Origin of the sequence: Streptomyces sp. NPDC050988 (assembly GCF_044456225.1) — a bacterium.
Taxonomy (GTDB): domain Bacteria; phylum Actinomycetota; class Actinomycetes; order Streptomycetales; family Streptomycetaceae; genus Streptomyces.
This window is the reverse complement of sequence record NZ_JBITFQ010000019.1, coordinates 60,134-117,804: the sequence shown is the minus strand read 5'-3', so window position 1 is coordinate 117,804 and position 57,671 is coordinate 60,134. Positions and strand designations below refer to the sequence as shown.

Annotated in this window: 45 protein-coding genes and 3 pseudogenes (2 of these 48 running past the window's edge); 27 read left to right on the top strand and 21 right to left on the bottom strand. The window is 70.0% G+C overall.

Annotated features, from left to right (window positions below):
* On the bottom strand, positions 1-1,021 hold the 5' portion of the coding sequence (locus ACIBEI_RS32340; protein ID WP_398893749.1) for an FAD-dependent monooxygenase. It extends 500 nt beyond the left edge of the window; only the first 1,021 of its 1,521 coding nucleotides appear in the window; its start codon is at positions 1,019-1,021; the stop codon falls past the left edge of the window.
* A gap of 331 nt (positions 1,022-1,352) precedes the next feature.
* Here ACIBEI_RS32340 and ACIBEI_RS32335 point away from each other — a divergent pair, with 331 nt between their 5' ends.
* Entirely contained in the window at positions 1,353-4,610 is a 3,258-nt protein-coding gene (locus tag ACIBEI_RS32335; RefSeq protein ID WP_398893748.1) for a BTAD domain-containing putative transcriptional regulator, read from the top strand.
* A gap of 72 nt (positions 4,611-4,682) precedes the next feature.
* On the opposite strand, the pseudogene ACIBEI_RS32330 reads toward ACIBEI_RS32335, so the two are convergent.
* Positions 4,683-4,906, bottom strand: a pseudogene (locus tag ACIBEI_RS32330) (NADP-dependent oxidoreductase); the annotation flags it as partial.
* 207 nt (positions 4,907-5,113) lie between these two features.
* Here ACIBEI_RS32330 and ACIBEI_RS32325 point away from each other — a divergent pair.
* Positions 5,114-5,692: a dihydrofolate reductase family protein gene (locus ACIBEI_RS32325; RefSeq protein WP_398893747.1), complete on the top strand. Its 579-nt coding sequence runs from the start codon at positions 5,114-5,116 to the stop codon at positions 5,690-5,692.
* A 130-nt stretch (positions 5,693-5,822) separates the two neighbouring features.
* The gene (locus ACIBEI_RS32320; protein ID WP_398893746.1) at positions 5,823-7,058 is read left to right on the top strand and encodes an alpha/beta hydrolase family protein; all 1,236 of its coding nucleotides are present in this window, start codon (positions 5,823-5,825) and stop codon (positions 7,056-7,058) included.
* Between the two features lie 35 nt (positions 7,059-7,093).
* On the opposite strand, the gene ACIBEI_RS32315 is transcribed toward ACIBEI_RS32320, so the two are convergent.
* From ACIBEI_RS32315 to ACIBEI_RS32305, 3 genes are all read right to left on the bottom strand, one after another.
* Positions 7,094-8,320: an MFS transporter gene (locus tag ACIBEI_RS32315; RefSeq protein WP_398893745.1), complete on the bottom strand. Its 1,227-nt coding sequence runs from the start codon at positions 8,318-8,320 to the stop codon at positions 7,094-7,096.
* A 308-nt stretch (positions 8,321-8,628) separates the two neighbouring features.
* Complete coding sequence (locus ACIBEI_RS32310; RefSeq protein ID WP_398893744.1) at positions 8,629-9,063, bottom strand: VOC family protein; 435 nt, start codon at positions 9,061-9,063, stop codon at positions 8,629-8,631.
* A gap of 110 nt (positions 9,064-9,173) precedes the next feature.
* Positions 9,174-9,470, bottom strand: coding sequence for a hypothetical protein (locus ACIBEI_RS32305; protein WP_398893743.1), 297 nt, complete (start codon positions 9,468-9,470; stop codon positions 9,174-9,176).
* 237 nt (positions 9,471-9,707) lie between these two features.
* On the opposite strand from ACIBEI_RS32305, the gene ACIBEI_RS32300 reads away from it, so the two are divergent.
* The 5 genes from ACIBEI_RS32300 (at position 9,708) to map (ending at position 15,420) form a co-directional block, all read left to right on the top strand.
* Positions 9,708-10,283 (top strand): TetR/AcrR family transcriptional regulator, encoded by a 576-nt coding sequence (locus tag ACIBEI_RS32300; RefSeq protein WP_398893742.1) that lies wholly within the window; start codon positions 9,708-9,710, stop codon positions 10,281-10,283.
* 172 nt (positions 10,284-10,455) lie between these two features.
* Complete coding sequence (locus tag ACIBEI_RS32295) at positions 10,456-11,049, top strand: (2Fe-2S)-binding protein (protein ID WP_398893741.1); 594 nt, start codon at positions 10,456-10,458, stop codon at positions 11,047-11,049.
* Positions 11,050-11,053: 4 nt separating this feature from the next.
* The gene (locus tag ACIBEI_RS32290) at positions 11,054-12,028 is read left to right on the top strand and encodes an FAD binding domain-containing protein (RefSeq protein ID WP_398893740.1); all 975 of its coding nucleotides are present in this window, start codon (positions 11,054-11,056) and stop codon (positions 12,026-12,028) included.
* Positions 12,028-14,175, top strand: a complete 2,148-nt coding sequence (locus ACIBEI_RS32285; protein ID WP_398893739.1) for a xanthine dehydrogenase family protein molybdopterin-binding subunit — start codon at positions 12,028-12,030, stop codon at positions 14,173-14,175. Before ACIBEI_RS32290 ends, ACIBEI_RS32285 begins: the two co-directional genes overlap by 1 nt.
* Positions 14,176-14,652: 477 nt before the next feature.
* Positions 14,653-15,420: a type I methionyl aminopeptidase gene (gene map, locus ACIBEI_RS32280; RefSeq protein ID WP_398893738.1), complete on the top strand. Its 768-nt coding sequence runs from the start codon at positions 14,653-14,655 to the stop codon at positions 15,418-15,420.
* A 198-nt stretch (positions 15,421-15,618) separates the two neighbouring features.
* On the opposite strand, the gene ACIBEI_RS32275 is transcribed toward map, so the two are convergent.
* On the bottom strand, positions 15,619-16,080 hold the full coding sequence (locus tag ACIBEI_RS32275; protein ID WP_398893737.1) for a pyridoxamine 5'-phosphate oxidase family protein: 462 nt from the start codon (positions 16,078-16,080) through the stop codon (positions 15,619-15,621).
* Between the two features lie 11 nt (positions 16,081-16,091).
* Entirely contained in the window at positions 16,092-18,197 is a 2,106-nt protein-coding gene (locus tag ACIBEI_RS32270; protein WP_398893736.1) for an NACHT domain-containing protein, read from the bottom strand.
* 281 nt (positions 18,198-18,478) lie between these two features.
* On the opposite strand from ACIBEI_RS32270, the gene ACIBEI_RS32265 reads away from it, so the two are divergent.
* The gene (locus tag ACIBEI_RS32265) at positions 18,479-19,225 is read left to right on the top strand and encodes a phosphotransferase family protein (protein WP_398893735.1); all 747 of its coding nucleotides are present in this window, start codon (positions 18,479-18,481) and stop codon (positions 19,223-19,225) included.
* A gap of 135 nt (positions 19,226-19,360) precedes the next feature.
* A complete protein-coding gene (locus ACIBEI_RS32260; protein WP_398893734.1) occupies positions 19,361-19,999 on the top strand; it encodes a M15 family metallopeptidase in 639 nt (212 codons plus the stop codon).
* Positions 20,000-20,104: 105 nt separating this feature from the next.
* Here the strand turns inward: ACIBEI_RS32260 and ACIBEI_RS32255 are convergent, their stop codons facing one another.
* Entirely contained in the window at positions 20,105-20,794 is a 690-nt protein-coding gene (locus ACIBEI_RS32255; RefSeq protein ID WP_398893733.1) for a TetR/AcrR family transcriptional regulator, read from the bottom strand.
* A gap of 288 nt (positions 20,795-21,082) precedes the next feature.
* Between ACIBEI_RS32255 and ACIBEI_RS32250 the strand changes: the two genes are divergently transcribed.
* Positions 21,083-22,705 (top strand): GMC oxidoreductase, encoded by a 1,623-nt coding sequence (locus tag ACIBEI_RS32250; protein ID WP_398893732.1) that lies wholly within the window; start codon positions 21,083-21,085, stop codon positions 22,703-22,705.
* Positions 22,706-22,718: 13 nt separating this feature from the next.
* A complete protein-coding gene (locus ACIBEI_RS32245; RefSeq protein ID WP_398893731.1) occupies positions 22,719-24,203 on the top strand; it encodes an alpha/beta hydrolase domain-containing protein in 1,485 nt (494 codons plus the stop codon).
* Positions 24,204-24,431: 228 nt separating this feature from the next.
* Here ACIBEI_RS32245 and ACIBEI_RS32240 read toward each other — a convergent pair whose 3' ends face one another.
* On the bottom strand, positions 24,432-24,842 hold the full coding sequence (locus ACIBEI_RS32240; protein WP_398893730.1) for a winged helix-turn-helix transcriptional regulator: 411 nt from the start codon (positions 24,840-24,842) through the stop codon (positions 24,432-24,434).
* Between the two features lie 72 nt (positions 24,843-24,914).
* Between ACIBEI_RS32240 and ACIBEI_RS32235 the strand changes: the two are divergent.
* A pseudogene (locus tag ACIBEI_RS32235) lies at positions 24,915-25,178 on the top strand (NAD(P)H-binding protein); the annotation flags it as partial.
* 106 nt (positions 25,179-25,284) lie between these two features.
* The gene (locus tag ACIBEI_RS32230) at positions 25,285-25,551 is read left to right on the top strand and encodes a hypothetical protein (RefSeq protein WP_398893805.1); all 267 of its coding nucleotides are present in this window, start codon (positions 25,285-25,287) and stop codon (positions 25,549-25,551) included.
* Between the two features lie 102 nt (positions 25,552-25,653).
* Here ACIBEI_RS32230 and ACIBEI_RS32225 read toward each other — a convergent pair whose 3' ends face one another.
* Positions 25,654-26,319 (bottom strand): class I SAM-dependent DNA methyltransferase, encoded by a 666-nt coding sequence (locus ACIBEI_RS32225; RefSeq protein ID WP_398893729.1) that lies wholly within the window; start codon positions 26,317-26,319, stop codon positions 25,654-25,656.
* A 212-nt stretch (positions 26,320-26,531) separates the two neighbouring features.
* A pseudogene (locus tag ACIBEI_RS32220) lies at positions 26,532-27,495 on the bottom strand (LysR family transcriptional regulator).
* Positions 27,496-27,672: 177 nt separating this feature from the next.
* Between ACIBEI_RS32220 and ACIBEI_RS32215 the strand changes: the two are divergent.
* On the top strand, positions 27,673-28,221 hold the full coding sequence (locus ACIBEI_RS32215; protein ID WP_398893728.1) for a DapH/DapD/GlmU-related protein: 549 nt from the start codon (positions 27,673-27,675) through the stop codon (positions 28,219-28,221).
* A gap of 265 nt (positions 28,222-28,486) precedes the next feature.
* Here ACIBEI_RS32215 and ACIBEI_RS32210 read toward each other — a convergent pair whose 3' ends face one another.
* From ACIBEI_RS32210 to ACIBEI_RS32185, 6 genes are all read right to left on the bottom strand, one after another.
* Positions 28,487-29,167, bottom strand: coding sequence for a hypothetical protein (locus ACIBEI_RS32210; protein ID WP_398893727.1), 681 nt, complete (start codon positions 29,165-29,167; stop codon positions 28,487-28,489).
* 99 nt (positions 29,168-29,266) lie between these two features.
* On the bottom strand, positions 29,267-29,725 hold the full coding sequence (locus tag ACIBEI_RS32205) for a DUF4333 domain-containing protein (RefSeq protein ID WP_398893726.1): 459 nt from the start codon (positions 29,723-29,725) through the stop codon (positions 29,267-29,269).
* 280 nt (positions 29,726-30,005) lie between these two features.
* Positions 30,006-30,452 carry a peptidoglycan-binding protein gene (locus ACIBEI_RS32200; RefSeq protein ID WP_398893725.1) on the bottom strand — a complete coding sequence of 149 codons (447 nt, stop codon included), beginning with the start codon at positions 30,450-30,452 and terminating at the stop codon, positions 30,006-30,008.
* A 549-nt stretch (positions 30,453-31,001) separates the two neighbouring features.
* Complete coding sequence (locus tag ACIBEI_RS32195; RefSeq protein WP_398893724.1) at positions 31,002-31,766, bottom strand: hypothetical protein; 765 nt, start codon at positions 31,764-31,766, stop codon at positions 31,002-31,004.
* 166 nt (positions 31,767-31,932) lie between these two features.
* Positions 31,933-32,475 carry a hypothetical protein gene (locus ACIBEI_RS32190; protein WP_398893723.1) on the bottom strand — a complete coding sequence of 181 codons (543 nt, stop codon included), beginning with the start codon at positions 32,473-32,475 and terminating at the stop codon, positions 31,933-31,935.
* Positions 32,476-32,682: 207 nt separating this feature from the next.
* Positions 32,683-33,150, bottom strand: coding sequence for a peptidoglycan-binding domain-containing protein (locus ACIBEI_RS32185; protein ID WP_398893722.1), 468 nt, complete (start codon positions 33,148-33,150; stop codon positions 32,683-32,685).
* Between the two features lie 261 nt (positions 33,151-33,411).
* Between ACIBEI_RS32185 and ACIBEI_RS32180 the strand changes: the two genes are divergently transcribed.
* The 4 genes from ACIBEI_RS32180 to ACIBEI_RS32165 all read left to right on the top strand — a co-directional run bounded on the left by ACIBEI_RS32180 (position 33,412) and on the right by ACIBEI_RS32165 (position 39,860).
* Entirely contained in the window at positions 33,412-35,820 is a 2,409-nt protein-coding gene (locus ACIBEI_RS32180) for a sensor histidine kinase (protein ID WP_398893721.1), read from the top strand.
* Positions 35,817-36,473, top strand: a complete 657-nt coding sequence (locus ACIBEI_RS32175; RefSeq protein ID WP_189839715.1) for a response regulator transcription factor — start codon at positions 35,817-35,819, stop codon at positions 36,471-36,473. The genes ACIBEI_RS32180 and ACIBEI_RS32175 overlap by 4 nt, the downstream gene beginning before the upstream one ends.
* A 774-nt stretch (positions 36,474-37,247) precedes the next feature.
* Positions 37,248-39,407 carry a hypothetical protein gene (locus ACIBEI_RS32170; RefSeq protein ID WP_398893720.1) on the top strand — a complete coding sequence of 720 codons (2,160 nt, stop codon included), beginning with the start codon at positions 37,248-37,250 and terminating at the stop codon, positions 39,405-39,407.
* A gap of 30 nt (positions 39,408-39,437) precedes the next feature.
* Positions 39,438-39,860, top strand: a complete 423-nt coding sequence (locus ACIBEI_RS32165; protein WP_398893719.1) for a hypothetical protein — start codon at positions 39,438-39,440, stop codon at positions 39,858-39,860.
* Between the two features lie 274 nt (positions 39,861-40,134).
* On the opposite strand, the gene ACIBEI_RS32160 is transcribed toward ACIBEI_RS32165, so the two are convergent.
* Entirely contained in the window at positions 40,135-41,355 is a 1,221-nt protein-coding gene (locus ACIBEI_RS32160; RefSeq protein ID WP_398893718.1) for a metallophosphoesterase, read from the bottom strand.
* A gap of 395 nt (positions 41,356-41,750) precedes the next feature.
* Here ACIBEI_RS32160 and ACIBEI_RS32155 point away from each other — a divergent pair, with 395 nt between their 5' ends.
* Positions 41,751-42,293, top strand: a complete 543-nt coding sequence (locus ACIBEI_RS32155) for a pyridoxamine 5'-phosphate oxidase family protein (protein ID WP_398893801.1) — start codon at positions 41,751-41,753, stop codon at positions 42,291-42,293.
* 423 nt (positions 42,294-42,716) lie between these two features.
* On the opposite strand, the gene ACIBEI_RS32150 is transcribed toward ACIBEI_RS32155, so the two are convergent.
* On the bottom strand, positions 42,717-44,306 hold the full coding sequence (locus tag ACIBEI_RS32150) for a glycoside hydrolase family 32 protein (RefSeq protein ID WP_398893717.1): 1,590 nt from the start codon (positions 44,304-44,306) through the stop codon (positions 42,717-42,719).
* Between the two features lie 179 nt (positions 44,307-44,485).
* Here ACIBEI_RS32150 and ACIBEI_RS32145 point away from each other — a divergent pair, with 179 nt between their 5' ends.
* From ACIBEI_RS32145 to ACIBEI_RS32130, 4 genes are read left to right on the top strand one after another with little or no spacing between them, the layout of a single operon-like run.
* Positions 44,486-45,895: an extracellular solute-binding protein gene (locus ACIBEI_RS32145; RefSeq protein WP_398893716.1), complete on the top strand. Its 1,410-nt coding sequence runs from the start codon at positions 44,486-44,488 to the stop codon at positions 45,893-45,895.
* On the top strand, positions 45,892-46,857 hold the full coding sequence (locus ACIBEI_RS32140) for a carbohydrate ABC transporter permease (RefSeq protein ID WP_398893715.1): 966 nt from the start codon (positions 45,892-45,894) through the stop codon (positions 46,855-46,857). Before ACIBEI_RS32145 ends, ACIBEI_RS32140 begins: the two co-directional genes overlap by 4 nt.
* A 58-nt stretch (positions 46,858-46,915) precedes the next feature.
* Positions 46,916-47,776: a carbohydrate ABC transporter permease gene (locus ACIBEI_RS32135; RefSeq protein ID WP_398893714.1), complete on the top strand. Its 861-nt coding sequence runs from the start codon at positions 46,916-46,918 to the stop codon at positions 47,774-47,776.
* A complete protein-coding gene (locus tag ACIBEI_RS32130) occupies positions 47,773-49,164 on the top strand; it encodes a glycoside hydrolase family 32 protein (protein ID WP_398893713.1) in 1,392 nt (463 codons plus the stop codon). The genes ACIBEI_RS32135 and ACIBEI_RS32130 overlap by 4 nt, the downstream gene beginning before the upstream one ends.
* A gap of 115 nt (positions 49,165-49,279) precedes the next feature.
* Here ACIBEI_RS32130 and ACIBEI_RS32125 read toward each other — a convergent pair whose 3' ends face one another.
* Both ACIBEI_RS32125 and ACIBEI_RS32120 read right to left on the bottom strand, forming a co-directional pair.
* Positions 49,280-50,344: a LacI family DNA-binding transcriptional regulator gene (locus tag ACIBEI_RS32125; RefSeq protein ID WP_398893712.1), complete on the bottom strand. Its 1,065-nt coding sequence runs from the start codon at positions 50,342-50,344 to the stop codon at positions 49,280-49,282.
* Positions 50,345-50,775: 431 nt separating this feature from the next.
* Positions 50,776-51,084, bottom strand: a complete 309-nt coding sequence (locus tag ACIBEI_RS32120; protein ID WP_398893804.1) for a hypothetical protein — start codon at positions 51,082-51,084, stop codon at positions 50,776-50,778.
* Between the two features lie 252 nt (positions 51,085-51,336).
* Between ACIBEI_RS32120 and ACIBEI_RS32115 the strand changes: the two genes are divergently transcribed.
* The 3 genes in view from ACIBEI_RS32115 to ACIBEI_RS32105 are tightly spaced (each overlapping or abutting the next) and all read left to right on the top strand, a layout consistent with a single transcriptional unit that may run on beyond the window.
* Positions 51,337-54,546: an FtsX-like permease family protein gene (locus ACIBEI_RS32115; protein WP_398893711.1), complete on the top strand. Its 3,210-nt coding sequence runs from the start codon at positions 51,337-51,339 to the stop codon at positions 54,544-54,546.
* Complete coding sequence (locus tag ACIBEI_RS32110) at positions 54,543-57,437, top strand: FtsX-like permease family protein (protein WP_398893710.1); 2,895 nt, start codon at positions 54,543-54,545, stop codon at positions 57,435-57,437. The genes ACIBEI_RS32115 and ACIBEI_RS32110 overlap by 4 nt, the downstream gene beginning before the upstream one ends.
* A protein-coding gene (locus ACIBEI_RS32105; RefSeq protein WP_398893709.1) for an ABC transporter ATP-binding protein crosses the window boundary here: on the top strand, positions 57,430-57,671 show its beginning. Its footprint extends 712 nt past the window's final position; only the first 242 of its 954 coding nucleotides appear in the window; it begins with the start codon at positions 57,430-57,432; the stop codon falls past the right edge of the window. The genes ACIBEI_RS32110 and ACIBEI_RS32105 overlap by 8 nt, the downstream gene beginning before the upstream one ends.

Below are 57,671 nucleotides of genomic sequence, written 5' to 3'. Positions count from 1 at the left end.
TGTCGAGAAGCTCGTCCGGCCCATGCCCGTGCACGGTCGCCGCGAGCTTCCATCCCAGGTTCATGGCGTCGCCGAGGCCTAGGTTGAGTCCCTGCGCTCCAAGGGGGGAGTGGATGTGAGCGGAGTCGCCCGCGAGCAGGACGCGCCCCTGCCGGTACGTCGTCGTCTGCATCGCGCGATCGGTGAAGCTGGAGACGAGGTGGACCTCGGTCAGGGTCACGTCGGTGCCCGAAACACGGCGGAGAACCGCCTGGAGATGTTCGCGAGTCGGCCGCTGCGAGCGATCGAACGCGCCGCCGTCGAACTCGAGCATGCCGATGTACTCCTCCGAGGGCGTCCGGAGGTACATGCCTGTCGGCGTCAGGTTGAACCCGGGGCGCAGCTTCTCGGGATCGGCGATGGCGGCGAGCACGACGTAGCCGGTGAACTGCGGCTCGGTGCCGACGAATTCGAAGCCCGCGAGCCCGCGCACGGTGCTGCGTCCACCGTCACAGCCGACGACCCAGCGCGCCGCGTACTCGTGCTCGCCTGCTTGCACGACCACGCTCTCGGCGTCCTGCGCGACGGCTGAGACCGTGACGCCTCGCCCGACCTCCACGCCGAGCTTGGACGCCCGCTCGGACAGGATCGTCTCGACCGCTTCGAGGTTCGTCATCACGCCGTCCATGGCCGGGCCGGCAAGCCGGAACGGCAGGGCGGTGACGTCGACCTGGGCCGGATCGAGCATCACGCCGGCGAAGTGGCTCACGCCACGCGGGGGTGACGGCTCGTCCGTGTCGGTGTTCGCGCCGGGATCGTCGTGGACGCCCGACGCCGTCAGCAGCGGGTGCAGCATCCCGCGGCGGTAGAACGCCTCGACCGACGCGGCGGACAGGCCCCGCATCCCGAGCGGGTCCGCCTTCCACGGTGAGCGGAGTTCCGGTGCCCGTTCGAGCACCAGGACAGAGCAGCCCGCGAGGCCAAGCTCGCAGGCAAGGAAAAGACCAACAGGGCCGGCGCCCACAATCACTACGTCATGCACGAAACTCCCCTTCCGAAGCCTCTTCCGTCCGAGGCACGCACAGACTGACGCGGGCCGCTCACACCGGGCACACACGGCGCTGACATGGGGGCCCATGGCCCTGACACTCCCGACCTGCAACGTGTCAGCGCCGCGTTCGCGCACACGGCGGGCCTCTCGCGGCGGCGCGACGGGGAGGGGCGACAGGGAGGGGCGGCCGGGCGTACGCCGCCGTGACGACCGTCGCGGTCGCCGCCCGGCTCGTGGCGTCTTCCGGCACGGGAGCACACGGGGAAGTCAGGCACCGCCGTCCTGATTTGGGGATCGAGGGTGCCCGCGCGAAGATCGGGGGATGGACGGGGACGCGCGGCTTCGCATCACGCTGCTCGGCGCCTTCCAGGCGTCTCGCGGTGACACCGCCCTGCCCGTTCCCGGCGCGCGGTTGCAGGCTCTGGCCGTACGGCTGGCGCTCGCCGGCGGTCGTACGGTCCCGCAGGGCGTCCTCGTGGACGCGATCTGGGCCGAGGATCCGCCGACCGGACCTGCCCACGCCCTGCAAGCCCTGGTCTCGCGGCTGCGCCGGGCCTTGGGCTCGGCCGACCGCGTCGCGCAGGCCGCGGGCGGCTACCGGCTCGATGTGGACGCGGCCGACGTCGACGCGCTGCGATTCGAGCAACTCGCCGCCACCGGCCGTGACCGCCTGCGCGCCGGTGACCCGAGCGCCGCGGCGGCCGTGTTCGGCGAGGCCGTGGCGCTGTGGGGCGACCGTCCCGGCGCCGAACCCACGGTCGTCGCCGCGGTGGCGCCCGCCACCGCGACCCGGCTGGCCCACGCCTCGGTCGAGACCGTCGCCGACCTCGCCGACGCCGAACTGTCCCTGGGCCGTGCCGAGGCGGCCACCGCTCGCCTGACCGCACTCCTCGCCGAGCACCCCGTCCACGAGCGGGCGGCCGCGCTGCTCATGGACGCACTCGCCGCCCAAGGTCGTCAGGCCGATGCCCTGGCCCTGTACGAGAGGATCCGCGAAACTCTCGCCGACGACCTCGGCACCGACCCGGGCGCCGCCCTGCGCGAGCGCCACCTGAGCCTGCTGCGCGCGGAGAGGCCCGCCCCGGACACCGCGGGGACCAGGCCGAGCAACCTGCCCGCCCCGTTGACCAGCTTCATCGGGCGCGACGACGACCTCGCCCGGATCGACACGCTGCTCGCCGCCGGGCGCCTGGTCACCGTGTTCGGTCCGGGCGGCGCGGGCAAGACCCGGCTCGCCGTCGAGGCTGCCCGCCGCCACCGCCACGATTACCGCGACGGCGCTTGGATGATCGACCTGGCCTCGGTGACCGAACCGGCCAAGGTCGGCGCGGCCCTGCTCGCCGGGATCGGGCTACGAGGCGGCGCGATGTTCGAGGCCCGGCTGCGGGTGGAGGGCGACGAGTTGGACGTACTCGTCGACCAACTCGGCGGCCGGGAGAGCCTGTTGCTCGTCGACAACTGTGAGCACCTGATCGACGCCGTGGCCCACCTGGTCGCGGCACTGCTGTCACGCTGCGCGGGGCTGCGCGTGCTCGCCACCAGCCGCGAACCCCTCGCGGTCGACGGCGAGGCGCTCGTACCGCTCGGCCCGCTGGACCTGCCAGGCCCGGACGACGGCATCGAACAGGCCCGACAGGCGGCATCGGTACGCCTGTTCAGCGAGCGGGCCGCGGCCGTACGCCCCGGCTTCGAGGTCGATGAGACGACACTGCCCGAGGTCCGGCGGGTGGTCCGCAGCCTGGACGGGATGCCGCTGGCACTCGAACTGGCCGCGGCCCGGCTGCGGACGCTGTCCCTGCCCGAACTCACCGACGGGCTCTCCGACCGGTTCCGGCTGCTCACCACCGGCAACCGCACCGCACAGCCCCGGCACCGCACACTGCGCGCGGTCATCGCCTGGAGTTGGGACCTGCTGAGCGAGCGCGAACGTACGCTCGCCGAACGCGTGTCGATCCTGCCCGGCGGCGTCACGACCGCCTCGGCCACCGCGGTCTGCGCCGACACCGCGGTGCCGGCCACCGAAATCCCCGAGCTGCTCGCCAGTCTGGTCGACCGCTCGCTGCTGCAGCTCGCGCCCGCCCCGGGCCGCTACCGCATGCTGGAGACGCTGCGCGAGTACGGCACCGACCGCCTGGCCGAGGCAGGCGACCTCGGCACCGTACGCGACCTGGCCGCCGGCCACTTCGCCGAGCTGATGGCCCGCCACGACCCGCAGCTGCGCGGGCCCGGCCAGCTCGCGGCCATACGAGTCATCGGCGCCGACTACGACAACACGCTAGCCGCCCTGCGCCGACGATGTGACACCGGCGACGCCCCCGGTGCGGTCGCCCTCGCCCTGAACCTGACCTGGTACTGGCAGATGTTCGGCCGGCAGTCCGACGCGGCCTACTGGCTGGGCGAGGCTCTGTCGGTGCCCGGCGGCGAGCAGACGCCCGACCGCGACTGTGCCCGCGCGATCCACCTGCTCAACCGGGTCGACACCCGGCCGCGGACGACCGCCGAGGAGGCCGCGGGTGACCGGGCCGAGCTGCGCGTCCTGGCCGACCGGCTGCTCTCGTACCCGGAACTGCCCGGCCCGTACGGCGCGCTCACCGCGCTCCCGCCGACGTTCCTCCAGGGGGAGCGGACCACACCCGCGCTCGTCGAGCGCCTGGCCGACGGCGACGACGTATGGCTGTCGGGGCTGGCCCGCATGTTCCGGGCGCAGTTCGCCGAGAACGAGGGCGAACTCGACCGGATGCGCACCGACGTCGAAGCGGCCCTGGCCTGTTTCCGGCAGGTCGGCGACGGCTGGGGCCAGGCCAACGTGCTGCCGTTGCGTGCCCAGTTGAGGCAGTACGACGACGACCTCGACGGCGCGCTGGCCGACCTGCGCGAAGCCCGGGCGCTGGCAGGCGAGTTCGGCTCGCTCAGCCTCGGCGACGAGGTGTTCGGCGACCTGCGCTGGATCGACCTGCACCTGCGGCGCGGTGACACGGACCTGGTGATCGCGATGATCGACTCGGCCCGGGATCGGGCGTCGCGCGCGGACTCGCCGGAGATGCTGCTTCTGGTCGACGCGTGGGAGGCCGTCCTGTGGGTGCGGCTCGGCGACCTGGACCGGGCGCGGGGACTGCTCGACAAAGCCGAACGGGACGGCCCTCACAAGGACTGCCCGTTTCCCGGTGACCACGGGCGGACGCTGCTCGGCAGCGCCCGCGCCTCGCTCTGCCTGGCGACGGGCGACCCGGCCGGTGCGGCGAGGGCGCTGGCGAAGGCGTACGCGACGGCACTGGAGACACGGGACCTGCCGATCCTGTCGCTGGTCGCCGTCAACACGGCTGCGCTCGCCGAGGCGCACGGGCGGCATCACGAGGCGGCCGTCCTGCTCGGCGCCGCTTCCCGGCTGCGCGGCGCCCACGACCTGACCGATCCCCAGGTACGGGACCTCACCGGTCGAGGTCGGACCGCGCTGGGCGAGGAAGCCTTCGCCACGGCGTACGAGAAGGGGTGGGAGCTGGACGCGAAGACCGCCGTGACCGAAGTGGATCCGGCCCGGCTGTCCCCGGAACCGAGGACGGCTCACCTGGATCCCGGGTGATTCAGCCGGGGGCGCGAAGCGCGCCGACGGGGGAGCGCCGGCCAGTGGTCGTGGGCCGAGTCGTCCGCCGGGTCAGGGCACGGTGACGACGATCTCGCCGCGCGCATGGTCGCCAGCGCTGACCTGGTGAGCCGTGGCGGCCTCCTTCAGCGGGATCACGGCGTGCAGCGGGACGGTGAGGCGGCCGCCGTCGGCGAGGCCGGCAGGCAACGGTCCCTGCCCAGCCCGTCGGCCGCGATGGCCACCAGTTCGGGAAGGGAGGCATTCCCGGCCGCGTCCAGAACCACATCGACTCCTGCCCTACGACCGATGGTGTGCCGCTGCCTCCGCCAGTCCACCTCGACGACCTCTACATACGACCAGGCCGAAACGAGTGACCGGCGGCGTCCGCCCCATGGAGCCGCATCCGGGTGGCCGGACTCCAGGACTCCAAGGACGATGAGTTTCGCCGTGGTCACCAGTCTCTATCCACACAAGCGATCACCGCACTAGAGGAGAGCATGATGACCGCCACCTACACGTTCGACGTCTTCTCCAGCCTCGACGGCTTCGGCGCTGCCGGCGGCGACTGGACCGGCTACTGGGGCAAGCAGGGCCCCGAACTCCTCGACCACCGCCTCGGCCTGTACGCCGAGGAGCAGCGGATGGTCTTCGGGGCCAACACCTATCGGGCGTTCGCGCAGATGCTGGCCTCGAGCACCGAGGAGTCCGAGGTACGTGACCCATGGGTCACGCGGATGAGGAACCTGCCGGCGACGGTGGTCTCGACGACGTTGGAAGGACCCCTCGACTGGCCGGACGCGAACGTCGTGAGCGGCGACGCCGTCGACGTCGTCGCTCGGCTCAAGGAGGAGTCCGAGGTGCCGTTGCGCTCGCACGGCAGCCTGTCGATGAACCGGGCGCTGATGGCCGCGGGTCTGGTCGACCGAGTCCAGGTGACGCTCTTCCCTGTGATCACCGGCCGGACCGGCCTTGACCCGATCTTCCACGGTGCGTCCGACTTCGACCTGGAGCTGATCGAGAGCCGGACGCTCGACGGTCACATCCAGGAGCTGATCTACCGGCCCACACTGCACGCCTGAGGGAGCACCGGTCGCGGTAAGGGCCCGTGTCCACCGGTCGCGGCAAGGCCAGTGTCCGGGGACACCCGAACCACGGCAGCAGGGGGTAGCACGAGTGACCCCGTCGGTGGTCGTGTCCAGGATGGACGGCATGTCATCCTTCGCTCTTCCACGCCGTGAGTTCCTGGCAGCGACTGCTCTGGCGATGTCGCCGCTGGCGGGTACGCCTGCCGCACGGGCTCAGTCCCGGCCGATCCGTCGCTCGGCGATCCGGCTCCGCCTCCCCGAGCCGACGGGACCGTGCAGGATCGGCACGGTCTCACTCCATCTGACGGACCGCACTCGACCCGACCCATGGGTGCCGTCGGTGCCCCACCGCGAGCTGATGATCAGCGTCTGGTATCCGGCTCCTGCACCACGCCGCGGGCAGCGCCTCGCGCCATACATGGAGCGCGGTGCGGCCCAGCGATTCGACGCTCTGGAGCCGCATCGCATCCCTTCAGGCACGGTGGACTGGGCGGGCACACGCACACATGCCCTCCATCAGGCGCCCCCGGACCCACGCGGCGGGCGTCGGCCGGTGGTGGTGTACTCGCCGGGTGTCGGCGACCCTCGCTCCTGGGGCACTCTGCTGGCCGAGCAACTGGCCAGCCACGGCTACGTCGTTGTCAGCGTCGACCACACCTACGAGTCTCCAGGCGTGCAGTTTCCCGACGGCTCGGTCAAGACGAACGAGGTGCTGCTCGCGGAGTTCGCGCGGGCCCGGCGTGAGGGCACCGTTCCCGCTCTGCTGGAGAAGACGCTTCGCGCCCGGGTCGACGACGCTCGTTTCGTGGTGAATCGCCTCGGGGCACTGCCGTACGGGCTGTCGGAAGTGCTCGACACCGACCGGATCGGCCTGGCCGGCCAGTCGGGGGGCGGATTCACCGCCGCTCAGAGCATGTACGAGGACCGGAGAATCCGAGCCGGGATCGACCTGGACGGCACCCTGGAGTTCAACCAGGAACCCAACGGAACCAATCTCTCGCCGGTTGCAGCCCACGGCCTGGACCGCCCCTTCCTCCTGATGGGCCGTGAAGGCAGCGACCACGCGCGAACCGAGCCGTCATGGGCGGCGTTCTGGTCGCACAGCACCGGATGGCGCCGAGACCTGACCCTGCGCGGCTCCCGGCACCAGACGTACACCGATCTCGCGGCCGTCATGCCCCAGACCGGTCTCGGCCAGGACATCGTCGAAGAGACCATCGGCACGATCGACCCCACCCGTGCGGTCACCGTGATCCGAACCTGTGTCACCTCGTTCTTCGACCGCTGGCTGCGAGAACGCAACGACCGTGTTCTGGACGGTCCCTCAGCGAGTCTCCCCGATGTCGCCTTCGTCTGGTGAGCGGCCGCGCCACCTCATGTGCCCGCTGAGAATGTTCAGCACGGCAAGTGCTCGGTCTGCCGCGCGGTTGACTTGGCTTGGCGTGCGGCAACGGCCATTACGATGACGGAGATCAGTACGATGCCGGCGCCGACGTAGAGCGGCGCGGTGTATCCGAGACCCGCGGCGATCGCCAGGCCTCCGAGCCAGGCGCCAAGCGCGTTGCCGATGTTGGACGCGGAGACATTGGCACTGGCGGCCAGCGCGGCCCCGTGGGCGAAGTCGGTGACGCGGGTGATCATGCCGGGCACGCTGGCGAACCCGAACAGCCCCATCAGAAACACCAGTGTCACCGACGCGGTGGGGCTGTCGGCCAGCAGTCCGAACACGGCCAGGGTGACGGCAAGTCCGAGGAGGGCGAGGATCAGGGCGCGATCACGGTCGCGGTCGGCGGCTCGTCCGCCGACCAGGTTCCCGACGACCAGGCCGACGCCGTACACCATCAGCAGCCAGGCGACATCCGAGGGGGAGAAGCCGCCGACCTCGGTGAACGTGTAGGCGATGTAGCTGAACGCTCCGAACATCCCGCCGTAACTGAGCGCGGTGGCTGTCAGGGTCAGCCAGACCTGCCAGGAGCGGAACGCACGGAACTGTCCCCGCAAGCCGTCGGCCGGTGTCGGGTCCGAGTGGCCCGTCGCCGTCGCCGTCGCCGTCGCCGTCGGCGGCCGCGGCTCTCCCGCCCCGTCGGGGACGAGGGCGGCGATTCCCGCCAGCGCGAGCACGCCGATTGCGGTGACAGCCCAGAAGGCGGCTCTCCAGCCCCAGCGTTCGCCTACCAGCGCGCCGAACGGCACACCCAGCACGTTCGCAAGCGTCAGCCCCGCGAACATGACCGCCACCGCCCGGGACTTCTTCTCCGGCGCGACCAGACTGCGAGCGACCAGCGACCCGATACCGAAGAACGACCCGTGGCACAACGCCGCGACGATCCGCCCGAGCAGCATCACCGGATAGCTCGGCGCGAGAGCGGACAACAGGTTGCCGATGACGAACAACGCCACCAGACCGACCAGAACCGCCTTGCGGGGCAGCCGCGCCGTCGCCGCGGTCAGCACGATCGCACCGACCGCGACACTCAACGCGTACCCGGAGATCAGCCACCCCGCCGCCGCCTCGGACACCGCGAAACTCGACGCCACCTGCGGCAGCAGCCCCGCGATCAGGAACTCGGTCAGCCCGATGCCGAAACCGCCGAGTGCCAGCGCGACAAGCCCACTCGGCATCCGTCGCCGCCCGATCACGTCCCCATACACAAGGAGACTGGAGGCGCCGTCTGCCATCTGCCCTTGGTCCCCTGCCAGGAGGCTTCCAAGTGGACTACGGGCGGGGCGAGTTCACGCCAGGGCCGGGCGGTGCCCGTATCCAGCAGGAAGACCGTGTCCCAGGAGCCGAATTCACTCATGGCTCCACCCTCACCCCTGGAGACGGACTCATCCATGGACAAAGATCGAGGACACTTGGACGAACGTGAGAAAACCGGGGACGCGCGAAGGTGCGCCTGCCACCCCCACCTCACCGTCTCGGACGATGCTCAGTCGAGACAGAACTCGTTGCCCTCGATGTCCTGCATCACGATGCACGACTCGTTCTCGTCATCGGCGAGCAGCGTGTTCACGTGTACCGCGCCGAGCGCGATCAGCCGCGCGCATTCGGCCTGAAGTGTGGCCAGGCGCTCTTCACCCACGAGTCCGGTGCCGGCCCGCACGTCGAGATGCACCCGGTTCTTGACGACCTTGCCTTCGGGAACGCGCTGGAAGAACAGTCGCGGGCCCACGCCCGAGGGATCACTGCATGAGAACCATGAACCCTGATCCTCAGGAGGCAGGGTGCGGTTGAAATCGTCCCAAGTGTCGAACCCCTCCGGGGGCGCCGGTGCGACGTACCCCAACACCTCGCACCAGAAGCGAGCGACGCGCTCAGGTTCTGCGCAGTCGAAGGTGACTTGGAACTTCTTGATCGATGACATCGGCGCACCATAGCAGGGGGACTTTGGTGCTCATTTCCCGGTGTGGATCCGCCCGTTGCGGCGAGGCCGACCCGGGCCGCCCGCTGTTGTGACGTGTGGTCGCGGAGCCTCTAGCGGGTGACCACGTTGAACACCGGGTAGGTCTGCGGTTGCACATCCGTGAGGCCGAGTTCCCGCAGGATCGGGATGATGGTCTCGCCGAACTGCTCGAACGCCTCCTGGGACTCCCAGACATCCACGACGAGCCAGCCATTGCCGGTGGGCGCGGCGGTGTGCGAGATGAGACCGGACACCGGCCAGTCGGCGGGGCTCTTGACCGGGCCGGGCCGGCCGGCGACCTTCTCCGCGCTCTGCTCGTACTGGGCCTGGGTCATCCCGGGCATATCGAGAATCACGACGATCGCCATAGCTGAGATCCCTTGCGAAGAGGTACGGAGTCGTTCGGCCAGTTGACCACCTTGGCGGGCCGCCTGCGCGTTGGCCTGAGCCGGACAGGGCATGGCCCCCACCCGTATGTGGCGCCGCTCAATCCCGAGGGCGGGAGACGAGCTTCTCGCCCACCTGCGCGGCTGACTGCGCCAACAGGCCCAGGCACCAGCACCGTCCATCCGATGACATTGAGTGTCATCACTAGGATGAGTGTCATGGGTCGATGGATGCCGGACGCAGCGGGCCGACTGTCGCGGGCCGCGCTCGAGCTGTACGAGGAGCGCGGTTTCGAGGACACCACGGTCGCCGAGATCGCCGAGCGGGCGGGTCTGACGAAGCGGACGTTCTTCCGTCACTTCCCCGACAAGCGCGAGGTGCTGTTCCCGCTCTCGGCCCGGATTCACCAAGTGATCGTCGACGCCATGGCCGCCGCGCCGGACGACCTCTCGCCGCTCGCCGTCGTCATGGAGGGGTACGGCGCCGCTGTGGACATGGTGAACAAGGGCCATGTGCATGCCCGGCGTCGCCGAGCCGTCATCGTGGCCAACCCGGAGCTTCGGGAACGAGAGCTGACCAAGTTCGCCGCGACCAGTGCGGCCGTGACCGAAGCGCTGTGCGAGCGCGGTGTCGCACCGCGGACCGCCTTCCTGACCGCCGCGGCGGGCGCCGCCGCATGGAGAACCGCGCGCGAATCCTGGATCGAGGGTCCAGAGACACAGGACCTGCACACCCTGCTGCGCGAATCCGTGGAGGACCTCAGGGCCGCGGTCGCGGCCCCGCTCGCGCCGTAAGTCACAGCTACAGCTACAGCTACAGCTACAGCTACAGCTACAGCTACAGCCACAGTCACGGCCACGCCTCTCCTTGTCGCTCGCGTCATCCATGACACCTGGTGTCATCACTGTTACGATGACACCTGGTGTCATCACATGCCACGTGTTCGACCGGGAGGGTGCATCGCGCATGCCGGAAACGTTCGACGAAGCAACCACGATCAAACGACGAACCTTCGTCGCGGCGTCGACAGCGGTGGCCGGTCTACCCCTGCTGACCTCGGATCGCCTGCCCACAGCCACACCCGCGCCGGCCGACCGGCTCTCCACCGTCCATCTGACGGTCAACGGCGAGCAGCGCACCGCCCAGGTCGACAACCGCACCTCACTCCTCGACCTCCTCCGCGAGCACCTGGACCTCCCCGGCACGAAGAAGGGCTGCGACCAGGGCGCCTGCGGAGCCTGCACGGTGCTCGTGGACGACCGGAGGGTGAACGCCTGCCTGACCTTCGCCGTGATGCACCAGGGCGCGCGCGTCACCACGGTCGAGGGGCTCGCCCGGGGCGAGCAACTGCACCCGCTGCAACAGGCGTTCATCGACCACGACGGCCTTCAGTGCGGCTACTGCACGCCGGGGCAGGTCATGTCGGGCGTCGCCTGTATCGCCGAGGGCCACACCGGCTCCCGGGCCGAGATTCGCGAGTGGATGAGCGGCAACCTCTGCCGGTGCGGGGCGTACACGAACATCGTCTCCGCCATCGAGCAGACGGCCAAGGAGGCCTGACCGCGTGCATCCCTTCGCCTTCAGCCGGGTCTCCACCGTCACCGCCGCGCTCAACGCCGGTGCCCACGACGGCCGTTACATCGCCGGCGGGACCACACTGGTCGACCTCATGCGGGAGACCGTCGAGCGCCCCGCGCACGTGGTCGACATCAACGCGCTGCCGTACAAGGACATCACCGTCACCCGGCAAGGGCTGCACGTCGGTTCCCTGGTCCGGATGAGCGACCTCGCCACGCATCCGGAGGTGCGCGCCACGTACCCGCTCCTCTCGCAGGCCCTCGAACTCGGCGCCTCGGCTCAGCTCCGTAACATGGCCTCCATCGGGGGCAACATCATGCAGCGGCCCCGGTGTCCGTACTTCCGGGACATCCACTCCGCGTGCAACCGCCGTGACCCGGGCTCGGGTTGCGACGCCCGGCACGGTGACAACCGTATGCAGGCGATCCTGGGGACGAGCACCCACTGCGTGGCAACTCACCCCTCCGACCTGGCAGTTGCCCTCGTGGCGCTGGACGCGGTGATCCACGTACGGAGCCTCGACGGCACCCGCTCCATCCCGGTCCAGGACTTCTTCCTCCGCCCCGGGGACACACCGCAGAAGGAACACTCGCTCAGGTCCGGCGAACTCATCACCTCCCTCACCGTCCCTGCGGGAGCGCACACGCGCCGCTCGGGTTATCTCAAGGTCCGCGACCGACAGTCCTACGAGTTCGCCCTCGCGTCCGCGGCGGTGGCGCTGGACATCAGGGGCGGCGTGGTCCGGGGTGCCAGGGTGGCCGTCGGCGGTGTGGGGACCGTGCCGTGGCGGCTGCCCAAGGTGGAGGCGGCGCTCGTCGGCAAGCGGCCGGGGCGCCGGACATGGACGGATGCCGCGGCCCTCGCGGCCGAGGGCGCCGTACCGCTGTCCGAGAACGCCTTCAAGGTGCGGCTGGTCGAACGGACCGTGCGCCGCCAGCTGATGACGATCGGAGGACAGTGATGGCGACGACCGCCGTCGGGCAGCCGCTCTCCCGCGTCGACGCCCGCCGCAAGGTGACCGGAACGGCCACCTACTCGGCCGAGCACCGCATCGAAGGCCTGTTGTACGGCGTGATGGTCAACGGCACGGTGGCCCGTGGCACGGTGAGCCGGATCTCGGTGGACGCGGCGCTCGGCCACCCGGGCGTCCTGCACGTCCTGACCGACTTCGGCAAGCTGCAGCTGGCCCACCCGGTAGATCGACTCACCTTCTACGGCCAGCCCATCGCGGTCGTCGTCGCGGAGACCCTGGAAGCGGCCACCCACGGAGCCTCGCTGGTCGAGGCGACGTACGAACGGCAGGACGCGGTCACCGACTTCGACGATCCTCACGCCCCGTCGCAGACACCCGAGGACGAGCCCGACTACAGCCGAGGCGACCCGGCGGGCGCGCTGGCCTCGGCGCAGGTGAAGGTGGACCTGGAACTCACCAGCGCCCGGGAGAACCACAACCCCATCGAACTGCCCTCGACCATCGCCCGGTGGCAGGGCGGACGGCTGACGCTCTGGGACAAGACCCAGTGGTCGCAGGGTGCCGCGCGCACGGTGGCCGGCGCGCTCGGCATCGCCGTCGGCGACGTACGCGTGCACAACGAGTTCCTGGGCGGAGGGTTCGGCAGCGGAATCCAGACGTACGACCATGTCATGCTGGCCGCGTTCGCCGCGCGCGAGGTCGGCAGGCCGGTCAAGGTGGTGCTGACCAGGCGTCAGTTCTACTACGGTACCGGGTTCCGGCCGGCCAGTCGGCACCGGATGGCCCTCGGCAGCACCGCGGCCGGGCGCGTCAGCGCCCTCGTCTACGAGGTCCGTATCGAGAACGCGCGCTACCGGACCTACACGGACGGCCTGACCGACCTGCCGAAGTTCCTCTACGGCGTCCCCAACACCAGTACCGCCTACCGGGTCACGCCCATCGACGTCCAGTCTCCCGCCTCCATGCGAGGGCCTGGCGTGGTGCTCGGCAACTTCGCCCTGGAAACCGCGATGGACCAGCTCGCGCACGAACTGGCCGTGGATCCGGTCGAGTTGCGGCTGCGCAACGAGCCGACCCAGGACGAGGTCTCCCAACTCCCTTTCTCCACCCGGAAGTTGCGGGAGTGCTACGAGACCGGCGCACGCCGCTTCGGCTGGTCCCGCAGGCGCGCCAAGCCGGGCTCGCGCACGGACGGCGACCTGCTCATCGGTATGGGGATGGCCACCGCCAGCTACCACAACAACCGACGCGACTCCAGCGCACGGGCCCGGATCCACGCCGACGGCACCGCCGAAGTCTTCGCGGCCTCCGCGGACATGGGCCCCGGCACCACCACCTCGCTCATGCAGGTCGCCGCGGACGCCCTGGGGCTGCCCGCCTCGGCGGTCACCTTCCGGCTGGGCGACTCCAGTTACCTCACCGCGCCCCTGCACGCGGCGGCCTGCACCATGGCGAGCGTGGGCTCGGCCGCGCACACCACCTGCAACGCGCTGAAGTCGGAGTTCATCCGCAGGGCGGTGGCGGACCCCGACTCGCCTCTCCACGGCGCGAATCCGGCGGATGTGCACGCCCGCGACGGCTACCTGTCGGCCGTCGACGGGGGAGCCCGGGACAGCTACCGGGACATCCTGCGCCGCGCCGGTCTGCCCAGCCTCGACATCACCGGCAACTGGGGCCCGGGCGACGCCGATTCGAAGATCTCCACCTACGGTTACGGAGCCGTCTTCGCCGAGGTGTCCGTCGATCCCCTCCTTGGCCTCGTCCGCGTACGGCGGATCTTCGCGGCGTACGACGTAGGGCGGGTGATCAGCCCCAAACTCGCCCACAGCCAGGCCATCGGCGGCATGGTCGGCGGTATCGGAATGGCCCTCCTGGAAGGCACCGTCACCGACCACCGCGACGGCCGCATCGTCAACGCGAGCCTCGCCGACTATCTCGTCCCGGTGAACGCGGACGTTCTCGACCTCGACGCCGCGTTCGTCAACACCGAGGATCCGCAGGCCGATCCGATCGGTGTGAAGGGGCTCGGCGAGATCACCATCGTCGGGGTGGCACCCGCCATCGGCAACGCGGTCTTCAACGCGACGGGCAAACGCCTGACAGACCTGCCGATCCGTCCTGAGGCACTGCTCTGACCCAGATGGACGACCGCGCGGCGCTGCGGCCCGAACGGCACCCGGAAGGGCCTGCCCCTCGTGCACGCACAAGTTCCGCAGTACTTGCGCGGATCGTTAGGTGCGTTGACCCACTCCGCGCGACAAGCTCCAGCCCGATGGCGTCCACTGGTGTACCGAGTCCGAACCGAACGACGTCGACCCTGAGTTGGACAGCCACGCCCGCCTCTACGCCGACCGGCGCCCGTGGCGACGCGACCGCGTCGACGAGCGTCGCCTCCGTCTGACCCGTCTCGATCTTGCGCAGAGTCTCCGCCGCCCCCTGTCGCCGCGGCCACTTCCGCCATGCCGTGGTCACCGGGGGCCTGGCGCGGCAACGTGCCGACGCGTTCGCTGCGCCGCCGTTCCCGCGGAGGCAGCGGAGCTCTCACCATGACCGTGATACTAATACCGGTATAGAAATTGGTCGCCAAGGCGTGAGACGAGGAGTAGCAGGACATGGTGGAGATCAAGACCGACACGGGGCTGGACGCAATGCGGGAAGCCGGGCGCATCGTGGCTCAGGCCCTCGCCGCCGCCCGGGAAGCGGCAGGTGTCGGGGTAACTCTGCAAGAACTGGACGAAGCGGCCCGCACGGTGCTGACCAAGGCCGGGGCCCGCTCGCCCTTCCTCGGCTACCAGCCCTCCTTCGCCCCCACCCCCTTCCCCGCGGTGCTCTGCACCTCGGTCAACGACGCAGTGGCGCACGGTGTCCCCAACGACTACCGGCTGTGCGACGGCGACCTGGTCAGCATCGACTGCGGCGCCGAACTCGACGGCTGGACCGGAGACGCCGCCATCAGCTTCACCGTCGGCACCCCTCGGCCCGTCGACCTGGCCCTGATCGACGCCACCCGGCGCGCTCTCGACGCGGGCATCGCCGCGGCTGTTCCCGGCAACCGCGTCGGCGACATCTCGCACGCCATCGGCACCATCGCCGAAGCGGCCCGCTGCGGCATGCCCGCCGACTTCGGCGGCCACGGCATCGGCCGCAGCATGCACGAAGACCCCCACGTCCCCAATCGAGGACGTCCCCGCCGAGGCTTCCGTCTCCGCCACGGCCTGACCCTCGCCATCGAACCCATGCTCATGGCCGGAGGACACGACGACTACTACACCGCACTCGACGGCTGGACCCTCCGCACCACCGACGGCAGCCGAGCAGCCCACTTCGAACACACCATCGCCATCACCGAAGAAGGCCCCCGCATCCTGACCCTGCCCTGACCGGTGTGCTGACCGGTGTGCCGGGACGGCTGGCGTGCCGTGGGTGCCGTCGAGGGACCGGCGGTGGGCGAGGAGTTGACGGTCGATGGACCGTCGGTGTGGCGCTGACGCGCAGAGTGTAGGCCCGGCCACGTCGTACGGTCCAGCAATGGTCCGCCGACCGGGGGCCGGCAGAGGGGAGTCAGCCGGGGACGGCCGCTACTCCAGCCACGTCCCGTCGCGCATGACGACTCTGCCGCGGAGTTCCGGCTCACCGCGCCAAGCACGGACACTCTTCGGCACTACGCGCACATACACGAAGGAACCCTCCTCCGCGCGCGGGTCCCAGCGGAACTTGGCGGCGAACGCCTCCGCTGCGTCCGCGGGTACCTCCTGGTCCGGGAAACACTCCGCCTCGCCCTGGACGAGCACCACATCGAAGGTGTCCGGCAGCGCCAGGCGTACGCGCGGCTCCTCGCGGACGTTCCGCGCCGTCGCGGAGGTGGCACTGGTGCACACCCACACCGCTCGCCCATCCCACAGGAACCACAACGGCACCTGGTGCGGCCCGTGATGAGGATGCGCTGTCGACACCCATACATCCCGCTCGGCAGCGAGCCGTTCCAGAGTGTCGCGCCTACGCTCCGCCGCCTGTCGGCGAACAATCCCCGTGATCCGCATGAGCGTCGACCCTAGCCAGCGGACTCAATGCGCGCATGAGGCGAAAGACCTACGCCCGGCGACCGATGAACTGCTTCAGAGTGAGCCAGATGCTCCTGGAGCGTGAGGTGGCGGAACTGGTAGACGGCGCCAACGCGGCGCAGGATTCCACGGCGTTCGTGAGCATCGGCCAGGAAGCCCATCAGCCGCCATGGCATACGTCCTTGAGCCGCCAGCAGGAGGCGGGTGGTGGTGTACCGCCACCACAGTGCTCCACCCGTGGCCACGAAGGCGCCGAACGCCAGGCCCACGCAAGCCCCCAGGCCCGGATGCGTACCGAATCCGACGACGAAGCCGACGGCGAGGCCGAAGACCAGCCACAACCCCAGAAACACGCGGCGGTCCATGGCCAGCAGATCGCCCGGGCTGACGGGATCGGAGGCATGTGGGATGTGGGCGCTCAACCCACCCGCAAGCCCTCCGACCAAACCGGCACCGATGGCAGTCGTCACACCGTTCTCCAGTCCGAACGGCAGACCGACCGCGAGACCGGCCAGGGATCCGGCGCCGGCCCCGACGGCGACGAACGGGTTGGGCAGCCAGCCGATACCGGCGTTGGGCCCCGTCCGTTCGTGCACCGGGGTGAAGAAGAGTCCCACCGCGGTGGCGATGCAGATGAGGGCTCCCGTTGCCAGACCGGCGCCGGCACCCAGCATCGGTCTGCCCAGCGCCAGTCCCGTGAGCAGACCAGTGGTCGCACCGGTGAACAGGCTGCTCAGGCCGAACGCGGCGAGCAGGCGGTGAGCGGGGAAGGACTGCGACAACTGCCACCAAGCCAGATTCGTGGTGCCGCCCAAGGAGTACTGCATATGACGTGCCAGGAAGATCAGGTATCGCTCGGCCTGCTGTGGGCTCCAGCGGCAGGGCCGGGAGGGGTGGGGGCGGTAGGCCGCCGGGATGAAGGCGCGGTACAAGTGACGCTCCACGGCAGTCCTTGAGCTGAAATCTGCGTTCACGAGGTCGTCCGGGTTCGCGACCTCGCCCGTAGATTCCCCAGGACGCGGGTTGTAGACGGCGCGGGCCATGAAGAGTCCGAGCGGCGTGCTCAACGCCTGCCCGACAGGCGACCGCGGGTCGTGCATGGCATCCGCGACACGTGCCCAGCGATCGGCGCCCTCAATGTGCCTTCCACCGGCGTCGCTGCGCAGATACGTGGCGGCCGTTTCGGCATCTACGGGGTGAAGCCGGATCCCGGCGGCTCCGTCCAACCGCACGATGGTGACGCCTCCGGTGGGGGCGAGGGCCTGACGGTATTCGGTGCTGCGGCTGGTCAGAACGAGTGGCGCCCTGGCGTTGAACACCTCGTTGATCGAGTTCAGCGCGTGGTGCCGTAGCGCAGCAGGCAACTCGTCCAGGCCGTCGAACAACGGCAGAACGAGGCGGCGTTCGACGAGAGCACGAGCCAGTGTGCTGTCCCGTCGGCCGGGCGTGATGCCACCGCCCTGGGCACGGGCGCCGAGCGCCGGATGGTCTTGGATCAGCTGGTCGATCATCCAGGAACGCAGATCCTGGCTCAGCGGATCGAAGGAGGCCAGGGCGAACAGGACCGGCACGGCACCGCCGGAATCACGGTGTGCGGGGTCGAGCAGCGCCAGGAGCAGCCGGACCAACATCATGGTCTTGCCGGAACCCGGCTCGCCCAGGACGACGAGGCGCCGTGTGGGGACACGGTGGAGGAAGACCTCCTGGATGTCGTTCCCGGAGCCGCTGAGCCCCTCCGGTCCGTCAGCCCATCGGTCGGTGCTGTTCGAGGGCCCGCCAGGGACGTGCCTCGCGGCCTCGCACAACACCGCCCAATCCACCGTCACTTCGGGGTCGGCCGCAGACCAGGCCACCGGCAAGGGGTACGGGTAGTTCAGCCGCCACACCTCGGCCTCCGCCTCCCACTGGTGGCGTACCGCTTCCGCCAAGGAGTCAGCCGTGTCTTCCAGTGCCTCACCGGCGCCCGTTGCCCCCTGCTGAAGCCGGAAGGCGGTGACGAAGAGCGGAGGCAGGCCCAGTAGTGCGGCGACCACACCGATCACTTTGCCGATGTCGTCGACGCGGTTCACACCCCACGCGTACAGCACGCCCACCACGGCAAGCAGTGCTCCGACGGCGTAAAACCGTGCCCACCATCGTCTCCTCCCACCCATGCGCCGTCCTCCGCTCTGCATACTTCGGCCGCAGCCGATCTTGCCCTCAGCGCCGGCCGGACGTGAGAAGGACGAGTCAACAGAGACAAAGTCCTTACTGAGTCGTCGTGTTGGCGTCACAGCAGCGTGTTCGCCGTCGCCTGCTCGGCTGAAGTCACCACCGGCGCAGCAGCACGCGATTAACCCGGCGACGCAGACGGTCGTCCCCGGGATACTGGTCGCCCATGGATGAGGTGAAAGTCGTCGTCGCCCATTCCGAGCGCGCGACCTTGCGCGTCGGCGATGTGTTCCTGAAGGTGGACGCCGATCAGGCGCGCATCGACGTCGAGGTCGAGGCGATGGCCCTGGCGCCGGTCCCGACCCCGGAGGTCCTGTGGCACGAGCCGCCCGTGCTCGCGATCGCCGCGGTCCCGGGGGCGACTCTCGGCCGCCTCGGTGAGCCGTCGACCGCGTCCCCGGCGGGATGGGCCGCGGCGGGTGCCGCCATCCGGAAGCTGCACGACGCGCCGTTGCCGCCCCGGCCCGGCCGGGCGGGCCGGGACCTCGACGAACTGGCGGCGGACCTCGACGGCGAGTGCGAGAGGCTCGTGACGGACGGTGTCCTGCCCGCAGACCTGGTCACCCGCAACCGACAGGTCGCCGAGGCCGCGCTCCGACCGTGGACTCCGGCGTTCACGCACGGCGACCTGCAGATCGCTCACGTTTTCGTCGACGGCGACGAGGTCACGGGCATCATCGACTGGTCCGAGGCAGGTCAGGGCGATGCCCTGTACGACCTCGCCACCTTCACGCTCGGACACGAGGAGCACCTCGGCGACGTCATCGCCGGCTACGGCACCGATGTCGACCTCCACGTGATCCGCGCGTGGTGGTCGTTGCGAAGCCTGCTGGCGGTTCGCTGGCTGGTCGAGCACGGCTTCGACCCGTTCACCGCGGGCTGTGAGGTGGACGTGCTGAGAGCCCGGATGTGAGGCTGCGCGGGCCCGCTGCTTTCGAATCAATTCGATAAGCACGCGGATGATATCGATGCTACGAGTTGGTGCATATCGTCGGTGTCTCAAAAACCGCATACGTGCTGGCAACGCCGCGCTGCCTTGACTGGCAGCATGAATCAGAATCCATCATCAGCACGAACAACGACCGGCCGGATTCGCTGGCTCCCTGTCATCGGCCTGATAGCCGTCATAGCAGCGATCACCGCAGCCCTCGGCTACCAGGTGTCGCAGTCCTCGTCTTCCTCATCGGCCGCATCACCCGCGAATACTCTTCGCATTGAACACCGTGGCGGACTGGGCGAGGCAGATGGCGCCGTCCCGGACGGCGTGACGGTCTTCGATGACGAGATTCCGGCTGTGGTCAACCTCGATCCAGATCTGCTCAAGGCCCTCCGCGGGGCTGCAACGGACGCCGCGGACAATGGAGTCGAGTTATACGTCAACAGCGGTTGGCGTTCCCCGGAGTACCAGAATCAGCTTCTTCGAGAGGCGGTCGCCAAGTACGGATCTCAAGACGAGGCCGCCCGATGGGTGGCCACCGCGGCGACATCTCCTCACGTGTCAGGGGACGCGGTCGATCTCGGGCACTCCGATACGACGGTGTGGCTGTCCAAACACGGTTCCGAGTACGGGCTGTGCCAGATCTACAGGAACGAACCCTGGCACTACGAACTGCGCACCCATGCCATCGATTACGGCTGCCCGCGCATGTATGCCGACCCGACCCAGGACCCGAGAATGCAGAAGTGACCGGCGGTGACCGAGCACAGACGATGGCGTATATGGACACGGCGGACGCTGGACAGGGCGGGCGTCGGCCGCCGGGACAGCGGCTCCGGAGCCGGCTCGCCCCGACTATGGCCCGGGGCGAGTACCTGTTCCCGGGAGGTGAATCATCCGTCGCCCGGGAGTCGCAGAACGCTCGGAATCGATGAGTTCCGTCATCACATGCAGGGCCTGAGCCAGGGATTCGCGCAGTGGCGGGCCGTCCGTCCGGTCGGGCTGGAGGGCCCAGTCCTCCACGGCGATGCGAAGTGCGGCATTGAACATGCCCGCTTCCAGGCGGACGGCGAGGTCGGTGTCGGGCCGGTCGGTGCCTTCGGCGATCGCCGCGGCGAACACCGCCTCGGCGTCGAAGTGCGTCTCCAGCCAGACGGCGCGCATCCCGGGCTCGTCACGGCTCAGACGTATGAGATCGCGCAACGCTTCCAGGCGACGCGTACCAATCACGCCGGGATCGTCGGCGCTCGGCATGGTGCGGGTGAGCGAGCTGCCTCCGCTCCAGTAGTCCCGTAGGCGCTCGGTCACCAGTTCCAGGCCCGCGGTGAGCAGGGGGCGCGCGCACTCCTCCTTGGAGCGGAAGTACCGCCACAGGGTGCGCGTGGAGACTCCGGCGGCCGAGGCGATGTCCTCCGCGGTGGTCGCCGCCACGCCCTGGGCGACGAAGAGCCGGACCGCCTCGTCGGCGATCTCCATACGCGTCGCTTCGCGGCGTCGCTCCGTCAACGGTGGCCGCCCCGTGCGGCTACCGGGCTGACCGCCCATGCATCCTCCTCGACACAGTTGCGCTGATCTTAGTTCATGGCGCACTGCGACTTTGTGGCACACCGCGACAGGTGCTGCTACGGTGGCGGCGTCTCGACCTGTTCATGAACACGTCAATTCCGGTCGTGTGCGGCCGACTTCGCAGAGCAGGCCATCGCGGCCTTGTGCTTCCGGGCCCGGGCCCGGGCTCGGCGGAGTGCGCGGCACCCCAGCCGGCGATGGGTTCGCCCCCACAGTCCGGCCCTCGTGAGCCCGCGGCCACGACGGGCCTCTTCCGACGGGAGTCTCATGTCCGACAGCTCTGCTCCTCGCCTCGCCTCCGGCGTGAGCCGCCGAACAGTGCTCGGTGCGGCGGGCCTCGGCGCGGCCGCACTCGGCGGGGCCCTGGCCGGCGCAGGCAAGGCGTCGGCCGCGGTGTCCACGGCCTCCGCGTCCGTGACCGAGCGGCGCGCGCGGGCCGTTGTCGTGGGCACCGGCTTCGGCGGCGGCGTGACCGCGTTGCGGCTGGCCCAGGCCGGGGTGTCCACCCTGGTCCTGGAGCGGGGCCGACGGTGGCGCACCGGCCCCGACGCCACCACGTTCTGCCGCTTCGCGAACATGGACAACCGCTCCGCCTGGCTGACCGACCACGCCGTCGTCGGCGGCGGCACCCAGACGTGGGAGCCCTACACGGGCGTACTCGAACCCGTCGTGGGCAACGGCATGACCGCCATGGTCGGCGCGGCGGTCGGCGGCGGCTCGATCATGTACCACGGCATGAGCCTCCAGCCGACGAAGGCCAACTTCGCCAAGTCGATCCCGGTGGCGGCCGGTCTCTACGACGACCTGAACCGGTGGGCCTACCCGACCGTCGCCCGGATGCTGGGCATCTCCACCATCCCTTACGACATCCTGGCCTCGGACCCGTACAAGTCCTCCCGTCTCTTCCAGGAGGTCGCCCCGAAGGCGGGCCTGACCCCGTTCAAGGTGCCGCTGCCCATCGACTGGAGCTACGCGAGGGGCGAGCTGACCGGCCGGTACGAGCCGACGTACACCACCAGCGACATCGCCTTCGGCGTCAACAACGGCGGCAAGCACTCCATCGACGTGACCTACCTCGCGCAGGCGGAGACCACCGGCCTGGTCGAGGTCGCCCCCCTGCACGTCGTACGCGATGTCGCCATGGACGCCAACAGGCGCTGGGTGCTGTCCGTCGACCGCATCGACACCAGCGGCACGGTGCAGGAGCGGATCCGTATCACCGCCGACGCCGTCTTCCTCAACGCCGGCTCCCCGGGCACCACTCGCCTCCTGGTCAAGTCCCGCGCCAAGAACCTCATCCCGGACCTGCCCGACGCCATCGGCACCGGGTGGGGCAACAACGGCGACCGGATCTGGGCCTGGATCAACCCGACCGGTGACGCCGGCACCATTCAAGGCGGCCCCGCCTGCATCGGCGGCACGGACAGCACGAGTTCCATCCCGCTCACCGTCATCCACGCCGGCTCGCCCATCCAGCAGAGCGGCGTGACCGCCCTGACCGTCGTCGGCTTCGGCATCGTCGAGGGCGCGGGCACCTGGGCCTACGACGCCGCCGACGACGACGCCGTCCTCACCTGGCCCGCCGCGGCGGAGGCGGAACTCCAGGCACAGATCGCGACCCGTATGCGGGCCATCGCCACGGCCGGCGGCGGCATGATGATCGACACCAACGCGAGCGCCCCCTCCACCTGGCACGCCCTCGGCGGCGTCCCGATGGGCGACGCCGTCGACGTCACCGGCCGCGTCCTGGGTCACAAGGGTCTCTACGTCCTCGACGGCGCCCGCATCCCCGGCTCCACGGGTGCCTGCAACCCCTCCCTGACCATCGCAGCCCTCGCCGAACACAGCATGCAGACCATCGTCCGCCAGGACGTCGGCCGCGTTTTCTGAGGCAGGAGAAGTCATGCACAGCAAACTCACCTGGGCGGCAGTCCGCCCCCACCTCTTATGGGCAGCCGCGCTGACCCTCCCGCTCCTGCTCGGAGCATCCTCCGCCGTCGCCACGGAGGCCGGCCCAGCCGCTCGCACGGCGGCGAGCCCGACCGTCACCGGCCCGGTGACGGGCGGAAAGGGCGCCGTCGTGCTGGCGGGAACGGCATTCGGCCTCGACAGCGTGGGATACACACAGTCCGAGTTCTTCCTCACCGGGAACGCCGACTCCTACGTACCGACAGCACCCCTCGACTCCGACGGACGCTGGCAGGTGAAGCCCGCGACCACAGCGCCGTACACCACCCGGATCGTCGTGAACCGCCCCGCCGATCCGGCCCACTTCAACGGGACCGTCGTAGTGGAATGGCTGAACGTCACCGGCGGGGTGGACGCGGCGCCGGAGTGGATCTACACCCACAACGAGCTGATCCGTGAGGGCTACGCCTGGGTCGGCGTCTCCGCCCAGGCCACCGGAGCGACCGCCACCGAGACGGCGGACCCGGTGCGCTACGAGGCCCTGTCCCACCCGGGCGACAGCTACTCCTACGACATCTTCAGCCAGGCCGGCGAGGCCGTACGGGACTCGGCCGCCACGGTCCTGGACGGGCTCCGTCCCCGTGCCGTGCTGGCCAACGGCGAGTCGCAGTCGGCGTTCCGCCTCACCACGTACATCAACGCGATCCAGCCCCTGGTGTCCGTGTACGACGGATTCCTCGTGCACAGTCGGCGCGACACCGGCGCGCCGCTGTCACAGGCACCCCAGGAGAACGTCTCGACTCCGGCGGTCGTCCGCTTCCGCCCGGACCTGGGCGCGCCGGTGCTCGTCGTGCAGGCCGAGACCGATGTGATCGCGCTCGGCTCCCTGGCCGCCCGGCAGGACGACTCCTCCCGTCTCCGGCTCTGGGAGGTGGCCGGCACCGCGCACGCCGACGCCTACATCGGCCTCGGCGCGGGTGACAACGGCAGCGGCGCCGCCGGCCTCCAAGGGCTGAACGCCATGCTCAGCCCTCCGACCCGGCCCGGCTGCGGCTCGCCGATCAACACCGGCCAGGCGCACTACGTCCTGGACACCGCGGAGTTCGCACTGAACCGTTGGGTGACGACCGGCGTCCCGCCGGCCAGGGCACCCCGACTCGAGGTGGACAGCTCCGGCTCGGCACCCGCCTTCGTCCTCGACGGCCACGGCAACGTCGAGGGCGGGATCCGCACACCGTCGGTCGACGCACCGGTCGCCACGCTGTCGGGTCTCGGCCGGTCGGGGGCGTCGTTCTGCTTCCTGTTCGGCACGACGACCCCCTTCTCCGCCGAGAAGCTGACGGCCCTGTATCCCACCCACGCCGCGTTCGTCCGGAAGTGGACGGCGGCCACGGCGCAGGGGGTCGGGGCGGGCTTCATCCGCCCGGCCGATGCGGCGGAACTGGTCGGCGCGGCCAGGCAGTCCGGCATCGGCGGCTGACCGTCCCCTGAGGGCCCGCGCGACGAGGCGCGCGGGCCCTCAGAGTGTCCCTCCGTACGAGTTCCCGCTACGGCCAGCCCGTCGGCCGCACCGTGGAACCCCTTGGCTGACCAACGCAATCGTGGGCGAGTGTCACCCGCCGGGACTTCCGGGGGCGGACCCGTCTGCCAGGAGGATCGACAACCCTGCCGCGGGAATCGGTGTCGGTGCAACCACGCGTTGAGCTGGTCAGTATGCGGCGTCGTAGCGGGCGCGTGCGGTCAGCACATCGGCCTCGTGGGCGACTGCCCATTGTCCGAGCGCGGTCAGCAGTTCTCGTAGCGAACGACCGAGGTCGGTCAGGGCGTACTCGGCGCGTGGAGGTCTGCCGGGATGAAGGGTCCGGCTGATGAGTCCTTCGCGCTCCAGCGACCGCAGAGTGCGAACCAGCATGCGGCGGCTGAGGCCTTGGACCGACCGGTCGAGCTCGTTGAAGCCGTAACTGCGCTGCGCCAGAAGCGTCAGCAGCACCGGGCTCCACTTGTCGCCGATCCGGCGCAACACGGCCGTCGCCGGACACCTCTGGTGATCATCGACCGAGACCGGCACCGTGACGCCGACGACGGGTTCGTCCGCCGAAGCTGCGTGGAGGGGTGACATCAATGTGCCTTCTTACGAGACCAACGCGCCATCACGAATCATCAGGCTACACATACAGCAGAGGAGCCTCTCTTGATCGCAGTAAGCGGAGCCTCGGGGAATCTGGGCAGCTCAACCGTCCGGCATCTCATCCAACGCACCGACGCCGCCCGCGTCCTGGCGTTGTCCCGCACCCCGGACAAGAGCGCCGACCTGGGCGTGCGCACTCGCCATGCCGACTTCGACGAACCGAACGCGCTGATCCGGGCCCTCGACGGTGTGGAACGGCTGCTGATCATCAGCATCGGCACCGACGACCGGCTGCCCAAGCACACCCGAGCGATCGACGCCGCCGCGAAGGCGGGCGTGGGCCACGTCCTGTTCACCTCCATCACTCGCGCCGGCGACCCGGGCCACCCCAATCCCCTTGTCCCCGACTACGGGTCCACCGGGGCCCGAGGCAGTGACCGACGCCGACGTCGCCGCCGCGCTGACCGAGGCCACCGGCTGTCGCGTGCGCTACGAAGAGGTCGCCGACGCCGAACACCCCCAGCGGCTCCTGGACCAGGGGTTCCCCGAGCACTTCGCTCACGCCTGGAGCGCCGCCGGCATCGCCAAACGCGATGGCTGGTACGACATCACCACCCACGCGGTTCAACGGCTCAGCGGTCGGCCGGCTACCACTGTCACCGACTATTTCGCCGCGCACCGCGCCGAGTTGGTCAACTGACCCTGGTGCGGAAGTACTACCGCCGTTGCCTGGCACGTCGACAGGTCGAGCCCCGGCCGCGCACCTTGGAAGCCACCACTGGGTCGTTGAGCGGTCCATGGCCTACTGGGTATCGCGCCGGCGGCGTGCGAGAACGATTCCCCCGAGTGTGCTCTCTGCTGAGGTGAGAGTCTTGTGCACCTCGACGGTGAAGCCGGCTTCGTTGAGCCACGCAGCCATGTGGCTCTGCTGTCGACGATGGACGTAGAGCTTCATCGGGTGGCCGCCATAGCCCTGCGTCTTCAGCTGCGACTCATCACCGACATGGAAGCCGAGCAGCAGGGGACCACCAGGCCGGACCACTCGCTGGAAGTGTGCGAAGACCGAGCCGATCTCGTCGTCGGGCACGTGGATCAGCGAGTACCAGGCGACGAGGCCGGCCATCGAGTCATCGGCAAGGTCGAGGTCGGTCATCGAGCCGAGTTCGAACCGTAGTCCGGGGTGATCGCGGCGAGCCACCTCGATCATCCCGGGCGACAGGTCGATCCCGAACGCGTCCACGCCCAGTTCACTCAGGTGAGCCGTGATCCGCCCCGGCCCGCATCCCACGTCCGCGACCGGGCCACCACCGCTGGTGCGGACCTGCTCGGCGAACAGTGCCAGGACCTCGCGCTCATAAGGCGTTTCATCCAGCAGGTTGCGCAACTGGTCCGCGTAGCTGGCGGCGACGGTGTCGTAGGACGCGCGAGTCTCTTCCAACCAGCCGTCAGTGTTCGGTTCGATTCCCACGTCGGCAGGCTACGCAACGGCAGCATGAGGTGACTTCGAACGACGGCCGGATCCTGTCGTTTGGATCATGCCGGACCTGGGGGCGTGGCACGTATTTCCGCGGAGCTGTCGTCAGCCCCAACACTCCGCGCTGACTTGCTCATCCGCCTTGCAGCTACACACCCGGGCCCCGCTCCGTGATCCCCGATCTGGCTCGATTCGAGCGACAGATCCTAGCTGTCGACCTCGTACTGGCCGACCTCCAGGAAGTAACGCAGCGCTTCCCGGGTGTTGCCGCTGTCGGGGCGGCCGGGACAGACGGATGCGAGATGGCGACGCAGGGCGGACAGGGAGGGGTGAGGATTGTCGGTGCGCCAGACCAGGGAGCGGGGGCAGAGCGGGGTCGGGTTCTCGATGGGGATGCGATGCAGGTCCTGTCCGGCGGGCCGGACCAGCGGGGTCTGTTCGCTGACGAAGGTGCCCAGTGTCGTGGAGTTGGCGGCGGTGTCGAGCAGGGGCTCGATACCGAACTCCGGGCCGACCGAGTCGATGATGATGCCGAAGGCGGCGGCGAACTCGTCGTAGTAGGCGGCCCACTCGGTGCGTGGCACGTTCCCGGGCATCCAGATCCGACGGCCGGCGAGCTGGGCGGGAGTGATCGCGGGAGCATCCGCGAACTCGTGTCCCGGTCCGGTGAACAGGTGCTGCGGTTCGTCGAAGACGGATGCGGCTTCCACACCGCGGGGGAGCTGCCGGCTGGGCATGTCACTGCACGGAAAGTCGCATCGATGGTTCCGTCCCGGCCGACGGCGATGGCCGTGTCGGAGTCGAACAGCGTCACGACATCCAGCTCGGTCTCGGGGTGCGCCGCCCGGTGAAAGCCGCGCAGCAGACCGGCCAGGGAGAGTCGGCGGCCGATCACGTCGACGCGGAGCGCCCGATGTCCTGGCCGTACGGAGCCGACGGCCCGCTCAGCGGCTTGGAGGCGCCTGCGGGCATGGGGCAGGAACGCCTGTCCGTCGATGGTGAGCCGCGCTCCGCGTGCGTCCCGGGTGAAGAGCTGGACGCCGAGTGCCTTCTCCAGCGCGGCATGCGTTTGGACACCGCTTGCGGAGTGACCGAGAGATCGGTGGAGGCCTCCTGGAACTGCCCCGCATCCACAACGGCGACGAAGGTGCGTACGGCAACGACGTCCATGCCGCTCATTCTGGGCAGACAACCAATCGTTGATCACGCCTGTCCTGATGGTTGTTTGATTCCGGTGTGCCCTGATCGTTTTGATGGCTCCGATCAACCTGTGGTTGAACTGCCGTCGCGCCCGACGGGTGCCATTTCAACGGCTCGGACCCGAGCGCCCCATCGTGAGGACCCCTCATGCCTGATCAAGACCGCCTCTACGTCCGCACTCCCGAGTTCGCGCGAGTGGCCGAGCGAATCGAGATCGTGACCACGCTCACGTCACGGCTCAACGTCCTGCCCTTCGACAACAAGGCGGCACGCGCGGCCTTGTTGTCCGAGATCGTCGGCAAGCCGGTCCCCAGCTCCGTGAACGTCTATCCGCCCTTCTACACCGACCACGGGCTTGGCATCGAATTCGGTGAGCACGTCTTCGTCAATCAGGGCTGCACCTTCTTGGACCAGGGTGGTATCCGCCTGGGCGACGGTGTCCTGATCGGCCCGAAGACCAACCTCATCTCCTCCGACCATCCCCTCCCGGCGTCCGAGCGAAGCGAGTTCATCACGCGGGCGCCCATCACGATCGAAGCGAACGCGTGGCTCGGCGCGGCGGTCACGGTTCTCCCCGGTGTCACGATCGGACGCGGTGCGGTGGTCGGCGCCGGAGCCGTCGTCACGAAGGACGTTCCCCCCGACACCCTGGTGACCGGACCGTCCTCGTTCGAGCGCAAACGGTGGATCGACTGAACCGAGAGGCCGACAGCAGCCCGGCTGGGCGCAATCGAGCCGTGGGCAACCGGCCGGCCAGGGCCACCGTCCGCCCCACCACCCGCGCGGCCGTGGTGCCGGATTCCCCGCATTCGCCGCTCGTAGTAGCGGTGGACGAACATGATGCCGCGCGATTCGAACGCGGCCTCGAACCGCTGACGAACGCGGCCTCGAACCACTGACGGAGACGGGCGAGGCGACCGTGCCCTCGGAGAGGGACGGGACCGGCGGCGGGGCCGACCGGTCACTTCTTCCTGGCGTCCCAAGAGCCGGCGCCGAACGTGTGCAGCAGCACGACCAGGGTGGCCCCAAGCCGCCAGTCCAATCCCGGCGCGTGCAGATGCAGCTTGTTGCCGCGGGATCTGAACTCCAGCGGGATCTGCCCACCCGCACGCCACTTGATGCGCCGGGGGCCGCGCGCGACACCACCCTCATTGCCGGGGACACTGTCGAAAACGCTGAACACGAGGATCAGCAGCTGTATCGGAAACGACAGCCACCACATGAACCACCAGAAGATCCGGCCCTTGAAGCCCACTGCCTCAGGGCCGCCGGGCTGAGTCACGGTCCAGCGGGTGCGCAGGCCCCTGCCACGGAGGGCCTTCTCACGAACGAGCGTGCCGATGAGTTCGCCGTGCGCTCCGAGCGCCTGAAACTTCGCGACACCACCGGTGGCCGACAGGGTCACCAGGGTGGCCACCCGCTCCCGGCGGTGCTCGTCGGCCCACAGGACGAAGGAGCGGGCGCCGCTGCTGCGGGCCGCGAGGTATGCGGGAATGCCGCCCGGCGGCAGCTCGCGCTCCACGTACGCGACCACCCGGGACGGTCCCGATCCGTCGGAGAAGTCGACCCAGTCCTTGACCGGCGCCGGAGCCCCGTCGCGGACTCTTTCCCGGGAGGCTCTCATGGCCAGTACATTGCTCACCCGACATGCTCCTTCTTCAGCCGCTGCTTCAACTCGGCGATCTCCTCGGCCTGTTGGGTGTTCTGGGCGTGCAGCTCGTCAATCGCGCGGGTTCTGTGTTCACTCGACGCTGTCGTCGACCTTGAAGTTGTAGTTGACCTGTTTGCCGTTGACCGAGGTGGCGGTGACGGTGACCCCGAGGGTGTCGCTGCCGGCAGTGAGTTCGCAGCGGATCGTGGCGCCGACCCGGGCCGGGAGGTGCTCAGGGCAGGTGACCCTGTCGGGACGCTTGCCGGTGTCCGCAGCGAGCTTGTCGGAGATCGTCTGTGCGACTCGGGCCTTGTGGACAGCCCCGCCCTCGTTGACGCCCGTGTTCTCGGGCTCCGCGGGATCGTCACCGACCGGCTGTTCCTCGGCCGTCGGCCGCTTCTCGACGGCGGCTGCGATTTCGCTGGCCGTCGCCTCACTCTTCTTCTCCGCGTCGCCAATGCTGAAGGAGCATCCGGTGGCGAGAAGCACCGTCAGTGCGCCCAGCGCCGCCGCGGTCGCAACCCTCTTGTTATGCCCCGTGTTCTGCATTCCGTCCCCGTGTTTGTAGGTGATGAGACAAAGATTCAGGACTGCACAATCGACTGAATCGGTTCTGCTTACGAAAGAGGTGCGGTCGCCCTTGATGCGGCGAACGCACCTCTCGTTACGCTGAAGCTCCCGCGACTTGTCGTCGGTATCCCGGCGATTCACGCAGGGAAGTGGCGATCAGGTCGCGGAGTGGTAATTCTCTGCGCCATACCCTGGCCGGAGGTACAGACCGAACGGTCTCGAATGCCATACCAGGGCCGGGCGGTGGATCAGCCGTTCGTCAGTTGCAGCTGATCCGCGCCCCGGTTTCCATGCTGTAGTTCGCCCACACCATCGCATCCCGCGTTTTGGGTCCGTAGTCGCCGTCCGCCGCGACACCCACCTTCCTCTGGACGGAGATGAGTGCCGACTCGGTGAGGCCTCCGAAGACTCCGTCCGTTGCCAGCTTGTATCCGTAGCAGGAATTGAGGTTCTTCTGAAGGGCGCGGACTGCCGTATTGCTCATCCCCCGGTCCAGCCAGCAATCGGACCAATCGCCGGTGACGTAGGGGATGTACTTGTAAGAGGTGGGGTTTGTGACTTTGTTGTATACGTAACTCCCGTAGCTGCAAGGGGAGTCAGCCGCGGCTGCGGACGGCGCGCCGGCGAGAGCGCCGCCGAGGAGTCCGGCCAGAAGGGCGCCAGTGGCCATGGCCGACTTGGCGCGCCCGCTTCGAAGCTTGATCAATTCTGCTCCACCTTTCGATTTTCGGACGGGTTGCCCGAGTTCCTACAGGACGGGACTGCGGTTCTGATCCGGGATGGCTTTGCCCATGCCGATTCCCCGGGTGCATGAACGAGAGAGCGAAAGTGAGGTCCTGCGCGCCCGCCGAAGTCGGTTCCAGCCCCGTATGACGGGGACATTAGTCCGGCTCGGTCGCCGAGTGTGCCGGTCGTTTGCCCCACAAGCTCTTCAGCCGTTGATCGGTTGGATGGCTGCGGTCCAGGGCCGCCGCGCCCTGGACGGCAAGGAACGATGGCGGCAGGCTGGGCCAGGGGAGAACTCAAGGGAGAGCTCAAGGGAGACCCCCCAAGGCAAGTCGAAATCACCGGAGTCGGCGATAGCCGGCGAGTGACGTCCCGCACAGCCTCGGTGTCGCAGCGTGAGCGGGCCAGCAACTCCGTCTGCGTATAGGGGAGTTACCACCGGACCGTCAGATCGCTTCCGGTCCCCGTAGGGAAGATCTGCGGCTGCGCAGCGCAAGCAAGGGGCCGTGCTGGTTGATCCAGCCGGCAGTCAGTCGGCGTTGTCGCTGGTGACCTCGACTGCGGCGCCGAGGTTCGGCGCCGCCCTCCTGGCGAGTTCGCCGGCATGGTTCCGATCCACGCCCTTCGCCACGACGATGCCTGCCGCCGATCCGGACACGGCATCGCGTCGCAGAGTCGCGCCGACGACCGGGTACTGAGCGAGCACCGCCTCGTACGCGGCGACCGCCTCGGCTGGGAAACCGTCGTTGAAGTCGCTCTCCACAAAGAGCCCCGGCCCTCTGACCCTCAGGACCATCACTCCAGCAAGTGGCCGGTGCCGGTCGCCCTTGGCGTACATGTCCTTGAAGACCGCCAACGCGCCGGTGGCATCGACCGCGGTGACCTCGATCCGCCAGCGGTCGGTTGCCCCTTTCCAGGGCGCGTCATTGATGTCGGCGTCCACCACCCGGTCGTCGGCCGTCAGCGATCGCCACAGCGCCAGGACCTCTCCGGTGCGGCCCTTGTCCGCGACGACGGTGAAGGTGATGTCGTCCGCGGCGATCCGACCGGTGATCTTGTCGTGACGGGCGACGTACTTCCTCATCTCGCCCACCAGTTCGGTCACGCGGTCGGCCGAAGTGCCCTCCTTGACGGTCAGGGTGCCGGTCGACGTTCCCTTGAAGGGCAGTGTGTTGTTCTTGGTGGTGCGGATTTTCGCCACGTCCGGCGTATCGGCCCAGTTCTCTTCGAAATCCGCGGCGAGTGCCGTGCCCTTGTCGATGGCGCAGCCGGTCAACGAGGGCAGGCTCAGCACGAACGCGATGATGAGTACGGGCCACCTCAGGGCACTGGTTCTCAGCGTCGTCTCCTTGAAAGCGGGTGAGTACGCCAGGGCGGAGGCCGGAGTACGTCGGCTGGTTCGCCGTTGGTCGATTGGGTAGGGGGGCCGCCTCTGACGGAGACTGTCCGGGACTGTCAGGTCAGTTACTGACCTCCGGCCGTGGCCGACCGTTGTGGCGCAGCCGGAGCCGACGCCGGGGGTGCGAGCGCAGCACCGGATGGAGGTGCCAGCCCCGCTCCGAGGCGACGCGCAGGACGTAACCGGCCCCGGCGCCCCGGAAGTAGTGCGTTCCGAGTTCCAGGTCGCGGTGGTACTCGCGACGGTACCGGGAGGTCTCCACTCGCCGGGTCTGCTTCTCGACGCGCCGGTCCACTCGCGCCTGGTAGTACGCCGTGTCGCCCTCCCGTACCAGCGCCACCGGGACCACGCACCAGAGCGGGACGAACGGCACCCGGCCCAGCGTGGCGTCCAGCACCCGTATCGCACGCCTCTCGGCACGCGGCACCATGTGGACGATCAGCTCGGCCACCGGAGCCACGCAGTAGAAGCAGGCGGCGAGGAAGACCCACACCACCCACCACAGCGGCAGGAACACCAGGGTCAGGGGGAGAAGCAGCAGCCAGCGCAGTGCGGCCGGGCGGGCGGGAAGCGGTCCCCAGGCGGGGTCGTCGTAGTCATGCACGGATGGTGTCTTTCCCTCGGGTTCGCCGCTCGTTGAAGCCGTTCTTGCGTGCCGGGCCCTCGTGGACCGCGTCGGCCGGGCCGACGCGGTCGTCGCGGTCGTACGGCATGGTGCAGGGCACGTCGTCGGCCTGTGAGTAGGGGAGTAGGGCAGGTCGACGCCACTTCAGAGGATCCGCGCCAGCGAATTCTTCAGGGGCAAGCAGCTCTAGAAGTCGCGGCTGGCACAGCCGTTGCGCGTTCCGTCCTGCTTGTACCTGGCCCACTTCAGGTTCTCGAACACCTGCTCGCCGTACAGTCCGTCAGCGGTGATTCCCTCTTGGCCCTGGGCGTATTTGAGGGCGTCGCGTGTGGCCGGGCCGAATTCGCCGTCGACGGCGATGGATCGCCCGTAGCACGACTTGAGGGCGAGCTGAAGGGCCTCGACGCCGACTCCGGTGCTGCCGTAGTCCATCCAGCAGCGCACGTTGTAGTACCCCTGGTACCACACGTCCGGGATCTTGATCGACTGCGAGGAGGTCGTGTTGTAAATGATCTTGTGGCTGGACGAGCACTCCCCGACGTACGGCCACGCCGCCGCCGAAGGAGCGACGGCAACGGCGCCGCCGAGGAGGCCGGCGGTAAGGGCGCCGGTCGCCAGAAGGGATCTGGACCGCTTGCCGAGACGAATGGACATGGTTGTACCTCTCGTGAGGGGAGCAAGTGAACTGCCCGTGCGTCAGGCGCGCACTCGCACCTGCCTGGATGCGGGCCCGCCGCGGACGGTGTCAGCCCCGTACGACGGGACGTTAGCCCGGCCCGGTCGCCGGGTGTGCCGGTCGTTCGCCCCACAAGAAACGGCCGCCGCACGCACCGGAGGCGAATGGGCGTCCTGCCTTGATCGTGGGGCAACTACCCTTGTCTCACTGCGGCATGGGGGATTCGAGGGGGAACAGGGATGGCCGCTGAGCCGATAGAGGGCCCAAGGTCCAGCGAGCGCCTGTTGATCCTGGCCCTTGAGCGGTTCGGGGTGTGGCTCCGGTCCATCGTGGTCTGCCTGTGTGGTGTGCTGGGTGTCGTCTCGGCGGAGGCGGCGGAGATTCCCCTGGCGTTGTCTCTGCTGGTGCCCGCTTTCCTCGCCTGTGGTGTGCGCCTCTACTCGCTGCGCCGCCCGCGCCTGTTCCCGCTCGCCCTGCTGTGGACGCTGGACGCGGCCGTGGTGGTGCTGACGGGGTTGTCTCAGCCGGTGATCGGCGGTGAGTCCGCGAACGTGATGGTGGAGGCGATGGTCGGCATCAGCGTCGTCGCCTTCCAGTACGAGTGGGCGACGCGACCGGCGGCCGGGGCCGCCCTGGCCGCGTTGGGAGCCGGCGTCAGCGTGCTGGGTGACGTTCTCTCCTCGCCCGGGCACAGCCCCGACGTGGTGCCCCTGGTGCGCATGCTGATCCAGGTGGGCCTGTCGAGGGCCGCCTACCTCATCGTCCGGGGGCTGGCCAGGGCGGCCGACCGGTCGGCCGCGGTCAGGGCGGAGGCGCGCCGGGAGATGGAAGTCGCCGCCGCACGGAGGGCGACCGAGCGCGAGTACCTGGCGACCCTGCACGACACGGCGAGCGCGACTCTGTTGATGGTCTCCCAGGGCGACGGCCGGGACTGGTCGTGGCTGCCCCCGCGTGCCAGACAGGATCTGGAGGCCATGTCCGCCGTGCCCGGATTCGAGACGGGGAGCGTCGACCTCGCGGCTCTTCTCGGCTGTGTGCCCGAGGGTGAGGGACAGGCCAGAGTGCGCCTCAAGACGCGCATCGACGGCCCGCTCGCGATTCCGTCAGGACCCGGGCTCGCGATATTCAACGGGGTCCGCGAGGCCGTCACCAATGTGGCACGCCATGCCGGGGTGCGGGAGGCGGAGCTCAGGGCATGGACTGAGGGGGGCGGCGCCGTCGTCGAACTGTCCGACGCGGGACGGGGTTTCGACCCGGAGTCCGTCCCCGCGCGGCGACGGGGCATCAACGGTTCCATCATCGGCAGGATGCACGCGGTCGGAGGCTCCGCCACGGTCACCTCCCGTCCGGAGACCGGGACCCGCGTGCAGTGGCGTTGGCACGGCCCGGCCCAGGCGTCACCGGCAGGGGACAGTGCACAGGTGACCGCCGTTCCGCGCCCGTCACGGGTGGCCGGCCTACCGCGCCCGCCCCGTGCCCAGGTACAGCACACCGCCGACGTCCGCTTCATCCGCGGGCGGCTTCTCTACGGGACCCAACTGGCCGTGCTGCTGATCAGCCTGGTGTGGCAGTTCACCATCTCGCTGCGCCGGCTCGTGGTCCACCAGGACATGTACCGCCCCGCATGGGCACAGACTGCTGCCTTCGTCTGCCTAGCCGCCGTCGCCGTGATCGGGGGTGCCTATCTGCTGCGTGGCAGACGGATCCCGCGGAGGGTGCGCTGGTGGAGCCTGGCCTCGGTGCTGGCCGTTTCGGCGGTGTGCGCCTTCACGCTCCCGCCGGATCAGTCGACAGGCGCGCCGGACTGGGCGTTCGGAGTGGTCGGCTGGCATGCGCTGTTCCTGCTGGCAGACCTGCGGGTCAGGGTGTACGCGGCGTTCCTCGGGGCGCATGTGGGGCTCAACGCCACCGCTGTGTTCCTGTCCGGGGAGCCGACCGTCGCCCAGTGGGCCACCATGGGGATCTCCACGATAGGCAGCTGCGGCTTCCAGCTCTCCGTCGGTGTACTGATGACGTACCTGCTCCACGGTACGGCGCCGGCCGCGGGGACCGCGGCCGCACGGGAGGAAGAACTGCGTACCCGGGAACGCATCCACGAGGACATGCAGCGTGATCACAAGGAGCGCTATCGCGCGCTGACGGCGACGACCGTGCCGCTGCTCGTGGGCCTCGGCCATGGTGTGCTGAGCCCGCACGACGAGGAGGTCAGGCTGCGGTGCGGCGTGGAAGCCGCCCGTATGCGCCGCCTGTTCGCGGAGAGCGATGCCGTCCTGGACCCGCTGCTCAACGAGTTGCGGGCGTGCGTCGAGGTGGCCGAGCACCAAGGGGTGACTGTGAGCCTGGCAGTACGAGGCCGGCCGGGTGAGGTGCCTGTGGAGGTACGGAGGGAGTTGATCGACCCGGTGGCGGTGATTCTGGGGCGTACCCGCTCGGCCGCGCGGGTGACTGTCGTGTGGACACCGCGCGCGGTGCGCGTGAGCGTGGTCAGCGAGGACTGCGCCGGCGGCCGGGGCACGGACGAAGCCGATCAGGCACACGGCCCTGCCACGAACGCGCAGGTGGCCGTGGAGCGAACAACGCGCGGCGGAAGTGTGTGGGTGGAAGCCGGCTGGAGAAGACCGGCCGCCTCCGGAGTTGACCTCACATGAGTGACAACGCACCGGTCAGCGTGGTCGTCGTCGACGACCATCCCGCCATCCTCTCGGGCATAGAGGCCTGGTACGCCGCGGCACGGCGACCCATCACCGTGGTCGCGGCCGGCGACTCCGTACGGGAAGCCTGGACCGAGCCGGGCAGCACGGCCGACGTCGTCGTCCTGGATCTGCAACTGGCCGAAGGCGGCCCCGCGTTCGGCAGCCTCCGAAGACTCGTCGACGCCGGGCGGCAGGTGGTCGTCTACTCGATGCGGGACGACGAGAAGACAGCGCTCAACTGCCTGGACCTGGGAGCCGCGACCTATCTGACCAAGAGCGAGGGCCGGGACCACCTGGTCGAGGCGACGCTGGCAGCGGCGGACGAGCGGCCCTACATGCCGCCCGCGCTGGCCGGCGCGCTGGGAACGAACACCCGCGCCGACCGTCCCCAGCTCTCCGTCCGCGAGGAGAACGTGCTCATCGAGTGGTTCCAGTCGGAGTCCAAGGAGTTGGTCGCGCAACGTCTCGGGATCTCCGTACGAACGGTCAACTCGTATCTGGACCGGGTGCGCATCAAGTACGCGAACGTCGGCCGACCCGCGCGGACCAAGGCAAGCTTGGTCGCCCGCGCCATCCAGGACGGGCTGGTCGACGTGGACGACCTCTGACGGGGCGCTCAGCCAACAGAGCGTCATCCGCTACCTGCCCCCTGCCCCTGCCCTCGCACAAGCCGGCCTCACCCACCTGCTCGTCGAAGACCGCGATGTTGCCGATCCCCTGACCGAGCGGATTCTCCATGCTGGTTCTGGGCAGCGGCGCGCGTTCATCCAGACCGGTCGAGGTCCGAGTCCAATCGTTGCCGTTGCTGTCGATGAAGTACATGAACTCGGCGGCCCAGCGATGGTCGGGATCGGAGAGCTTGGGCCGCTCCTCTCGGGGCGTGTCGGCCGTACCCAGCAGCAGACTGGACGCCGGGTACACGATGTCGGCGCATGGGGGCACGTTGTCCCGCCGCATGCGTTGCCAGGCCCTTGGCGCCCGCGAGGCCTCGGGGCCAGGAGCCGGCTCCGGACCGGGGGGCTCCTCACGGAGCCGTGCCCGGACGTGGTTCGGCGCCGGCCGATGCCGAGCGCGACGTAATCGGGCCCGTCTCTGCGGTGTGCTGGTCACTCGTCCTCCTTGGCCCGGCAGGGGCGTTGATGCTCGCGCGCGACTCCCGCACATCACTTGCCGAGTCTCCGCTCGTCGACACACAGTGTCATTGGAGACCAGCGAGCCGGACCTGGCTGCAGCACCCGATCTGCACCAATGGACGGCAGATATCCATCAGGAAGGGGCGGTGAAGCGGTCGGTAATTGTTCAAGGTGCGTCACCGCGTCTGATCGGACGCGCAGGCTGCTGTACTGCTGTCCCAGCGGAGGGTACGGGGGACGGGGAGGCAGTTGGGTACGAGCGTCCAAGCAGGGGACATCAGCGGGCAGTTGGTCGTCGGCGACAACAACGACGTCCATGTCGTGAACCACATCGTCGTGCTCGACCACGGATCGTCCGTGGCGCCGAGCGCCGAGGGGCCACCGCAGGTCCGGCGCCGCCCCCGGCCGGCGGACTGGGTGCGGCCCCCGCGGGCCCCCGTGCTGCTCGGGCGTGACGAGGAACGCGCCCGCATCAACAACCGGCTCTCCGAGGGGTATGCCGTCCGGGTGCACGGCCCGCCAGGCAGCGGCAGGACGGCCCTGCTGAGCCGCGTCGCCGCGGACCGCGAACCGGAAGCACCGGTGGTCTTCGTCCATGCGGCCGGTCTGGACGCCGAAGACGTCCTCCAGCAGATCTTCCAGTCCTGCTACGACACCAAGGACTACAAGCCCGGATCGGCGCTGCTGCGGCGGCTCATGGCACCAGTGGAGGCACTGGTCGTCGTCGACGACTTCGAGGACCCCGATCCCGGCGGGCTCGCCGCGCTGCGGAACGCGCTGCCCGGCTGTGACGTGCTGGTCTCCTCCACCGAGCACGGCCTGGCCGAAACGGGAGCCGGTACCCGCGACTGCCGGCTCGGCGGACTGTCGGCGAGCGCGTCGCTCGCCCTGCTGGAACGGGAACTGGACCGGTCCCTCAGCGAAGCGGAGGCGCGGGAGGCCGCCCGTTTCACCGCCGAGGTGCACGGACATCCGCGCGCCCTGGTCACGGCGGCGGCCCTGTTGGAGGCGGGAGGCAGCACCGCCGCCGCGGCCTTCACCGCGGACGAGGCCTCGGTGGCCTCGGGACTCGCCGGACGGCTCGGCCAGGAAACCGCCCAACTGCTCGGTGCCCTGTGCGCCTTCCAGCCGCTTCCCGTGCCCGAGGCCCTCCTCGGGGCGGTCGGTGCGGGCACCCCTGTGCCTGAGACCTTGACGGAAATTCAGGGGTTGCGCCTGGTCACCCGTGAGAGCGGCGGCTACCGCGCCGGGGGACGGCTCGCCACCCTGGTCGCCGAAAGGGCCGGCACTCTGCGGGTCGCGGCCGACGCCACCGCCGGACTCGCCGACTGGATCGGTCGGCGTCCTGGCTGGTCCGAGGTCTCCGCCGGGTCGGGGCTGATCCGGCGCGCTCTCGCCGAGGCGGCACGACAGGGCGACGACGTAGCCGTACGGGACTTGGCGCGGGCCGCCGCACCTGTGCTGGCCCGCGGCCTGTGCTGGGGTGCCTGGAAAGAGGTGCTGGCGCTCGGCGGCGCAGCGGCTGCCCGGCTCGGCGCCACCGAGGACGTGACGTACTTCGCGCGGGAGGAGAACGTACGGTGCACGGCACTGGGTCTGGCGAGTGTGGCCGTGGGGCTGGCTTCGGCGGCCGGTGGTGTGGCTGCCGGTCAGGCCATCGGCGGTACGGGACCGCGGACGGCAGAGGGAGCGCAGGACGGCGGGGCCGGACTGTCGGGTGGTTCCGGTGCCGGGCTGAGCGGTCCGATGGCGGCCGGGCTCGGGGTACTGGTGTTGGGAGTCGGGGGTTTGCTGGCGGGACTGCTCGCGTCGGGCGGCGACAGCACGCCTCGCGCGCGCCCCGCGGCCACCCCCTATTCCGCTCCCGGCTCCACCACCGCCCCAGGTCACCCTGGCACATTCGAGCCCTCGCACCCGGGAGTGCGCGGGCCCTCGCACAAGCCGCCGGACCGGGAGACCGGGCAGGGCGACGGCTCCCGACAGCCCGGCAGCGATGAGCCGGAAGAGCCGTTCCGCCCCATATCCCCGCCGCCCGTCAGCCGACAGCCGTCCAGCTGCAGCCTGGAGGGACACACCGCAGAGTCCTTTCAAGCCTTGCCCGTGGGGGACGAGGACAGCCGCACGATCACGTACAGCGGTTACGACTGCGACAGCGACGAGAGCGTCACTCTCTCCGTCACGCCGGAGACGCAGCCGCCGTCCTTCACCGTTGAGCACCAAGGGTGCTCGCCCACCGGTGACCGGCAGTTCCTCTGCACCATGATCGTCACCTTCCGGCCCCAGAGCCCCGGCTCCTACACGGCACTACTGGACGTGACCCACGACGGCGACACCATCGGTATGACCATTCCGGCCGAGGCCTTCACCCAAGAGTCGCCGTCGGAGACACCAGTGGATTCCGGCGGCTGACCCGCTTCCGCACGACATCGAGGAGACACCATGACCGACGAGCCAACCGACGTCCGCTCCCTTCGAGCCCGTGACATCTCCGGTCAAGCGGTGGTCGGGGACGGCAACCGCGTCGTAGGCGCCGGACACGGCGCCGCGCCGCCCGCGGCCACCGTGACCGAGGCCCAACTGGCCGTCTTGCGTGACGCCTTCGCCTCCGTGCGGGCGGAGATTCCCCCGGGAGGCCCGGCCACCGACCGCGCGGGCGAACTTCTGGACGAGCTTGAGGAGGCCGTTACCGCCCCCCAGACCGATCTGACGACGATGGCTTACGTCAGGCGCTGGTTCACCACCAACCTTCCGGCTCTGGCGGGCAGCGTCGCCGCGCTGCTGGTCCACCCCGTCGTGGCCCAACTGGCCGAGACGGCGGGCGGTGGCCTGGCGGCCGGCTATCACGACCTGGTCAACGGCTGAGGGCAGGACCAGTCCCGAAGCCGCCGGTGGCAGACGTGTTCACGTACTTCGGCTAGGGCGGTACGGATCGCCGTCAGGGCCCGCTCGCCGCCCGACGCGAGGGTGTCGACCAGCCGGGACACCGTCGCATCGGAGCCATCGGCCCAACGGTCTCTGCGTTTCTGATCACCTACCGGTCACCCTGCCATGTAGAAGCGCGAGGCGAGTCATTTGTCGACGCCGCACCGCCTGGCTCGTCGGTCTACTCCAAGCGGATGTGCTTGCCTGTCCAGTGCTACGGAGAGGTGGGCAGGTGCGGGGAGCGGAGCACGAGCAGGGTGATCTCGCTGGGGGCGAAGACGCGGAACGGCGGCCCCCAGAAGCCGGTGCCCCGGCTGGTGTAGAGGTGGGTGCGGGTGCCGTGGTGGCTGAGGCCGGCGATGACGGGCTGGTCGATGCGGACCAGGTGGTGGAAGGGCCAGATCTGGCCGCCGTGGGTGTGGCCGGAGAGTTGGAGGTCGATGCCGGCGGCTGCCGCCCGGTCGACGAACTTGGGCTGGTGGGCCAGGAGCAGGACGGGTAGGTCGGGGTCGGTGCCGTTCAGGGCTCCGGCGAGGTGGGCGCGGTGGCCTGCCAGGCCGGAGGACTCGGCGGTGACGTCGTCCACGCCGGCGACCACGAGAGTGTCGCCTCCGCGTTCGAGCAGCAGGTGGCGGTTGCGCAGTGGTTCCCAGCCCAGCTCGTCCATCAGGTCGACCCAGCCCTGGGCCTCGCTGTAGTACTCGTGGTTGCCGGTGACGTAGACGCGGGCCTGGGTGGCTTGCACGGTACCGAGGGGGACGGCCTGGGCGCGGCGGCGTTCGGCCGTGCCGTCCGCGATGTCGCCGGTGTGGCAGACCAGGTCGGCTTCCAGTGTGTTCACCGTCTCGCACACCCGCGCCGACCAGCGGGTGCGGTCGAGCGGGCCGTAGTGCGTGTCGGTGATGAGGACGACGCGAGTGCCGTCCAACCCGGCACCCAGCCGGGGGAGTTGCACGTCGAGGCAGCGCACGCGGGGCACACGGCGGGCTTCGGCGTACCCCCAGGCGAGCAGTACGGCGGTGGTGCCGAGGACGGCCCACGTGACGATCCGGGCCCGGTCCTGGCCCTCGCCGACACCGGCCACGGTCAGGGCGAGCCGCAACAGGACACCGAGCAGAACCGACCAGGTGAACAGAACCCAGCTGGCGCCCAGCAGGGTGTCACCGATGATCGCCGCCCAGTCCTGCTGGCGCCGGCCGTGGCCGCGCCCCATCGCGAGCGGCATGGCCACGAGGCCGAGGACGAACTGGGCGGTACCGACCAGCGTGACGGGCAGCGGCCAGTGCTGGCCGCTGAACAGGAGTACCCAGCAGGGCACGGCCCACAGCAGAACGGGGGCGATGAGGGGGAGGTAGCGCATGAGGCGTTGCAGTCGGCTCCGCCGTGGAGCCTGTACTTCGCCTTCGGCGGGTCGGGTGTCGCTGGTGTCGGTCACGCTTCCCCATTCTGACCAGGCTGCCGTCTCGCGCACTGTATCCGGTCGCCCTCGGGCCGGCCGGAGGGGCGTTCATGGGAGCGCCCGTGTGGGGCGAAGAGTTCCTGCGGGATGGCGTGACCTCGGCTCTGGTCGCCTCACTGACGGGCGACGGCACACGCGCCAAGCAGGCTTCCGCGCCGTCCGGACTGAGCTACGCAGTGAACCCGGCCGACGGCCCATCGGCCGGCGTCACTGGACCCTGCGCCACCGACGCCGTTGCCAGCACCAGCAGAGCGGAGACGTGTCCGCTGATGCGCGGAGGAAAGTTCGGCAGGGATGTCGAGAACGGCGTGGTGGCTCCGTCCCAGGGGCAGAAGCGGCCACCGTGGTCGCTCAGCCTTGGGAGGCCCGCCATGACGAACGACCGGATCACCGAGATCCTCAATCGCCCGCTGAGCCAGGAGCTGCTGGCTCGTGACCTCTGCCGCCTGGCCTACGTGGCCAAGGACGGGACACCGCGGAACATCCCGATCGCCTTCGCCTGGAACGGCAAGGAGGCCGTGATGTGCACGTCGAAGAACGCCCCGAAGCTGGCTTCGCTCCGGGAGAACCCGGCCGTCGCCATCACGATCGACACTGAGGTGCACCCGCCCAAGATCCTCCTCGTCCGCGGCACCGTTGAACTCGACGAGGTCGACGGCATTCCCGAGGAATACCTGGAGATGAACGGCTCGTACGAGATGACGGCCGAACAGCGGGTCGAGTGGGAGGCCGAGGTCCGCTCGCTCTACGACGGCATGGTCCGCATCGTGATGACGCCGACCTGGGCCAAGCTGATCGACTTCGAGACGACCCTGCCCAGCGCCGTCGAGGAACTCGTCCAGCAGCGTGCGGAACGTCAGCGGCACACTGGCGACAGCGAGGGGTCCGACGAGACAGCAACGCCGAAGTCATGACCATCCGGCGCCTGGAGCGAGCCATCCAGCCTCGGCAGGAGAGGCCCGACCACCCATCCGGAACTTTCTTGGCCGCTATCAAGAGCGAGGAGATCCTGAACGTGCGCTTCGAGTCAGGGGAGCCCTTTCGGAGACCATCCACCCAGCGTTCAAGACAAGCGTGACGGGTTCATCGACTCGGTCGACGCAAACGCGAGAGAGTGCGGCAACAGGGCCTCCTGGTGATCGTTTTGGTTCGCATCCCCGACCCACCAAGAGACCCTGTTCTCATACGCCGATCCCCGCGCGGTCACCCGATCAGGAACCCTGTACGACCTGGCCAACCCCGTGATCGACAGGCGGATCGCATCTCAGAACAGGCGGCCCGTTCCGGTGTTGCCGATCGGCTTCACGCGTACGGTGTTCCCGCGCCACTCGCCTGCCTCACACCGAGAACTCGCGTATTACCGTGTTGCGGAACACCGCGCTGCCCCCGATCGTGAACAGCGCGAGCCGGGTGTCCAGCAGGTATGGGAACACCTGACTGGTGTGCACGTAGCGGCCGTCGTCGATGAACATCTCCACCGACGTGCGGTCCACCAGGATGCGCAGCCTCACCGTTCTGGCGGACGGGTCGAACGGGGTGTGGCTCTCCTGCCACTTGCCGGACGTGTCGGCGTTCACCGTGTTGCGTCGGTTGAGGAAGGCGTAGTCGGCGTAGATCCCGGCGTCGATGTGCCGACCGCCGCTGGGGGAGCGCCTCAACTGGAGGCCCGCGCCGGTGAGTTGGGACCAGGTGATCTCGGTCGTCACCTCGTAGGAGAGGCCGGTGTAGTCGAGCACCTTCGTGCCGTCCACGGTCACGTCGCCCAGGTTCACGGTGCGAGAGACATGCGAGTCGAGGCCGGCGACGGGCTGCGAGGCGAGGTAGTAGGTGCCGTCTGACGCCTTCTTCAGTGTGATCTCGCGGACGATGGAGTCGGTGCCGTTGAAGCCGTCGCAGTCGATCGTGGGGGTGGTGTCGGCGTAGTCCCAGTTGTTCACCCACCCGATCGCGTACCGGGCGGCCGCATCCACCGCGCCCCTCGCGTCCCGCTTCTCGAAGGTGACGGCGCCGTACCAGTCCCATCCGTGGTCGAGCCACTGCGGGTCACTCGCGTCGGCGGTGAACGCGCTGCCGTCGAACGAACCCGTCCAGTAGGCATACGTGTTGGGCAGCCCCGAGCCCTTGCCGTTGGCGCTCACGCCGAGCACCCACTTGGCGGTGCCGTCGCCAGCGGTGATGCGGAACAGGTCGGGGCACTCCAGGACGCCGATGCCGCCGTGGACGAAACCGCCCACGTACGTCCAGGACTTGAGGTTGCCGGAGTGATAGAAGCCGATCTTGTCGTTCTCCGCGAGGAGCATCACCCAGCGGCCCCGGTCCTCGTCGCGGATCACCTTGGGATCGCGGAAGTCGGCGACCCCCGGGTTGGGTAGGACAGGGTCGGTCCCGTAGTTGGTGAAGGTGAGACCGCCGTCGGTCGAGTAGTACAGGAACTGCTCCTGGTGGTCGGTGCCGCCGCCGGGGGACATCGTGACGATGACGACGACCGCGTCCGCGCCGAATCCGGCCGTGTTGCCGGTGTCGACCACCGCCGAACCCGACCAGAGATCGCCGTTGGACGTGGTGTCCTTGGGTACGGCGACCCCGCGGTCGGTGAAGGAGACCAGGTCCTTGGTGGTGGCCAGGCGCCACGCGGTGCCGACGACACCGGTGAAGTAGTCGGCGTTGTAGAGGTAGTAGTAGCGGTACTCGCCGTCGATCCAGACGGGCCGCTGCGGGTCGTTCTTCCACTGGTCGGGGACCGTGAAGTGGTACGCGGCGCGGTAACTCGCCCCGCTCGCTGCGGACTTGGTTCTGCGATTTGCCGTGGCCCCGGGCTCGGGCTCCGGTGCGGCCGTGGCCGTCCCGGTGGACAGCAGTGCGGCGGCGGTGCCCGCCGCCGATCCCGCGAACAGTGATCTCCTGGAAAGCCCCGATGTTCCGGGCATGACGCATCGTTCCTCTCGTGGCGGCTCACGACGCAGAGGCGTGAAAATTCGGCTCAGATGAACGAGGACTGTAGACCTAACTCGTTAAAGGTCAAGCGTTCCCGACCCTTGACAGGCCTGCTGCCCGGTTCCCATCATCTGGGGCATCACCCCTGAACTAACACGAGTTAGGCCCGTTGATGACTGACTCGCACATCCCCCGCCGCACGCTGCTGCGGTACGGCGCATACGGGGCCGGAGCAGCCGCCCTGGCCGGTACCGCCGCGAGCTGGGACCGGCTCACGGGAGCCGACATCCCCGGCCGTGACGACGGCTCCCTCGTCGTCGCCACCCTCGGCTCCGCCTTCGACCCGGCCACAGTCGCCGCCCTCACCAAGGGCTTCCATCAGCTCCACCCCGACATCCCGCTGCGGGTGAACGCGGTGCAGGCCGTCGACTGGTCGGACTTCTTCGCGAAGATCCTCACCCAGATCGCCGCGGGCACCGCGCCCGACCTGGTGTATGTGGCCACCGAGGGCGTGCAGTTGTTCGCCCAGAAGCTCGGAGTGCCACTCGACCGCTGGGTGCGGCGGGACGCGGCGGAGCTGCGTGAGTACTTCGCCGACGTCCACCCCTCGCTGGTCGAGTCGATGATGTACGAGGGCAACCTCTACCAACTGCCCATGGAGTTCAACGCCGCCGACATGTACCTCAACAAGCAGGTGCTGAAGCGGGCGGGCGCGGATTTCCCGGCGGCCGACTGGAACCGCGACGACTTCACCGCGCTGCTGCGGGAGTTGAAGCGTGGCGGCGGCGCCCACTTCACGCCGTACTTCTGGACCAACCGGCTGTGGGGCGGCGTGGTCCCCTGGCTCTTCGCGAACGGCACGAACCTGCTGAAGGAGTCGAAGGCGCCCGGCGGCTCCTGGCTGTGGGACACCTTCTACCCGGCCGCCGACCGGCAGGGACGCGGCGGAGGCTTCCGCTGGACGACCCCGCAGGCCACCGACGACCGGGTCGAGGAGGCGTACGACTATCTCGCCTCCCTCGTCCAGGAGAACCTGTGCAGCCGGCCCGAGGGCGGCAACGGCAACAATCTGGTCGGCGTGTTCTCCACAGGCCGCGTCGGCGTCACACCAGCGGGCGGCTTCTGGGCGGGCGGCCTGCAGCTGGCCGGCATGCGGGCCGCCGACTACGACGTGCAGTACTTCCCGCGCTGGCGCACCCAGCGCCACCAGTTCGGCGCGGCGGGCTACGCGCTGCTGCGCACCTCGAAGAAGCAGGAAGCCGCCTGGGAGTTCATCAAGTACGCGGCCCGCAAGGACACCATGACCCGGCTGTTCCAGAGCAACCAGACCACCCCGGCCCGGCGTTCGATGCTGAACGCCGCCCGCTACGCCGCGAGCGGCCCGGCGCACTGGCAGGTCTTCTACGACACCCTCGACCGGTTCCCCGACACCGGCCCGATCCCCGCGCCGCCCCAGGTCGCCGAGGTGACCGACGTCCTGCTCAAGTACACCGGCACCGCGCTGGCCTCGCCTCGTGCGGTGGCTCCCGCGCTGCGCCGGATGCAGGGCGACCTGGAGCAGGCCATGGAGCGTGAGGTATGACGAACACCCAGGTCCCGAACTCCCAGGTCCCGGCCGTGCGTTCACGGCCCGCCACGCCATCCGCCGCTGCCGTACGACCGTCCGTCCGCGATCGCGGCTCCCGACTGCTGGCCGCGCTGTTCCTGGCGCCCACGGTCGTCGGAATCGTCGTCTTCACGGTCGTACCGATCATCGGGTCCGTCGTGCTGAGCCTGTTCCACTGGAACGTGATCGACCCGCCCCGTTTCGCCGGCGGCGCCAACTACCGTACGACGTTCACGGATTCGACCGTCCTGGTCTCCTTCCGCAACACGCTCGTCTTCATGGTCCTCGCGGTCGCGCTGCAACTGCTGATCGCGCTGGCGCTGGCACTCGCGCTGAACGGGCGGATGCCGGTGTGGCTGCGGTCGGTGTTCCGTTCGGCGTTCTTCTTCCCGCTGGTGCTGTCCGCCGCGTCGATCTCGGTGGTGATGAAGTACCTGTTCAACCAGGACTTCGGGGTGGTGAACTGGCTGATCGGCCTGGTCGGCGTCGCGCCCGTGCCCTGGCTGACCTCGGAGCACGCGGCGATGGCCACGGTGATCCTGGTCTACGTCTGGCAGCAGTTCGGTTTCTCGTTCCTGCTGTTCGTCGGCGGTCTGAACAACATCCCCAAGGAGATCCACGAGGCCGCCGCCCTCGATGGAGCGACCGGCCTGCGCAAGCACCTCGGCATCACGCTGCCGCTGCTGTCGCCGACGCTGCTCGTCGCGACGGTGGTCGGCATCATCAACGCCCTCCAGGTCTTCGAGCAGCCCTACGTCCTCACCGACGGCGGACCCGGCGACGCCACCCGCACCGTGGTGATGGTGATCTACGAGAGGGCCTTCGAGCAGCTCGACTTCGGCGAGGCGTCTGCGGTGGGCGTGCTGCTCTTCGTGCTGATCATGGCCGTCACCGCCCTCCAGTTCCGGCTCAGCCGGCGTTTCGTCCACTACCAGTGAGCCGGTGAGCCGTATGAGCGTCATGAGTCCCACAGACCCTATGGGCCCCACAAACCGCATGAGCCAAGGAACCCCGACCCCGACCCTGAGCCGCGTACGGTACTCACTCGCCCCCTGGGCCCGGATCGCCGCACTGACCGTGTGCGCCCTGCTGACGCTGGGCCCGGTCATCTGGACCGTCTCCACCTCCCTGCGCACTCCGGCCCAGTCCTTCGACCTGCCCCCGCAGATCATCCCGACGCACCCGACGACCTCGGCCTACCACGGGGTCTTCCAGCAGATCGACGTATGGCTGCTGGCCCTGAACTCCACCCTCGTGACGGCACTGATCGCCGTCGGCCAGATGATCACGGCGGGCCTGGCCGGATACGCCTTCGCCCGCCTGGAGTTCCGGTTCAAGAAGCCGCTCTTCGGCCTGGTCCTGGCGACCATGATGGTTCCGTTGCAGGTCACCATCGTGCCTGTGTTCCTGGTGCTGAAGTCGATGGGCCTCACCGACACGCTCCTCGGCCTGATCATCCCGGCCTTCCCGACGGCCTTCGGCACCTTCCTGATGCGCCAGTACTTCCTCGGTATGCCGAAGGACCTGGGCGAGGCGGCCATGCTGGACGGCGCGGGGCCCTGGCGGATCTTCCGCTCGGTGTACGCACCGCTGGCCACACCTGGCCTGGCGATCGTCGGCGTGCTCGCCTTCAACTACCACTGGAACGAGTTCTTCCGCCCGCTGATCCTGGAGACCTCCGGCCAGAACTACACGCTTCCGCTGGGACTGGTCTCCCTCCAAGGCAACCTCGGCACCGGGTCGATCTCGGTGGTCCTGGCCGGGGTCGTGCTCTCGATGCTCCCCGCCCTCGCCGTGTTCGTCGTCGGCCAGCGCCCTCTGCGCGAGGGCATCACCTCGGCAGGAGTCAACCGTTGAACAATGACCCCAACGCGCCGCGTTTCAGGGTCCGTCCGCCCGTCGGCTGGATCAACGACCCCAATGGGCCGTTCCGTTGGCGGGACCGCTACCACCTCTTCTACCAGCACAACCCCGACGCACCGGTGCATGCGAACGTCCACTGGGGTCATGCCTCCAGCACCGACCTCACGCACTGGGAACACCACCCGATCGCGCTCACCCCGACACCGGGCGGCCCCGACGAGGCCGGCTGCTGGTCGGGCTGCGTGACCGACGACGACGGCACACCGACCGCCGTATACACGGGAGTTGACCTGGCCCACACCGGACTCGGCACCATCTGCCTGGCACGGACGGCGGACCCGGACGACGAGCGGCTGACCGAGTGGAAGCCGCTGCCGACGCCGGTGGTGACAGGGCCCCCGCCGGGACTCGACGTGGTGATGTTCCGCGACCCGTTCGTCTTCCGCCACGCGGACCGGCGCTGGGCCCTCGTCGGCGCCGGGCACGCCGACGGCACGCCGTCGGTCCTGCTCTACGACTGCGACGACCTGACGGACTGGCGGTTCGCCGGTGTGCTGCTGGACGGCAAGGACCCGGTGGCCTCGGGCGCGTTCGGCGACAAGGCGGTGGGCTGGGAGTGCCCGCACCTGTACCGGACAGTGGGCGGCGACCACGTACTTCTGGTGTCCCTGTGGGACGGAGATCCCTGCTCCACCGGATATCTGACGGGCCGTCTGGAGGTCGCTGGCCAGGGCGCGTTGAGGTTTGAGCCGCGCGCCGGCGGTCGGCTCGACCAGGGGCGGGACTTCTACGCTCCCGCCGTGCTCCAGGAACCGGACCGCGCACTGCTGTGGGGCTGGTCGTGGGAGGCCCGCCCGCAGGAGGAGATAGACCGGGCCGGATGGGCAGGCGTACTCACCGCGCCACGGGTCGTCGACGTCCACCCCGACGGTTCACTGCGGGTGAGCCCGGCCCCGGAACTCGAACTGCTGCGCCCGGCCGAGCCGTTCGTCACCGCGCCGGGCCGGGTCCCGCTTCCCCACGCGTACGACCTGACGGTCACCGCATGCGAACCGACCACGGTGAGCCTGCTCAGGGACGCGTCGGGCCGGGAGCTGACCGTCCGGGCGGACCCTGCCTCGGGGACCGTCGTCCTCGACCGCAGCGCCTGGCCCCGGACCGGCAGGGAAGGCTCCGCCCCGATCACCGTGCACGTGCCGAAGGCGCGGGAACTCGCACTCCGGCTGCTCGTCGACGGCTCGCTCCTCGAACTGTTCGTCGTGGACCGGGCCATGATCACCGAGCGCGTCTACCGGCGCCCCGGCGACCTCGCCGAGCTGGTCGTCGACGGGCCGGGTGCCCGGGTCACGGGGTGGGCGTCGGGCCCAGGGAAGCGCGGCTGACCATGGGCCGGGGCGGTCGCGGGGCCGGGTGCCCGGGTGGGCGCCGGACTTACGGAGGCGCGGTTGACCAGGGGCAGGGGCAGGGGCAGGGGCAGGCAAGGGCCGGGTGCCCGGGTCACCGGGTGGGCGCCGGACCCACGGAGGCGCGGCTGATCAGAGGGCAGGCCAGGCGCCGGACGGTCGCGGGCGGGGTACGGCCGGCTTCGATGGCGTCCAGGAGCAGCCGGGTCGCCGCCTCTCCCATCGCCCGGTGCGGCAGCGCGACCGAGGTGAGCGGCGGGGTGAGGAACGCGGCCATGTGCTCCTGGTCGTCGTAACCGACCACCGACAGATCGGCGGGCACGTCGATCCCGAGCCGGGTCGCGGCGTGCAGGACGCCCGCCGCGACCCGGTCGTTGTAGCACAGGACGCCAGTGGGGCGACGGCCAGGCTCGACCCCGTCGAGCAGGCGCAGTGCCCCCGCGTATCCCGCGGAGATCTCCCCGCCGCCGCGTACGATCCACCCCCCGGGCACGGTGACGCCCTCGGCGCGCAGCGCGTCCCGGAAGCCGCGGGTACGTTCCACCGAGGCGATGTCGTCCAGACCGCCGATCACGGCGAGCCGGCGGTGGCCAGCACCGAGCAGCAGCCGGGCCGCGGTACGGCCACCGGCGCGCTCGGCGGGCACCACGGCGGGCAGGGAGTCGTCCTCGGGCAGGCAGTTGGCCAGCACGGAGTGGGTGCGGTGCAGGCCCTCGGGGACGCGGACCCGGCGCAGTGACATGGCCGCGTAGATGATGCCGTCCACGCGCCGGTTGAGGAGTTCCGCGACGGCCGCGTCCTCCTTGGCCGGGTCACCGCCGGAGTCGACGGTGAGGACGAGATGGTCGCTGTCCCAGGCGGTCTCCATGGCGCCGCGCAGCAGCCGACCGGCGAACGGCGAGGACGCGATCTCGTCGGTGACCAGCCCGATCACGGCCGTACGGCGACTGCGCAGACCGCGTGCCACCGGGTCGGGGCGGTAGCCCAGCTGGGTCGCGGCCTGCCGGATGCGTTCCTGGGTGGCGGGCGAGAGGTTGCCCTCGGCGCGGCCGTTGAACACGAAGGACACCGCGGTGTGCGACACACCGGCGAGCCGGGCGACGTCCCGTGACGTCGGGCGCCCGGTGCCCGTGTTCCTGCTCTCCTCGGCACCGCCCACGCCGTCCGCCGCCCTCGCCCAGCCCGTCCCTGTCGATCACCGCCCACCCTATCCGCGGGGAGCGCCATGGCACACAGGAGACCCTCAGGGCGCCGCGGCGTGTGCGACGGATGTGATCACCGGATTCCGCGCAGGGCGAGGACCGATTCGGACTGGGCGCAAGCACGTCGTCCGCCGGCGATGCCGGCCCACCGGCGCGGTGGAGGGTGGCGCGGGCCGGATCGTGCACGCCGCTCACGACGACCGGGCTGTGGTGGCGGACCTGACTGGCGCCCTCGCTGAAGGCGACGGCCTTGGTCCTGTGGACGGTCTTCTCGATGACGGTCCGGTGGACGGTGTCCTCGATGACCCAGTGCGCGCGTGCCCGGGCCGCGATCTTCTTCGCGGTGGCCTGATCGGCACGCAGACCGGTGGCAGCGCGGGCGCAGGAGCTAGATGTATTGACCCGCAGGGTTGTTCACACGGGTGATCGGTGGCTTGCCTCCGAGTGCGGTGTGGCAGCGGTGGTGGTTGTAGGTGTGGCGGAAGCCGTCAGCGTGGAGCGCGTTGAGGGCAGCGTTGCCGAAGTCACCCCGCCACTCGTACTTGACCGTCACCCCTCGATCGTAATGTCCGTCGCGGTGGCCGCGCCAAAGCCAGTGGCTGGGCTTCGGGACGAGGAGAAGTTCCGTGCGGAGCAGGCCGAACGCCGCGCGGCAGTACATCTGGCGCTTGAACATCTTGGTCCGGACCGGTGACATGGCACTCCTCGTGCCCGAGTACCTCGACTGTGCGAGCCTGGCGACGTGCCGGAGCGGCATCGGGCCTGATGTGTGGGGTCGGTTCAGGCCCCGTTGGGCACAGATCTCGTCCCCGCTGGGCAGGGAAGCTGGTTTCGGTAGGCCGATCCGGGCGATCCGGACGATTGCGGGGCTCGGACGCACGGACCCATACTGTGGCGGGTCGTACGGGGGGAGACCGGCGAGTTGAGCGGCAGACGTGCGCCTACCGCAGTGCGTGGAACCGCACACCACGGCCTGGTGCTGGGTGCGGCGGGCCTTGCGGTGCTGCTCGCTGCCACCGTGCTGGCCGCGCTCGCGGCGCTCACGGAGAAGGCCGTCGAGGGCGGGATACAGCGACGGCTGGCCCGTGACCCGGGGGCAGTCGTCGAGGTCTCCGGAGCGTACCGGCCGCGTGGTGCGGGAAAGGTCGATGGTCTGGTACGTGCTGCCGTCGACCGTGCCTTCGGTGGCGTACCGCATCACACCTGGTCCGCGTTACGGGTCCCGGCCAGCCGGTCCGCCGCACTCAGTGTGACCGAGGCGGACGGCCGCCGGCGGGACGACGCTGTCCTCACGCTCGTTGCCCTCCAGGAGCCTCAGCGGCATGCCGAGTTGGTGGCGGGGCGCTGGCCGCGGGCGGGCGGTGGTGGGGTGGTCGAGACCGCGGTGAGTGAGGTGTTCGCCGCGGAACTCGCGGTGCGGCCCGGCGACGAACTGCGGGTGCAGTCCGACAGTGGTCGGCAGGTTCGGACGCGGGTGGCGGGGCTGTACCGGGTGGGCGGCCGCAGCCCGGCCGTCTGGGCGAGCCTGAGCCCCACCTTCAGGACGCCCGACTCGATGGCGCTGGTGTCGCGGCAGGCGCTCGCGGCTGTGCCGGATCTCGCCGGGGACGCCGATGCGTTGTGGCTGGGTGTGCCGGACACCGGCGGGCTCGGGCTCGGTGATATCGGGCCGTTGCAGCGGCGTGCCGACGCGTTCGGCGGCAGTGACGTTTCGCTGTCCGTCTTCCGCGGTGCTCCGTCCACGGCCGAGCTCGAGGCCAGGTCCACGCTCGACAACGCGCTCGACGACCTGACGACCCCGATCGCTGTGGCGCGTGCCGGTCTCTACATTCCGGCGACGCTGCTCGCTGCCCTGGCTGTGGCTGCTCTCGTGCTGACTGCGCGTCAGCTTGCCGAGCACCGTCGCGCCGAGCTTGCGTTGCTCGCCGCGCGGGGTGCCGGAACGTTACGGCTGGCTGTGGCGACGGCCGGGCAGTGGGCGGTGGTCGCGGTGCCGGCCGGTGCGGCCGCGCCCTTCCTCGCCGGTCCGCTGCTGCGTCTTCTGGACGGGGCCGGTCTGATTCCCGGCGATGTGCCGGCGACGGCGACCTTGGCGGCGGGCTGGGTGGCTGCGCTGCTGGCGGTCGTGGTGCACGGTACGGCGTTGCTGTGGCCGACCATACGGACCGTGCGGGACCGGCAGGCGGTGCGCAGGCTCCGGCTGCGTCTGGGACGGTTCGCCGGGGCGCAGCGGCTGGGTGCGGATGTGGCCCTGGCCGCTGTTGCGGTGCTGGGCTGGCTGCAGTTGCGGCAGTACCGGTCGCCGGTCGCCGGTGGGGGAGTAGACCCGGTGCTGGTGCTCGCGCCGGTGGCGATGACGTGCGCGGCGGCGTTGCTGGTGCTGCGGGCGCTGCCCCTTGCCGCGCGGATCGCGGATCCCCTCGCGCGGCGCGGCACCGGACTGGTGCTGCCGCTGGGGGGCTGGCAGATCGCGCGGCGTGCCGCGCGGCATGCCGGTCCCGCGCTGCTGGTGACACTCGCCCTGGCGGTTGCCGCGCTGAGCAGCACCGCACTGTCCATCCTGGACCGGGGCGACCACGACCAAGCGGTGTTCAGAGTCGGCGCCGACCTGCGGATCGTCCCCGGCGAGCGGCTCGCGACGGCCGAGCGGCGCGCCACGTACGGCGCACTGCCGGGCGCTGAGGCGGTGACTCCAGTGGTGGAGGCGAACGGTTACCTCGGCCAGAGCTGGGTCACCGTCACCGGTGTCAACACCGCACGCGGCCCAGCCCCCGCCCTGCGTCCCGACCTCAGTGACCGGCCGGTGTCCGAGCTGGTCGCTCCGCTGGGCCGGAACATTCCCGTCCACGGGCTGCCGTTGAGCGGCGCGGCGGGTGAACTCCCGTTGCGTGTACGACTGTCCGCCGACGGGCCCGGCACCCCGGTGCCCCTCACGCTCACCGTGCACTTCGTGGACGCCGACGGTCTCACCCGGGCGAGCGAGGCCGTCCTCGAGGACACCGGTGGTGCGGCCCGTACGGTGCGCCTGAAGGTCCCGGTCGTCGGCGAGGGCGCACGGATCGTCCAGCTCGGTGTGAGCATGACCGGCGAGAGAGTGCGGCGTACCTATCAGCTCTCCGTCGACCGCGTACCCGGCCTGTCCCGGCCTGCTGCTTGGCACGACCTGCGGACCGACGCCCCGGACCGGAAGATCGCCGGATGCCCCGGTGCCAAGGCGCGCCGGTCGCCTGGGAGTGCTCCGGGGCCAGTGCTGTGTTCGGATCGGCCGGCGTCCGGCACGCTCCTGGACGCGGTGCTGCGCGGACCGGACACCACGCTCAAGTACCCGACCTGGAGCGTGCGGCTGGGCACCGACCGTGCCAAGGGGCGTCCGGCGGTTCCCGCACTTGCCGACCGCATGCTGCTGTCCTCCGGTGTGGCCCGGGTGGGGGACACGGTCACAGTGCAGCGCGCCGGTGGCGGCACCGCCCGCCTCAGGATCGTAGGGAAGATCGATGCGGTGCCGGGCGCGGACCGTGACCGGCCGCGACTGCTGGCCGATTCCCGGGCGTTGGCCGCCCAGTTCGTCCTCGGCGGAACACTGCCCGCCGCCGAGTCCGCCTGGTGGGTCGCCGCCGAGGGCGGGGACGCGACGGCAGCGCTGAGCGCCCTACGTGCCGATCCCCGCCTGGGCGACGGTGTTGACGTGCCGCAGATGCGGGCCCGACTGGCCGCCGACCCGTTGCGGCAGGGGGCACGCGGGGCGCTGACCCTGTGTCTGGTCCTGGCACCCGCGTTCGCGGTCGTCGGCTTCACCCTGCATACGGCACTGTCGGTGCGGGCCAGGACGCGCGAGTTCGCGTTGCTGCGGGCTCTGGGCGTGCGGCGTGGGCAGTTGGCGGCGTATCTGTGGACGGAGCAGCTGGTGCTGGCCGCGGTGGCGGCGGTGCTGGGCACGCTGCTGGGGACCGTGCTGGCGGCGCTGGTGATGCCGGTGGTGACGGTCGATGACACCGGCAGGCCGGTCTACCCGGGGCTGCTCACCGAGGTGCCCTGGGCGCGGGTGGCCCTCACGGCGGGGGCGACGACGCTGGTGATCTGCGCGGTCGTGTCGGTCGCCGCCCGCCTTCTGGGGCGGGTCGATCTGGCGCGGGTGCTGCGCGCGGGGGAGGACCGGTGAAGGTGAGGCGTTCGGTACGGCCGCTGCGCCGGGTTGCTGTGCGCGAGGTGCGCGCCGATGTGCCGTTGCTGGTCTGCCTGGCCGTGCTGGTGGCGCTGCTCACCGCGGTCGCCGCCGCAGGTCCCGGACTCCTGGACCGGCTCGCCGGGCGGGCTCTGGCCTCGCGGCTGGAGCTGGAGCAGCAAGTGGAGCCCGGCGTCCTGTTCAGCGCGCGGTTCGAGCCGGCGGACAGCGCGGACGCCGATGCCTGGGCGAGTGACCTGGCCGAGGACCTGCTCCCGGTCACCGAGGTGATCGCCAACGCGGCTCCCGATGGCCTGGACGGCGGCATTGTGCACGACTCGACGCGGGTGGAGCTGCCGCTCCTGGACACCGTGACGGGGTCGGGGGAGGTGGGGTTGGGCCTGGTGTATGCCTCCGACGCGCCGGATCGCGGGGCCTACGTGGAGGGGCGGCCGCCCGCCCGGCGCGGTAAGGGCGTGGAGATTGCCGTCTCCACCCGGACGCGCGATGCTCTGGAGCTGCGGCTGGGGCAGAAACTCCCGCTCAGTCCCGGGGCGTTGGAAAATGTCCAGGCCACCGCCGTGGTCGTCGGGTTCTTCACTGCGGACGGCGCCGGCACCAAGAGCGGCGACGTGGACGGCGTCGGCACCAGGGGTGCTGACGCCAAGAGTGGCGACGCCAAGAGCGGCGACGCGAGGGGCGCCGGCGCTGTGGGCGGGGGCCGGTTGTGGCGTGAGGTGCCGTTGCTGGCCGGCCCGTCGCGGTTTCCGCCGCGCAGCGCTGCCGGGCTGGACTGGGAGGCCCGCGCGCTGGTGGCGCCCGGTACTGTCACGGCTCTGCAGACGCAGGCCGGGGCGGTGCTGACGGTCACGTGGGGAATGCGCCTGGATCTTGACGCGCGGACCGCCGCACGGTTCGCCAGTGATCGGGGACAGGGGGAGCTGCAGCAGTTGCTGGTGCGTTATCCGGATGACGCGCGGTCCGTCTTCTGCGGTGACATCGCCGACTTCGGCGGCATGTTCTGCGAGATCGGCCCGCACCCGGCGTCCACCCTGCAGCACAGTACGCATCTTCCCGACGCGCTCACCGACTTCGGCCGGCAATGGCGCCAGGGCCGCGTGGTGATCTCCTTCGCGCTGGCGTCCCTGCTCGTCGTCGGGCTGCTCGCGGCCGCGGTGACCGCACTGCTCGCGGTGCGCCGCAGCCTGGACGCGCATCGGCTGCAGCGTGCCCGCGGCGCCTCCGCGACAGGCCTGGCGCTGGCGAGGGCGGCCCACACGGCGCCGGCCGTGCTGCTCGGGTTCATGGCGGGCATCGCGGCCGCCCGCTCGCTGCCCGGCTCTTCGCCCGCCTACGGGCAGGCGCTGCTGGTGGCCGGGCTGGTCTGGCTGCTGCTGCCCGCGCTGACCTGGCATGCCCTGCGCGACCGTTTCGCGCGTACCGGCGACGGGCCGGTCCCGTTCGCGGCGGGTCGCCGCCTGACTGCCGAGGCGGTGGTCCTGCTCCTGGCCGCGGCCGGTGTCGTCGCGCTGCGGACGCGGGGCACGGCTGCTGAGGCCGGACCGGACCCGCTCCTGGCCGCGGTGCCCGCCCTGCTGGGACTGGCCACCGTCGCTGTGCTGGTGCGCTGTTACCCGCTGCCGGTACGGGTTCTGGCGCGCCTCTCGGCCCGGCGTCGCGGCGTGGTGGCGCTGATCGCGCTGTCCCGGGCCGCGAAGGAAGCACCCGCCCGGGCCCTCGCCCTGCTGGTCCTGGTGGTGACCTTGGCCGGAGCGGTGTTCGGCGGACTGGTGGCCGGGACGCTGGTGGAGGGGCGTCGTGAGGCCGCCGCCTGGCAGGTCGGCGCGGACGCCTCCTACCTCGGCGCACACCGCAGTACGGCTGTCGCCGAGCGGCTGGCCCAGGTGCGCGGGGTGCGCGAGACAGTCCGTGTCCGGCAGCTGCGCGTGGACCCGACGAGCGCGACCAGCGGCAGCCGGTACGGCATCGCGAGCCTGGTCGGCGTCGACGGCGCACGCCTGCGGGCCGCGGCCCCCGGCTCGCCCGCGGCGCGTGCGCTCCAGGCCGCCGGGCTGACCGGCCCACGGTCCGGTACGGACATCCGGGTACTGGCCACCGGGGCCCGCGCGGGCGACCTGCTCACCCTCACCCTGCACGGCAGGAAACAGCGCCTGCGCGTCGCCGGCCCCCTCCCTGACGCTGTACTCCGGGATCCGGCGCTGGGCCCGCTCCGCGGCACAACACCCCCCAGAGAACGACTCCTGCTCGCCGACAACCGCGACCTGACGGCGATCGGGGCCAGCGACTTCGAGGGGTCCTCCCTGCTGCTGTACGGCCCGCACCTGGACGTACGGACGCTGCGGTCGCTGGTGCCGCGCGCCACCCACGACACGGCCGTCGGTGAACTGCGTATCCGCTCCGAGGAACAGGCCGATGCCGCGGCCGACGGCATGATCGGCGTCCTGCGGGCCGCACACACCGCGTGCACCGCACTCGCCGTGCTGTTGGCCCTGCTGGCGCTGGTGCTGGACTTGCTGCTGTCGGCCGAGGCGCGCGGCCGCACCACCGCCTACCTGCGCACGCTCGGCCTGGGCGGCCGGGCCACTACCGGACTGCATCTCCTGCAGCTGATGCCGATGGTGGTGGCGGCGGTGGTGGGCGGCACGGCCCTGGGCCTGACACTGCCCGCGCTGCTCGGCCCCGCCCTGGATCTGCGGGAGTTCACGGGCGGACCCGCCGCCCCCGCGCTGCACCCCGACCTGCTGCTGACCGTTGTCCTGGGCGTGGGCCTGGGTGTGCTGGTCGTGGTGGCGGTGGGTGTGGAGACCTGGATGGGACGGCGCCGCGGGCTCGGCGCGGTCCTGCGACTGGGGAGGAACGGTGACTGACCCTCACGCCGGCGACCTGCGACACCTGGAGGACAGAGCCCGCGAGTCCGTCCGCCCGCAGGCGGACGAGGGGCTCGTCGTGTGCGACAACCTGGTCCGCGTCTACCGCACCGACGAGGTCGAGGTCCAGGCCCTCCAGGGCCTGGACCTGGTCGTGGAGGAGGGCGAGTGCACGGCGCTCGTCGGCGCGTCCGGGTCCGGCAAGTCGACGCTGCTGTCCATCCTTTCCGGACT

Coding starts and splice junctions, on each gene's coding strand:
- ACIBEI_RS32335 (WP_398893748.1), top strand. CDS start 1,353: ATGGACGGGGACGCGCGGCTTCGCATCACGCTGCTCGGCGCCTTCCAG.
- ACIBEI_RS32325 (WP_398893747.1), top strand. CDS start 5,114: ATGACCGCCACCTACACGTTCGACGTCTTCTCCAGCCTCGACGGCTTC.
- ACIBEI_RS32320 (WP_398893746.1), top strand. CDS start 5,823: ATGTCATCCTTCGCTCTTCCACGCCGTGAGTTCCTGGCAGCGACTGCT.
- ACIBEI_RS32315 (WP_398893745.1), bottom strand. CDS start 8,320: ATGCCGAGTGGGCTTGTCGCGCTGGCACTCGGCGGTTTCGGCATCGGG.
- ACIBEI_RS32310 (WP_398893744.1), bottom strand. CDS start 9,063: ATGTCATCGATCAAGAAGTTCCAAGTCACCTTCGACTGCGCAGAACCT.
- ACIBEI_RS32305 (WP_398893743.1), bottom strand. CDS start 9,470: ATGGCGATCGTCGTGATTCTCGATATGCCCGGGATGACCCAGGCCCAG.
- ACIBEI_RS32300 (WP_398893742.1), top strand. CDS start 9,708: ATGGGTCGATGGATGCCGGACGCAGCGGGCCGACTGTCGCGGGCCGCG.
- ACIBEI_RS32295 (WP_398893741.1), top strand. CDS start 10,456: ATGCCGGAAACGTTCGACGAAGCAACCACGATCAAACGACGAACCTTC.
- ACIBEI_RS32285 (WP_398893739.1), top strand. CDS start 12,028: ATGGCGACGACCGCCGTCGGGCAGCCGCTCTCCCGCGTCGACGCCCGC.
- map (WP_398893738.1), top strand. CDS start 14,653: ATGGTGGAGATCAAGACCGACACGGGGCTGGACGCAATGCGGGAAGCC.
- ACIBEI_RS32275 (WP_398893737.1), bottom strand. CDS start 16,080: ATGCGGATCACGGGGATTGTTCGCCGACAGGCGGCGGAGCGTAGGCGC.
- ACIBEI_RS32265 (WP_398893735.1), top strand. CDS start 18,479: ATGGATGAGGTGAAAGTCGTCGTCGCCCATTCCGAGCGCGCGACCTTG.
- ACIBEI_RS32260 (WP_398893734.1), top strand. CDS start 19,361: ATGAATCAGAATCCATCATCAGCACGAACAACGACCGGCCGGATTCGC.
- ACIBEI_RS32255 (WP_398893733.1), bottom strand. CDS start 20,794: ATGGGCGGTCAGCCCGGTAGCCGCACGGGGCGGCCACCGTTGACGGAG.
- ACIBEI_RS32250 (WP_398893732.1), top strand. CDS start 21,083: ATGTCCGACAGCTCTGCTCCTCGCCTCGCCTCCGGCGTGAGCCGCCGA.
- ACIBEI_RS32245 (WP_398893731.1), top strand. CDS start 22,719: ATGCACAGCAAACTCACCTGGGCGGCAGTCCGCCCCCACCTCTTATGG.
- ACIBEI_RS32240 (WP_398893730.1), bottom strand. CDS start 24,842: ATGTCACCCCTCCACGCAGCTTCGGCGGACGAACCCGTCGTCGGCGTC.
- ACIBEI_RS32215 (WP_398893728.1), top strand. CDS start 27,673: ATGCCTGATCAAGACCGCCTCTACGTCCGCACTCCCGAGTTCGCGCGA.
- ACIBEI_RS32205 (WP_398893726.1), bottom strand. CDS start 29,725: ATGCAGAACACGGGGCATAACAAGAGGGTTGCGACCGCGGCGGCGCTG.
- ACIBEI_RS32185 (WP_398893722.1), bottom strand. CDS start 33,150: ATGTCCATTCGTCTCGGCAAGCGGTCCAGATCCCTTCTGGCGACCGGC.
- ACIBEI_RS32180 (WP_398893721.1), top strand. CDS start 33,412: ATGGCCGCTGAGCCGATAGAGGGCCCAAGGTCCAGCGAGCGCCTGTTG.
- ACIBEI_RS32175 (WP_189839715.1), top strand. CDS start 35,817: ATGAGTGACAACGCACCGGTCAGCGTGGTCGTCGTCGACGACCATCCC.
- ACIBEI_RS32165 (WP_398893719.1), top strand. CDS start 39,438: ATGACCGACGAGCCAACCGACGTCCGCTCCCTTCGAGCCCGTGACATC.
- ACIBEI_RS32155 (WP_398893801.1), top strand. CDS start 41,751: ATGACGAACGACCGGATCACCGAGATCCTCAATCGCCCGCTGAGCCAG.
- ACIBEI_RS32150 (WP_398893717.1), bottom strand. CDS start 44,306: ATGCCCGGAACATCGGGGCTTTCCAGGAGATCACTGTTCGCGGGATCG.
- ACIBEI_RS32145 (WP_398893716.1), top strand. CDS start 44,486: ATGACTGACTCGCACATCCCCCGCCGCACGCTGCTGCGGTACGGCGCA.
- ACIBEI_RS32140 (WP_398893715.1), top strand. CDS start 45,892: ATGACGAACACCCAGGTCCCGAACTCCCAGGTCCCGGCCGTGCGTTCA.
- ACIBEI_RS32135 (WP_398893714.1), top strand. CDS start 46,916: ATGAGCCAAGGAACCCCGACCCCGACCCTGAGCCGCGTACGGTACTCA.
- ACIBEI_RS32120 (WP_398893804.1), bottom strand. CDS start 51,084: ATGTCACCGGTCCGGACCAAGATGTTCAAGCGCCAGATGTACTGCCGC.